This is a genomic window from Salinicoccus hispanicus (genome assembly GCF_009831115.1).
Lineage (GTDB): Bacteria > Bacillota > Bacilli > Staphylococcales > Salinicoccaceae > Salinicoccus > Salinicoccus hispanicus.
The window spans coordinates 114,916-171,882 of sequence record NZ_WUUK01000004.1 but is presented as its reverse complement, the minus strand read 5'-3'; the positions used below and the strand labels follow the sequence as shown (position 1 = coordinate 171,882).

General features: G+C 44.8%; 60 protein-coding genes and 2 riboswitches (2 of these 62 cut by a window edge). Of the genes, 27 read left to right on the top strand and 33 right to left on the bottom strand.

The window, feature by feature from the left end:
• A protein-coding gene (locus GQ671_RS10710) for a sodium-dependent transporter (RefSeq protein ID WP_160656848.1) crosses the window boundary here: on the bottom strand, positions 1-1,338 show its 5' portion. 3 nt of this gene lie to the left of the window's left edge; 1,338 of the gene's 1,341 nt are visible here — the first part of the coding sequence; it begins with the start codon at positions 1,336-1,338; its stop codon lies off the left edge, out of view.
• 254 nt (positions 1,339-1,592) lie between these two features.
• Here GQ671_RS10710 and fdhD point away from each other — a divergent pair, with 254 nt between their 5' ends.
• Positions 1,593-2,387, top strand: a complete 795-nt coding sequence (fdhD, locus tag GQ671_RS10705) for a formate dehydrogenase accessory sulfurtransferase FdhD (protein ID WP_160656845.1) — start codon at positions 1,593-1,595, stop codon at positions 2,385-2,387.
• 14 nt (positions 2,388-2,401) lie between these two features.
• Here fdhD and GQ671_RS10700 read toward each other — a convergent pair whose 3' ends face one another.
• The 3 genes from GQ671_RS10700 to GQ671_RS10690 form a co-directional block, all read right to left on the bottom strand.
• On the bottom strand, positions 2,402-3,181 hold the full coding sequence (locus tag GQ671_RS10700) for an N-acetylglucosaminidase (RefSeq protein WP_160656842.1): 780 nt from the start codon (positions 3,179-3,181) through the stop codon (positions 2,402-2,404).
• Positions 3,182-3,237: 56 nt separating this feature from the next.
• A complete protein-coding gene (locus GQ671_RS10695; protein ID WP_160656839.1) occupies positions 3,238-3,771 on the bottom strand; it encodes an NADPH-dependent FMN reductase in 534 nt (177 codons plus the stop codon).
• Between the two features lie 114 nt (positions 3,772-3,885).
• Complete coding sequence (locus GQ671_RS10690; protein ID WP_170288689.1) at positions 3,886-4,068, bottom strand: hypothetical protein; 183 nt, start codon at positions 4,066-4,068, stop codon at positions 3,886-3,888.
• Positions 4,069-4,263: 195 nt separating this feature from the next.
• Between GQ671_RS10690 and GQ671_RS10685 the strand changes: the two genes are divergently transcribed.
• Positions 4,264-5,619: an aldehyde dehydrogenase gene (locus GQ671_RS10685; RefSeq protein ID WP_160656836.1), complete on the top strand. Its 1,356-nt coding sequence runs from the start codon at positions 4,264-4,266 to the stop codon at positions 5,617-5,619.
• A 44-nt stretch (positions 5,620-5,663) separates the two neighbouring features.
• Here GQ671_RS10685 and GQ671_RS10680 read toward each other — a convergent pair whose 3' ends face one another.
• The 3 genes from GQ671_RS10680 to GQ671_RS10670 are packed head-to-tail and all read right to left on the bottom strand — an operon-like array spanning position 5,664 to position 9,316.
• Positions 5,664-6,548, bottom strand: a complete 885-nt coding sequence (locus GQ671_RS10680) for an SDR family oxidoreductase (RefSeq protein ID WP_160656833.1) — start codon at positions 6,546-6,548, stop codon at positions 5,664-5,666.
• A gap of 34 nt (positions 6,549-6,582) precedes the next feature.
• Positions 6,583-7,986: an MATE family efflux transporter gene (locus GQ671_RS10675; protein ID WP_246153241.1), complete on the bottom strand. Its 1,404-nt coding sequence runs from the start codon at positions 7,984-7,986 to the stop codon at positions 6,583-6,585.
• Between the two features lie 19 nt (positions 7,987-8,005).
• The gene (locus GQ671_RS10670; RefSeq protein WP_160656830.1) at positions 8,006-9,316 is read right to left on the bottom strand and encodes a Na+/H+ antiporter family protein; all 1,311 of its coding nucleotides are present in this window, start codon (positions 9,314-9,316) and stop codon (positions 8,006-8,008) included.
• 140 nt (positions 9,317-9,456) lie between these two features.
• On the opposite strand from GQ671_RS10670, the gene GQ671_RS10665 reads away from it, so the two are divergent.
• A complete protein-coding gene (locus tag GQ671_RS10665) occupies positions 9,457-9,807 on the top strand; it encodes a general stress protein (protein ID WP_160656827.1) in 351 nt (116 codons plus the stop codon).
• A 25-nt stretch (positions 9,808-9,832) separates the two neighbouring features.
• Here the strand turns inward: GQ671_RS10665 and GQ671_RS10660 are convergent, their stop codons facing one another.
• Entirely contained in the window at positions 9,833-10,822 is a 990-nt protein-coding gene (locus GQ671_RS10660) for a YeiH family protein (protein ID WP_160656824.1), read from the bottom strand.
• A 114-nt stretch (positions 10,823-10,936) separates the two neighbouring features.
• On the opposite strand from GQ671_RS10660, the gene GQ671_RS10655 reads away from it, so the two are divergent.
• On the top strand, positions 10,937-11,812 hold the full coding sequence (locus tag GQ671_RS10655) for a LysR family transcriptional regulator (RefSeq protein WP_246153240.1): 876 nt from the start codon (positions 10,937-10,939) through the stop codon (positions 11,810-11,812).
• Positions 11,813-11,817: 5 nt separating this feature from the next.
• On the opposite strand, the gene GQ671_RS10650 is transcribed toward GQ671_RS10655, so the two are convergent.
• Both GQ671_RS10650 and GQ671_RS10645 read right to left on the bottom strand, forming a co-directional pair.
• Positions 11,818-12,132: a DMT family transporter gene (locus tag GQ671_RS10650; protein ID WP_160656818.1), complete on the bottom strand. Its 315-nt coding sequence runs from the start codon at positions 12,130-12,132 to the stop codon at positions 11,818-11,820.
• Positions 12,132-12,470, bottom strand: coding sequence for a DMT family transporter (locus GQ671_RS10645; RefSeq protein WP_160656815.1), 339 nt, complete (start codon positions 12,468-12,470; stop codon positions 12,132-12,134). Before GQ671_RS10645 ends, GQ671_RS10650 begins: the two co-directional genes overlap by 1 nt.
• A gap of 45 nt (positions 12,471-12,515) precedes the next feature.
• A riboswitch (guanidine-I (ykkC/yxkD leader) is annotated at positions 12,516-12,616 on the bottom strand.
• A gap of 123 nt (positions 12,617-12,739) precedes the next feature.
• Here GQ671_RS10645 and GQ671_RS10640 point away from each other — a divergent pair.
• Positions 12,740-13,267: a cysteine hydrolase family protein gene (locus tag GQ671_RS10640; RefSeq protein WP_160656814.1), complete on the top strand. Its 528-nt coding sequence runs from the start codon at positions 12,740-12,742 to the stop codon at positions 13,265-13,267.
• Between the two features lie 31 nt (positions 13,268-13,298).
• Here the strand turns inward: GQ671_RS10640 and GQ671_RS10635 are convergent, their stop codons facing one another.
• Positions 13,299-14,345, bottom strand: coding sequence for a YkvI family membrane protein (locus GQ671_RS10635; protein ID WP_160656812.1), 1,047 nt, complete (start codon positions 14,343-14,345; stop codon positions 13,299-13,301).
• Positions 14,346-14,470: 125 nt separating this feature from the next.
• A complete protein-coding gene (locus GQ671_RS10630; protein WP_160656810.1) occupies positions 14,471-14,722 on the bottom strand; it encodes a hypothetical protein in 252 nt (83 codons plus the stop codon).
• 94 nt (positions 14,723-14,816) lie between these two features.
• A riboswitch (SAM riboswitch) is annotated at positions 14,817-14,913 on the top strand.
• Positions 14,914-14,981: 68 nt separating this feature from the next.
• On the opposite strand from GQ671_RS10630, the gene GQ671_RS10625 reads away from it, so the two are divergent.
• Both GQ671_RS10625 and GQ671_RS10620 read left to right on the top strand, forming a co-directional pair.
• Complete coding sequence (locus tag GQ671_RS10625; protein WP_160656808.1) at positions 14,982-16,259, top strand: O-acetylhomoserine aminocarboxypropyltransferase/cysteine synthase family protein; 1,278 nt, start codon at positions 14,982-14,984, stop codon at positions 16,257-16,259.
• Positions 16,259-17,173 (top strand): homoserine O-succinyltransferase, encoded by a 915-nt coding sequence (locus GQ671_RS10620; RefSeq protein ID WP_160656806.1) that lies wholly within the window; start codon positions 16,259-16,261, stop codon positions 17,171-17,173. The genes GQ671_RS10625 and GQ671_RS10620 overlap by 1 nt, the downstream gene beginning before the upstream one ends.
• 26 nt (positions 17,174-17,199) lie before the next feature.
• Here the strand turns inward: GQ671_RS10620 and GQ671_RS10615 are convergent, their stop codons facing one another.
• Together GQ671_RS10615 and aroF are read right to left on the bottom strand one after the other, a co-directional pair.
• Entirely contained in the window at positions 17,200-17,493 is a 294-nt protein-coding gene (locus GQ671_RS10615; protein ID WP_160656805.1) for a chorismate mutase, read from the bottom strand.
• Between the two features lie 16 nt (positions 17,494-17,509).
• Positions 17,510-18,547 (bottom strand): 3-deoxy-7-phosphoheptulonate synthase, encoded by a 1,038-nt coding sequence (gene aroF, locus GQ671_RS10610; RefSeq protein ID WP_160656803.1) that lies wholly within the window; start codon positions 18,545-18,547, stop codon positions 17,510-17,512.
• 408 nt (positions 18,548-18,955) lie between these two features.
• On the opposite strand from aroF, the gene GQ671_RS10605 reads away from it, so the two are divergent.
• Positions 18,956-19,819, top strand: a complete 864-nt coding sequence (locus GQ671_RS10605) for a prephenate dehydrogenase (RefSeq protein ID WP_160656801.1) — start codon at positions 18,956-18,958, stop codon at positions 19,817-19,819.
• Between the two features lie 48 nt (positions 19,820-19,867).
• Here the strand turns inward: GQ671_RS10605 and guaC are convergent, their stop codons facing one another.
• Complete coding sequence (guaC, locus tag GQ671_RS10600) at positions 19,868-20,851, bottom strand: GMP reductase (protein ID WP_160656799.1); 984 nt, start codon at positions 20,849-20,851, stop codon at positions 19,868-19,870.
• Between the two features lie 221 nt (positions 20,852-21,072).
• Between guaC and argF the strand changes: the two genes are divergently transcribed.
• Positions 21,073-22,092 (top strand): ornithine carbamoyltransferase, encoded by a 1,020-nt coding sequence (gene argF / locus GQ671_RS10595; RefSeq protein ID WP_211364913.1) that lies wholly within the window; start codon positions 21,073-21,075, stop codon positions 22,090-22,092.
• 233 nt (positions 22,093-22,325) lie between these two features.
• The gene (locus GQ671_RS10590; RefSeq protein ID WP_160656797.1) at positions 22,326-23,687 is read left to right on the top strand and encodes an MBL fold metallo-hydrolase; all 1,362 of its coding nucleotides are present in this window, start codon (positions 22,326-22,328) and stop codon (positions 23,685-23,687) included.
• A 77-nt stretch (positions 23,688-23,764) separates the two neighbouring features.
• Here GQ671_RS10590 and GQ671_RS10585 read toward each other — a convergent pair whose 3' ends face one another.
• From GQ671_RS10585 to GQ671_RS10575, 3 genes are all read right to left on the bottom strand, one after another.
• A complete protein-coding gene (locus GQ671_RS10585) occupies positions 23,765-24,388 on the bottom strand; it encodes a hypothetical protein (protein WP_160656795.1) in 624 nt (207 codons plus the stop codon).
• A gap of 99 nt (positions 24,389-24,487) precedes the next feature.
• Positions 24,488-25,312 carry an SDR family NAD(P)-dependent oxidoreductase gene (locus GQ671_RS10580; RefSeq protein WP_160656793.1) on the bottom strand — a complete coding sequence of 275 codons (825 nt, stop codon included), beginning with the start codon at positions 25,310-25,312 and terminating at the stop codon, positions 24,488-24,490.
• A gap of 29 nt (positions 25,313-25,341) precedes the next feature.
• Entirely contained in the window at positions 25,342-26,106 is a 765-nt protein-coding gene (locus GQ671_RS10575) for a hypothetical protein (protein ID WP_160656791.1), read from the bottom strand.
• 606 nt (positions 26,107-26,712) lie between these two features.
• Here GQ671_RS10575 and GQ671_RS10570 point away from each other — a divergent pair.
• Entirely contained in the window at positions 26,713-27,807 is a 1,095-nt protein-coding gene (locus GQ671_RS10570; RefSeq protein WP_160656789.1) for a PLP-dependent transferase, read from the top strand.
• A gap of 1 nt (position 27,808) precedes the next feature.
• Positions 27,809-28,936 carry a trans-sulfuration enzyme family protein gene (locus tag GQ671_RS10565; protein ID WP_160656787.1) on the top strand — a complete coding sequence of 376 codons (1,128 nt, stop codon included), beginning with the start codon at positions 27,809-27,811 and terminating at the stop codon, positions 28,934-28,936.
• A gap of 94 nt (positions 28,937-29,030) precedes the next feature.
• On the opposite strand, the gene GQ671_RS10560 is transcribed toward GQ671_RS10565, so the two are convergent.
• Together GQ671_RS10560 and proC are read right to left on the bottom strand one after the other, a co-directional pair.
• Positions 29,031-29,300: a glutaredoxin family protein gene (locus tag GQ671_RS10560; protein ID WP_160656785.1), complete on the bottom strand. Its 270-nt coding sequence runs from the start codon at positions 29,298-29,300 to the stop codon at positions 29,031-29,033.
• Between the two features lie 243 nt (positions 29,301-29,543).
• Positions 29,544-30,332, bottom strand: a complete 789-nt coding sequence (proC, locus tag GQ671_RS10555; protein WP_160656783.1) for a pyrroline-5-carboxylate reductase — start codon at positions 30,330-30,332, stop codon at positions 29,544-29,546.
• Between the two features lie 142 nt (positions 30,333-30,474).
• On the opposite strand from proC, the gene GQ671_RS10550 reads away from it, so the two are divergent.
• Positions 30,475-30,636, top strand: a complete 162-nt coding sequence (locus GQ671_RS10550; RefSeq protein ID WP_160656781.1) for a hypothetical protein — start codon at positions 30,475-30,477, stop codon at positions 30,634-30,636.
• 39 nt (positions 30,637-30,675) lie between these two features.
• Positions 30,676-31,368, top strand: a complete 693-nt coding sequence (locus GQ671_RS10545) for a DUF1129 family protein (protein ID WP_160656778.1) — start codon at positions 30,676-30,678, stop codon at positions 31,366-31,368.
• A 99-nt stretch (positions 31,369-31,467) separates the two neighbouring features.
• Here the strand turns inward: GQ671_RS10545 and mqo are convergent, their stop codons facing one another.
• Positions 31,468-32,976 (bottom strand): malate dehydrogenase (quinone), encoded by a 1,509-nt coding sequence (gene mqo / locus GQ671_RS10540; RefSeq protein WP_160656775.1) that lies wholly within the window; start codon positions 32,974-32,976, stop codon positions 31,468-31,470.
• Between the two features lie 269 nt (positions 32,977-33,245).
• Between mqo and GQ671_RS10535 the strand changes: the two genes are divergently transcribed.
• Entirely contained in the window at positions 33,246-33,413 is a 168-nt protein-coding gene (locus tag GQ671_RS10535; protein WP_160656772.1) for a hypothetical protein, read from the top strand.
• Between the two features lie 21 nt (positions 33,414-33,434).
• Here the strand turns inward: GQ671_RS10535 and GQ671_RS10530 are convergent, their stop codons facing one another.
• The 3 genes from GQ671_RS10530 to GQ671_RS10520 form a co-directional block, all read right to left on the bottom strand.
• On the bottom strand, positions 33,435-33,764 hold the full coding sequence (locus tag GQ671_RS10530; RefSeq protein ID WP_160656769.1) for a hypothetical protein: 330 nt from the start codon (positions 33,762-33,764) through the stop codon (positions 33,435-33,437).
• Positions 33,765-33,837: 73 nt separating this feature from the next.
• Positions 33,838-34,503, bottom strand: a complete 666-nt coding sequence (locus GQ671_RS10525; RefSeq protein ID WP_160656766.1) for an HAD family hydrolase — start codon at positions 34,501-34,503, stop codon at positions 33,838-33,840.
• A gap of 100 nt (positions 34,504-34,603) precedes the next feature.
• Positions 34,604-35,512, bottom strand: coding sequence for a LysR family transcriptional regulator (locus tag GQ671_RS10520; RefSeq protein ID WP_160656763.1), 909 nt, complete (start codon positions 35,510-35,512; stop codon positions 34,604-34,606).
• Between the two features lie 114 nt (positions 35,513-35,626).
• On the opposite strand from GQ671_RS10520, the gene GQ671_RS10515 reads away from it, so the two are divergent.
• Together GQ671_RS10515 and GQ671_RS10510 are read left to right on the top strand one after the other, a co-directional pair.
• On the top strand, positions 35,627-36,730 hold the full coding sequence (locus GQ671_RS10515; RefSeq protein WP_160656760.1) for a 5-methyltetrahydropteroyltriglutamate--homocysteine S-methyltransferase: 1,104 nt from the start codon (positions 35,627-35,629) through the stop codon (positions 36,728-36,730).
• A gap of 22 nt (positions 36,731-36,752) precedes the next feature.
• Positions 36,753-38,105, top strand: a complete 1,353-nt coding sequence (locus GQ671_RS10510; protein WP_160656757.1) for an MFS transporter — start codon at positions 36,753-36,755, stop codon at positions 38,103-38,105.
• Positions 38,106-38,182: 77 nt separating this feature from the next.
• Here GQ671_RS10510 and GQ671_RS10505 read toward each other — a convergent pair whose 3' ends face one another.
• The 9 genes from GQ671_RS10505 to GQ671_RS10465 all read right to left on the bottom strand — a co-directional run bounded on the left by GQ671_RS10505 (position 38,183) and on the right by GQ671_RS10465 (position 45,909).
• Positions 38,183-39,190 carry a PTS sugar transporter subunit IIC gene (locus GQ671_RS10505; protein ID WP_160656754.1) on the bottom strand — a complete coding sequence of 336 codons (1,008 nt, stop codon included), beginning with the start codon at positions 39,188-39,190 and terminating at the stop codon, positions 38,183-38,185.
• A 74-nt stretch (positions 39,191-39,264) separates the two neighbouring features.
• The gene (locus tag GQ671_RS10500; RefSeq protein WP_211364912.1) at positions 39,265-40,110 is read right to left on the bottom strand and encodes a MetQ/NlpA family ABC transporter substrate-binding protein; all 846 of its coding nucleotides are present in this window, start codon (positions 40,108-40,110) and stop codon (positions 39,265-39,267) included.
• Between the two features lie 21 nt (positions 40,111-40,131).
• On the bottom strand, positions 40,132-40,815 hold the full coding sequence (locus tag GQ671_RS10495) for a methionine ABC transporter permease (protein ID WP_160656751.1): 684 nt from the start codon (positions 40,813-40,815) through the stop codon (positions 40,132-40,134).
• Entirely contained in the window at positions 40,808-41,545 is a 738-nt protein-coding gene (locus GQ671_RS10490) for a methionine ABC transporter ATP-binding protein (protein WP_160656748.1), read from the bottom strand. The genes GQ671_RS10495 and GQ671_RS10490 overlap by 8 nt, the downstream gene beginning before the upstream one ends.
• 123 nt (positions 41,546-41,668) lie before the next feature.
• Entirely contained in the window at positions 41,669-42,367 is a 699-nt protein-coding gene (locus tag GQ671_RS10485) for a PepSY domain-containing protein (RefSeq protein ID WP_160656745.1), read from the bottom strand.
• Positions 42,351-43,724: a sensor histidine kinase gene (locus tag GQ671_RS10480; RefSeq protein WP_160656742.1), complete on the bottom strand. Its 1,374-nt coding sequence runs from the start codon at positions 43,722-43,724 to the stop codon at positions 42,351-42,353. The genes GQ671_RS10485 and GQ671_RS10480 overlap by 17 nt, the downstream gene beginning before the upstream one ends.
• Before the next feature lie 4 nt (positions 43,725-43,728).
• Positions 43,729-44,406, bottom strand: coding sequence for a response regulator transcription factor (locus GQ671_RS10475; RefSeq protein ID WP_160656739.1), 678 nt, complete (start codon positions 44,404-44,406; stop codon positions 43,729-43,731).
• Between the two features lie 140 nt (positions 44,407-44,546).
• Positions 44,547-45,212: a PepSY domain-containing protein gene (locus tag GQ671_RS10470; RefSeq protein WP_160656736.1), complete on the bottom strand. Its 666-nt coding sequence runs from the start codon at positions 45,210-45,212 to the stop codon at positions 44,547-44,549.
• Positions 45,213-45,336: 124 nt separating this feature from the next.
• A complete protein-coding gene (locus tag GQ671_RS10465) occupies positions 45,337-45,909 on the bottom strand; it encodes a thymidine kinase (RefSeq protein ID WP_160656733.1) in 573 nt (190 codons plus the stop codon).
• A 250-nt stretch (positions 45,910-46,159) separates the two neighbouring features.
• Between GQ671_RS10465 and GQ671_RS10460 the strand changes: the two genes are divergently transcribed.
• The 10 genes from GQ671_RS10460 to GQ671_RS10415 all read left to right on the top strand — a co-directional run.
• Positions 46,160-47,413 (top strand): YeeE/YedE family protein, encoded by a 1,254-nt coding sequence (locus tag GQ671_RS10460; protein ID WP_160656730.1) that lies wholly within the window; start codon positions 46,160-46,162, stop codon positions 47,411-47,413.
• A 124-nt stretch (positions 47,414-47,537) separates the two neighbouring features.
• On the top strand, positions 47,538-48,965 hold the full coding sequence (locus tag GQ671_RS10455; RefSeq protein WP_160656727.1) for an aldehyde dehydrogenase family protein: 1,428 nt from the start codon (positions 47,538-47,540) through the stop codon (positions 48,963-48,965).
• A gap of 65 nt (positions 48,966-49,030) precedes the next feature.
• Entirely contained in the window at positions 49,031-49,999 is a 969-nt protein-coding gene (gene dhaK / locus GQ671_RS10450) for a dihydroxyacetone kinase subunit DhaK (RefSeq protein WP_322789482.1), read from the top strand.
• 12 nt (positions 50,000-50,011) lie between these two features.
• Complete coding sequence (gene dhaL, locus GQ671_RS10445) at positions 50,012-50,593, top strand: dihydroxyacetone kinase subunit DhaL (protein WP_160656720.1); 582 nt, start codon at positions 50,012-50,014, stop codon at positions 50,591-50,593.
• The gene (gene dhaM, locus GQ671_RS10440) at positions 50,590-50,952 is read left to right on the top strand and encodes a dihydroxyacetone kinase phosphoryl donor subunit DhaM (protein ID WP_160656718.1); all 363 of its coding nucleotides are present in this window, start codon (positions 50,590-50,592) and stop codon (positions 50,950-50,952) included. The genes dhaL and dhaM overlap by 4 nt, the downstream gene beginning before the upstream one ends.
• A gap of 373 nt (positions 50,953-51,325) precedes the next feature.
• Positions 51,326-52,954, top strand: a complete 1,629-nt coding sequence (locus tag GQ671_RS10435) for a BCCT family transporter (protein WP_160656715.1) — start codon at positions 51,326-51,328, stop codon at positions 52,952-52,954.
• Between the two features lie 207 nt (positions 52,955-53,161).
• A complete protein-coding gene (fni, locus tag GQ671_RS10430) occupies positions 53,162-54,211 on the top strand; it encodes a type 2 isopentenyl-diphosphate Delta-isomerase (protein WP_160656712.1) in 1,050 nt (349 codons plus the stop codon).
• A gap of 13 nt (positions 54,212-54,224) precedes the next feature.
• Entirely contained in the window at positions 54,225-55,727 is a 1,503-nt protein-coding gene (locus tag GQ671_RS10425; protein WP_160656709.1) for a phytoene desaturase family protein, read from the top strand.
• Positions 55,728-55,738: 11 nt separating this feature from the next.
• Positions 55,739-56,626 (top strand): phytoene/squalene synthase family protein, encoded by an 888-nt coding sequence (locus GQ671_RS10420; protein ID WP_160656706.1) that lies wholly within the window; start codon positions 55,739-55,741, stop codon positions 56,624-56,626.
• 14 nt (positions 56,627-56,640) lie between these two features.
• On the top strand, positions 56,641-56,967 hold the 5' end (the start) of the coding sequence (locus GQ671_RS10415) for a phytoene desaturase family protein (protein WP_160656703.1). The gene runs 1,173 nt beyond the window's last position; 327 of the gene's 1,500 nt are visible here — the first part of the coding sequence; it begins with the start codon at positions 56,641-56,643; its stop codon lies beyond the right edge, outside the window.

Genomic DNA, 56,967 nt, shown 5'->3' with positions numbered 1-56,967 from the left:
ACCAAAGATGCTTACTGCAAATACAATCAATATCACAATAGGGAGCACAAATCTCAGCATGATGAGCCAGAATCTGTACAGTCCATACATTTTGCTGTTCCCATCTACATTCAGCTGGTCCATCACTACACGCTTATCTACGATGTATCCCACGAATAGAGTGGATATGAGGGCGCCAATCGGCAGCATGATATTGGAAACAAGGAAATCCACGTTATCGAATATGGATCTGCCGAAGATGATGACATCGCTCAGCACACCATATGAAAGTGCAGAAGGAATACCTGCCAAGAATACGAAGAAACCAAAAATGTATGCCATTTTGCCACGTTTATTCTCATTGCCTTTAATGGCATTGGCAACATTGATTTCAATCATCGAGATCGAAGATGTCAGCGTTGCAAACAGGAATGCACCAAGGAAAAGAATGTAGAACAGCATTCCCAGTGGTATCTCACCAAACACTTGCGGCAATACAATAAATACAAGTCCCGGGCCTTCAGCCGCTTCAACACCCAGTGAGGCAATTGCCGGGAAGATGGCAAGCCCTGCCATTATTGAAATCGCGATGTTCATGATGACAATGGAAAGCGAAGACTGGGTCAGATTATGCTCCTCGCCCAGATATGATGAATATGTAATCATCGTTGTCGCCCCAATGCTTAGTGCAAAGAAGGACTGGCCAAGTGCATAGAGTATTGCTGTAGAGTCGATTGCACCGATGTTCGGCGTCAGGAAGAATGCGATGCCTTCCATCGCGCCAGGCAGTGTAACGGAACGGATGATTACAATCAGGAAGAGTGCAAACAGAAGCGGCATCATGATTTTTGATGCCCGTTCCAATCCTTTCTGTACACCTTGCGCAACAATAAAAGCAGTCAGAAGGATAAACACGCCCTGGGCAATAATGACATATAGCGGATTGGCTATAATGTTATTGAAACCAGTACCGTAGTCATCAATTTGAATTAGGCTGAAGGCCTCTCCGAAAGCCACCACCAGATAGATCAGTATCCAACCGCCGATTACACTATAGAAGGACAGCAGCAGGAATACACCTATATTCCCAAGCCAACCGAATACTCTGTAAACTTTTTTTCCTCCCAGATATTCAAATCCCTCAATCGGATTTCTCTGGCTTGCTCTTCCGATTACAAACTCGGATAGTAGAAGCGGCATACCCACGAAAAGAGTCAATATTAGAAATACAAGAAGAAAAGCGCCGCCTCCATGCTCTGCCGTCATATAAGGGAAACGCCACAGTGCACCGAGTCCGATTGCCGAACCAGCTGCAGCCAGGACGAAGCCGAGTTTGGATCCCCATCTTACGTTATTCATAAGCTAACCTCACTTTGCAATTTTATTCATTCTTTATAGAGTTCCTAATATATTAGCACATCCTTCATGACCTTGAATACACCGCAGTGCAAATTACGCATGAATAAAGAACAATTCATGGGGAAATGTTACTTTGGCTTATATTTTCAATCACCATCAATATTCTTGCATGATTCTGATGAATCATTTTCTTGATTCTATTGAATTGCAACGGGTAACCGCCTTCAATATAATGAATGAAAGGAGGGGATATGATGAAAACGACATCCAAAAGGAAAGTTTTGCATTACAGCAGCAATGAAATGACAGAAATTGAAGACGCTGTAGCTGAAGAATTCCCCCTCACCATCTATCTGAACGATGTGGAATTTGCGACACTCGTATGCTCGCCTGAGCACCTCGAAGAAATGGTCATCGGTTTTCTTGCTTCCGAAGGTGTGATAAGGCGATTTGACGACATAGAAAAAATGAACATGGATGAACGCGGTGGTTTCTGCCATATCCATCTGGCCGACCACGTATCAACAGACCATTTCAACTACTCTAAACGTATCATCGGCTCCTGCTGCGGGAAAAGCAGGCAGTTCTACTTCCAGAATGATGCAGATACCGCAAAGATATCCATGTCAAAAATAGCCCTCACCCCCATCCAATGCATTCAATTGATAGAAAAGATGCAGCAGAGCAGTACAGTTTTTAAAGAAACCGGTGGTATACATAATGCGAGCATTGGAACAGCGGAAGAACTTATTGTTCACCGAGGCGATATCGGCAGGCATAACGCCCTTGATAAACTATATGGATATTGTCTTAAAAATCATATTACCGTACGTGACAAAGTGCTCGTATTCAGTGGTCGCATATCTTCGGAAGTACTGACAAAATCTGCAAAAATCGGAGTCGGCATCGTCTTGAGCAAATCCGCCCCGACAAATCTCGCGATCAAAATGGCTGATGACCTGAATATCACCACCGTCGGCTTCATCCGAGGAAATTCATTCAATATATACAGCCACTCGTGGCGCATAGAAAAAGATTCCGATCACTAGACCGGAATCTTTTTCTATTGATAATATTCTGTTATGAAATGATCCGCTTCCTCTTCGACACGCGCATAATGGGACTCGAGAATACTTCCAATTTTTATCGCCCATTCTATATCCGTCGCATAAAGATGTGTCCCGGGCTGCTGAGGGTTCCAGCGCATTGCATACAATGTCTGCTGCTGGTTGTCCAGATAATTTTCACGGATGAATGCTGCACCCCCGAGTATCGCTGCTTCAGGACTCGACCAGTCGGCTTCTGCCGCATAGCTTGAACCTTCTTCAACTGCCTGACGGTCAAATGCACCGATGCCGAAAAAATTATAATAAGCATCTCCATCCACTTCGATGCCCTGGGCGAGCTGTGACCTTCCATTGCCTGTTTCAATCTGGGCATGACTGATCAGATACAGCACATTAACGCCGTGCTTCGCCTGCGCTTCAAGAAAGGTATCCCCCATCCCTTCAAGGATTCCTTTGCCTTCAAGCAGGGCGGCAATCTCATCAGGCTGGACGTCCACTTTTTCAGTGAGATTCAGAAACTGGAATTCTGTAGCACTGTCATCTACAGCCATCGCATCTCTTATCCTCTGTTCTTCAGCAGTCAGCATGCTTCCATCCTCCAATTCAAGATCTATCGTATCATTTTGAAGATGATGCCCCACTGCCTCCTCGAAGGTGACAACAGGCGCCTTTTCCTTGAATATTTTTGTCTCCGATACAAGAAAGGCCAGAAAAAACATGAGCATTACAACCAATAGTATGAAAATCGGTATATTTTCTTTCATTCTTTTATCCATCCATGTTTCCTCACCTGTTCATATTAGGTCATGCATTAAAGAAACATCTGATAATATCAGATGTTTACAGTCTCGGTATGGGACTGGCGAACCAGTCCATCAATCATGACACTCAAACGTTCAATCAATTCGCCATTACCAAGCTGGTGTCCTTCATCGCTTCGTTCAAAATCGGCATCACATGTGCATACCTGGAGCGGGAGCACCAGTGCATGAACACCACGCATCACCATTCTGAGCTGGGTAAGGGGATCGGAATTCCTCATCCCTCCGCTATTGCAATAGAGGCCTACAGGCTTCATGTCGAACTCATCCATGGACAGATGATCCAGCGCGTTTTTCAGTAGTCCGGAAAATGAAGTATGATAGTTTGGAGTTCCTATAATTATGGCATCCGCCTTTTCAGCAAGGCGCTTCAATGCTTCGACATCATCCGTCTTACCCTGCCCGAAAACAGGTATATGAAGTTCCCTGAGATCGATGTGGGTAACAGTATGTTCAGGCTGCTCTACGAGCGAAGCAATCTTCCTGGCAACTGCATGTGTATGGGAGCCTGGGAAGGCACTTCCCGAAAGTATTAGTAAGTTCATTGGAAAAGCTCCTTTATACGTATATATGTATAATATGTTACCATCTGCCCCATCCAAATTAAACCGTCTAAAGTCGTATTAAACAAAAAGGATCGGCTTAAGCCGATCCTTTTTCTAGTTCATTAATTTATCATTTAGAATTCTCAGCTTGGTTACCGTCTCATCGTCCAATTCAGTAATATCAACCTTTTTGTCTATAATTGATTGAGCGAGTTCGGTGGAAATATCCACAGCTCTACTTATCTGATAAGCTGTCAGCTTGTCAGTCATCAATTCAAAGTTCACATCAGTGTCCATAGGTTCACCTTCCTCAATCAATCAAGCTATGCATCAACCTAAAATTAATTATATCACACGTTTAATATTAAACAATAAATGCGAACCGCATATTTAAATTATTTTTTCTCAGGCTATAAATAATCATATTCATAACAGTCTGACATAAAATCAGTTTAGGCGGGTACATGTAAGTAAAGATAAGGAGTGGTTATAATGTATGAATCATTATTCAATAGGCAAAAGCAATTCTATCAGTCCGGCAAAACAAAAAAGCTCTCTTTCAGAATAGAAGCACTCAAACAGTTGAAAAGAAGTATCCAATACTACGAATCCGATTTACTCGACGCTATGAAGAAAGATTTCAATAAAGGCAAAGCAGAAGCATATCTGACCGAAATCGGATATGTCTACAATGAAATCAACTATAGCATAAAGCATATTGAAGAGTGGGCAGAAACCAGGAAGGTGAAGACCCCAGTAACGCACATCGGTTCTACTTCCAAAATCTATAAGGAACCTTATGGTGTAACTCTGATTATTGCACCTTGGAACTATCCATTCAATCTGACAGTCGCTCCTCTGATCGGTGCTGTCAGTGCGGGGAATACAGCCATTCTCAAACCTTCAGAGCACACGCCTACGGTTGCGGGTGTAATCAGCAGTATTGTAGCTCTCGCTTTTCCCGAAAAATATGTCGCTTCAGTCGAAGGCGGAATCGACACGAACCAGGATCTTCTGAATCTGCCCTTCAATTATATATTCTATACAGGCAGCTCCCAGGTAGGCAGAATCGTCATGGAAAGTGCCGCCAGACATCTTACTCCTGTCACACTTGAGCTCGGAGGGAAATCTCCAGCAATCGTGACCAAAAATGCCGACATCAAACTCGCCGCAAAACGGATCGTCTGGGGTAAATTCATCAATGCCGGCCAGACATGTGTCGCTCCAGATTTCGTCTACGTTGATTCGAGCGTAAGGAAACAGCTCATCCATCATATGAAGCACTATACAGAAAAGTTCTATGCTGAAGCTTTCATAACAGGGGCCTATATGAACATCGTCAATGAAAACCACTTCGAACGTCTTAAGGAATTGATTCAGGGCAACGTCGTATATGGCGGGAAAACCCGTCCAGCCACCTTGACGATAGAGCCGACCATCATTGACAATGTCGATTTCAGTCATGATGCCATGCAGGAAGAAGTGTTCGGACCAATACTACCCGTTCTTCAATTCGATTCCTTGGAGAAGGCAATATTGGATGTCCGGGATCTACCTGACCCTTTGGCTCTATATGTATTTACCGATAAGAAGTCCGAAGCTAAAACTGTCATTCAATCGGTACCATTCGGCGGGGGCGCCGTAAACGATACCGTCTTCCACCTTGTAAATCCCCACCTGCCATTCGGTGGACGTGGTAATAGCGGTATGGGAAAATACCATGGAAAGTATTCATTTGATACCTTTACTCACGAGAAGAGCATCCTGCATCAGACAACCTGTGTTGATTTTCCATTCAGATACCCGAATAAACTCTTCGGTAAATTCATAAAATATCTCTGGAAATAGAAATAAGACCCATCGCCATTGCGATGGGTCTTATCTGATCAGGACTAGTTAATCGGCATGCCGCCTGTAATTCCATATATCTGTCCTGTGATATAGCTCCCGCTGTCGGAAGCAAGAAGGACATAAGTGTCTGCCAGTTCAACAGGTTGCCCAGCACGTTCAAGCGGTGTCGTCTGACCAAATTCCGGAATATTCTCAGGAGGTTGACCGCCTGAAATCTGGAGTGGTGTCCAAACCGGGCCTGGAGCAACACCGTTTACACGGATGCCTTTTTCTCCAAGCTGACTGGCCATGGAAATGATGAATGATCTCTGTGCACTTTTCGTCATTGCATAATCCGCCAGGATATCCGATGGACTGAACCCTTGGATGGATGTCGTTATAATGACGCTGCCGCCTTCCGGCAGGTGATCGAGTGCTTCCTGCATCATCCACACGTTGGAAAATACGTTGATGGTGAACGTATCTTTCAGCTGTTCCGTTGTGATATCTCTGACATCTTTCTGATACTGCTGCATACCTGCGTTCATTACAAGTATATCAAGTCCGTCCAGCGCTTTGGCTGCATCATGTACAAGATTTCTCGTGAAATTTTCATCTCTGAGATCACCAGGCAACAGTACTGCTTTTCTGCCTTGGGCTTCAATGACGGATCTTACTTCCTCTGCATCAGATTCTTCGTCCGGCAGATAATTGATCGCAACGTCGGCACCTTCTTTGGCATAAGCAATTGCTGCTGCACGACCGATACCTGAATCACCACCGGTAACAAGCGCCTTTCTACCTTCAAGTCTGTTATAGCCTTTATAAGATTCTTCGCCGCAGTCCGGCACCGGCTCCATCTTGTTCTGGATACCTGGATATTGCTGCTCCTGTTTCTCGAATTTATCTTCATAGTATTTATGCTTCGGGTTATTCAATTCAGTCATCTAAATTCTCCCCTCTTTATTTCAATACATCTATCTATTGCTCATTTAGGGGGAGTTTAAACATATTTTTCTTCTCAATATGCCTCAAGCGAATATAGAATCCGATTGCTGCACATGTCAAACCGATTGAAATACCGATCCAGAAGCCATATACATCCAAAGAAGTAAAGGCTGACAGAAGATAGCCCGATAAAAGGCCAACCAACCAATAGGAGATGATGGCGATGACTGAAGGGAAGACCACATCTTTGTAACCTCTGAGAATTCCTTGGAACACGGCCTGAAGTGCATCTGAAAACTGGTAGATGATCGCAAACAGGAACAGAGGCACAGTAATTGCAACTACTTGCGGATCGTCCGTATATAAATATGATATCCGCTCCCTGAAAGCGAAAAGGATGATGGAAGCAACGCCTACAAGTGCAAGACTCGATAGAACGCCCATTATTTTATAACGTCTGGCATCATCATAGCGTCCGCCGCCAGCGCTGAACCCTATTACGATAGTCATCGCCATCGATATACTGAGGGGTAGCATAAAGAGCATCGTCGTAAAGTTCAGCACAACCTGATTGGCTGCAATGATGTTTGTCGTGAACATTATACCAATCAGCAGAGTCATAAGTGAGAAAATACTTGTCTCGACAAAAATGAGGATACCAATCGGTATACCTACTGCCAGGTGGTGACGGATGGTCGATAGTGAAGGCGGTGTAAATCGTCTGAAAATGTAAAAGGGTCGCAGCGCATCCACCTTTACTACCATCAGAACGATGAAAAAGAAAATCAGCCAGTATGTAATGGCAGTGGCAACGCCAGCACCGATTCCACCCAGTTCTGGAAATCCGAAGTTGCCGAAAATCAATGCATAATTGAAGAATATATTCAACGGCAATGATGTCGCTATAACGTATAGCGATATGCGAGTAAGACCTTGAGAATCAACGAAATTACGCAATACGTTAAATAAGAATAATGGCAATATACCGCATGATAATCCTGTCAGGTAGTAGAAGGCAACATGGTGAACGGAAGAATCGAGATCCATGATGTTCAGTATTCTATCGAGGAACAGTACACCAAACAATAGAACGAAAAATGTCATTACAAAGGTAATATATATGGCCTGATTGACGTTGTGATTCACCTTATCCTTCTGTCCTGCACCGAGTAGCTGTGCGACAATCGCCGTCACTGCGAGAAGAATACCGTTTATTCCTGTGGATACAGGCGCCCATAGGCTTGAACCGATTGCAACACCTGCCAGATCGTCGACACCCGCTTTTCCTGACATCATGGTATCAATCATATTCATTGCATATAAAAGGATCTGGGTCGTCATGATCGGCCATAGTATGCCGATGAACTGCCTATACATTTCTTTTTTTGAATCAGTATGATACATGCTCTCACCTTTCCTCGATGTCATGATTTCCATTGATGGCCAATGGACGCTCTTATAAAAGCATTCCTGCAAAGAACCCTGCAATAAGAACAGGTATATTCAGAAATATGAAGGTTGGAACACAAGTATCCCATATATGATCATGCTGACCATCTGCACTCAGTCCGGCTGTTGGACCCAGCGTGGAATCTGATGCCGGGGATCCTGCGTCTCCGAGCGCCCCTGCAGTCCCTATAATAGCAATGATTGCCGGTATGGACAGTCCCAGTTCCATCCCCATTGGTATGAAGATGCTCGCAATGATCGGAATAGTGGCGAATGACGATCCGATTCCCATCGTAACGACCAGTCCGACAAGCAGCATCGAACCGACAATCAGAACTTTATGTCCTGCAAGCGTCTCTGCGATACCGTCGACCAGCGGACTGACATGACCCGTTTCCGAAATAACAGCTGCGAAGCCATTGGCTGCGAGCATTACAATGCCGATATAAGCCATCATTCTGATACCATCAACCAGCTCATTATCCAGCCTGCTCCATTTGAACTGGAAGGAGAGAAAGAAGACCATGATACCAGCCAGTGCACCGAATATCATTGAATCGGTGAAAATCTGCACACCGAAAGTGGCGGCAATGGCGATCAGCGCTATGGAAATTGTTTTGGCACTTGCTTCTGCATCATGTTCAGAGCCGAAAGCTTTCGGCTCGTAAATACGTTTCTTCCTATAGTAGAACAGAGCCAGAATCAGACCGATTACAAAGCCGCTGGCCGGAATGACCAGAGCGGGTGCCACTTGTCCAAAGGCAATATCTGTTCCTGCCGATTCAAAACCAGTAACGATCGTATTCTGGAATATCTGCCCAAAACCGATTGGGAAAAGCACATATGGAAAAGTAAGACCGAAAGTCAGCACGACTGCAATCAGCCTCCGGTCAAAACCCAGCTCGTTCATCAGGCTGAGCAGTGGTGGAACCAGAATCGGAATAAATGCAATATGTATCGGAATAATGTTCTGGCTCATAATGGACACGGCAAGCAGGGCAGCTATGATGGAGATCTTTGCAATGACTCTCGCTTTCCTGGACTCTTCCCTCTTCAGCGCCCTGATAATGAATTGCACAAGAACTTCTGTAATCCCGCTATACGCAATAAGAGCTGCGAACCCACCAAGAAGTGCATAGCTGAGTGCAATTTCGGCTCCCCCTGTAATACCTTCAGTAAAGACGCCAATCACTTCAGCATATCCCATGCCTGCAACCAGACCACCGGAAAGTGCACCGATGAATAGTGCGAGTACTACGTTCAGTCTGAGCAGACTGAGTGCAATCATTACCAGTACTGCTATGACTACTGCGTTCATGCTCATCCCTCCTCATTAGAATTTTACAATATTGCTATACTAATGACTTTGACTCTGTTTGTCAATATGCCATGTTTAGCATGGCCGTATTGGGGAAACCAATATAGTGTAATGCTAATCAACTCAGGAGGGATTTTAACATGAAACCATTCATCAAGCCGTACACGAATGATGAGACACTTAAAGACGATATTAAAAAACTGACATCAAAAGACATCAGTGCAGATGATATTTATGTCATCTCCCACGACGACGATCGTACTAAAAGAATTACTAAGGCTGCTGAAGTCAACACGATTGGCGTAAGCGAATCAGGTATCGCAGATGCCGTCAAATCGACAGTTGAAAAACAGGGCGACACACTTCGCAAGCAACTCCAAAATATCGGTTTCTCTGAAACAGAAGCAGAAAATTATGAAAGCGATATGGATGAAGGCAAAGTTTTCCTGATTGTGACAAACAACGAAAATGTAGGCCAACACCTGGCATAAAACAAAACCGCTCCCATGGGGCGGTTTATTTTATTAGATATACCAGTATAGATAGTGCAATTGAAATTGCGAATATCAGAGCAAACGGTTTTAATGCGCGTCCAGCCACATCTCTTATATTGATATTCAGGCCGAGGGCAATCATTGCCATTGTCAGAAGCAGTGTGGTCAACTGAGAAATAAGATCCATGACCTGGTCAGAAATCTCCACATAATCCCCTATTACATAACTGTTTACTAGACTCATCAGCATGAAGCCGATCAGGAAATAAGGGAAAGCCACTTTGGCAGCTCCTGTCCTGCTCTCCTTGCGACGCATATGCCATATGAAAATGAGACATAGCGGAACAAGCAGGAAAACCCTTGAAAGTTTGGCCAGAAGTGCAAAACCGAGTGCTTCTTCACCGGCGGGTTCTGCAGCAAGTGCAACATGTGCCAGCTCATGAAGACTCAAACCGGACCATATGCCATACCCCACTTCTTCAACAGGCAGGTAGGGCCTGATCAGAAGATAGGCAACCGAGAATACAGTACCGAGCAGTGCAATGATCCCCACACTTACAGCAGTATCTTCATCTTTTGCTTTGATGATCGGAGCAACTGCTGCGATTGCGGCAGCACCACACACTCCGGTGCCCACTCCGAGCAGCATGGATAGAGTCATATCCGCTTTGAACAATTTCGCCAGAGCATATGACATGAGTATGGCAAACACAATGACGACCGAAGATTTCAGCAGCAGGGGAAGCCCTTCGCTGAACACAACATTTATATTCAATTTTAATCCATAAAGTATGATGGCAGCACGCAGCAATATTTTAGCTGAGAATTGTATCCCTGTTTTGAGTTTGTAGGGATAGCCGAAAAACTGCCTATATATAAAGGCGAGAGTGATTGCCGTTGCCAAAGGGCCAATGTAATTGAAGACCGGCAGACGGGCGATGCCAAAACTGATAATTGCTATGAACAGTGTAAACAGTATGCCGTACCATAACTGTAATCGATTAGTTTCCATGATATACCCCTCCGTCTATTATGATAGAAGGTATCATCGCATAAATGAAATAGTATATTATAATATTAATCATAACCTATTGCTTATGGAGGTCGTCTTTTGATAAATCAAGTCATGAAAGTATTCATCGCTGTCGTTGAGGAAGAAAGCTTTACAAAAGCAGCTCATAAACTGCATATGACCCAGCCTGCAGTATCGAGCTACATCAGACAGCTTGAAGAAGAACTCGATATCACACTGATCGAGCGTTCGACGCGAGGCATCCGTCTGAACGCAGCAGGAGAAATCTACTACCACCATGCTAAAGAAATGATGATACTCGAGTCCCGGATGCAGCATCTGATCATTGACCTGCAGGAAGAAACAAAAGGTCCCATCAGAATAGGCGCCAGTTATACTTACGGCGAATACATACTGCCGTCCATGCTTGCATCACTTATTGAAAAGTATCCAAAAATCGTACCTGAAGTCCATATCAGCAACTCGGCGACCATCATGAACGATATCAGGTCCGCCACTCTGGACATCGGCATCATCGAGGATGAGATCCAGGATTTAAAAGTCAACATGACCCGTCTTCTTAAGGATGAAATGCATGTGATAGGGAATGCCGGATTTCCTGATCAACCGACTCATCAATCACTGAAGGAAGCAACCTGGCTGATTCGCGAAGAAGGTTCCGGCACACGAAGCTACCAGGAACAGGCATTCATCCATCTGGAGATCCAACCCAAAACAATTACCCTGAGCAGTACACAGGCCATCAAAAATGCCGTAGCAAGCGGTATGGGACTTTCACTGCTATCAAAGCATACCATTCATCATGAACTTGAAACCGGTCGTCTGAAGCGTATAGAGTATAACAACGTCTCGCTCGAACGGCACTTCTACCTGCTTACGCCTGACGTCAGGTTCCATTCAACCAGTACACTTGCACTACTGGATATGTTCAACAGCACCGCCATTGAACATCACGATACTTCACGATAGACATTTTATGAGATAAGTTTCAGGCCTACTACTGCACAAATGATAAGAAGTATGAAAAATATCCGTTTCCAATCCTTCGATTCTCCAAAGAAGACCATCCCGAGCAGTGCTCCACCCGAAGCGCCGATGCCGGTCCATATAGCATATGCAGTTCCCATCGGCAGAACTTCAAGTGCGATCGCCAGAAACGAAAAGGATAGTCCGAAACATACCAGCAGCAGAAGCAGTGAAAACAACGATTTATCTTTATGGAGCTTATTGATCGAAAGCACACCACAGACTTCAAAAAGGCCAGCCAGAACAAGTGATATCCATGCCATCATGAAGCCCCCTCTTCCGATTTCTCGTCGGTCACCATCTTCAGACCGGCGACCCCGACGAGTATCAGGGCAATCAATAGTATTTTAAGCGGGATAAATGGTGCGTCAAAAAGAACGATTTCCGAAAGTACTGTTCCGAACGCCCCCAGACCTACAAATACAGCATAAACTGTACCCACTGGCAGATATTTTCCAGCATCGATCATCAGGTAGAAACTGAGAAAAATGGCTATAAGGGTGAGAATCCACTGATACCATTCTGTCGCATGGGTAAGACCGATCACCCAGCCCACTTCAAACACACTTGCGATCAAGACTTTAAACCATTGCTGCTTCATAAAGAAACCTCCTTTAAAATAAAAAGCCTGGGAGAGAATTATATTCTCTCCCAGGCTTTTGTCCCTCCGTGTCATGAATGTACTTCATGCGTCATCTCTCGGACCAGCCCCATGACGTAAATGGCGGAACCCTAGATGACTTTCATATCATATTGTAATTATCATAACCAGTGTTCCAGCAGTTTTCAAACAAAACGGTATGAAAGTTCATCAAGTGGGTATTTATAGAATATGATTTATACACAAATAAAATGTAAGGAGTGAAACGCATGCTCATTGCCATAGATCTTCAGAATGATATTTTCGATAAAGATGGTTCAGGCTATGCTGAATCCACTGAGGCAGTGCGTGATGGAATTGAATCACGCATCCAGCAGGCCATAGATCAGAACGAGCCGATCATCTATACCCAGAATTTCTACCCAGAGTTCGAACAGGAGTCGCGCAGTCTTGAAAGTATCCGTTTTGACGAAGCAATTTTTCCCCAATTCCGCGAGCTTCTTGAAACACATGGTGATAGATATGAAAAGACTTTCTACGGGATTCCGCCTGAAGAAGCGAGAAAAATCCAGAAAAACTATGGAGAGGATGTAGAGACGAACCGGACTGTTGAGTTTATAGGTGCCGAAACCAACGTATGTGTACTTGCCAATATCATGATCATACAGAATATATTTCCACAAGCGGATATTACCATTAATAAGGATCTTGTAGCCAGCACCAGCAAGGAGCTCGGAGATAAGACTATAGATGTTCTATCCAATATGAATGTATTCATTATCGGGACTGATAAATAAGATAAAAATCACCTCATTATTGAGGTGATTTTTATCTTGTAACCATTCTGAGCCACTTGACCAGCATCGCAATACCGAGCAGCAGTCCGACATACCCCATTACCGGATAGACTGTGCCGACCAGATCGGCAAAACCGGCAAAGCTCAATATATAGCCGAGTACAAGCGCTACTGGAAGCATTATTTTGTAACGCTGGCTGCCAGGATTACTGAACCGGTTCAGGAATGGATAGAGCATTCCTACCGCTGTATTATATATGACCAGCAGCATCGCTATCGAAAGTAGAAGTCCAAGTACCGGATGGATTCCATTTGCCAGGAGGAGCATCGGCAGCTGCACTTCATTCACTTCATCCATCTGCGCCAGCAGACCGTTATTGATCAGGAACATGAGCAGTATGATGATTATACTGCCGATGATACCGCCCCATCCTGCAACCTTCCTGGAATCGGAACGCGAACCCATCATGGTCAAAAAACTGAAAGCGACAGCGATGGTAAAGCCGCTGTATGTAATCGCATTCCACCACCATGGCCCAGGTGGTGTTGCTTCCGGCTTGGCATACTGATCAGCTTCGCCAAAAGGCACAGCCGGATTGAGAAAGTTGATGACAGCAATGATGACGACAATTGCCAGCAGATAAGGTGTGATCGCTCCCAATGCCAGTACAATACGATTGAAGTTCAGGTTGAGTGTTATGTAGACGGCAATAATCAGTATCAGAGAACCGATCCATGGGGCCACACCGAAGCTTTCATAAAATGTGGAACCGGCACCTGCAAACATGATGACAGCGACACCATAAAGAAAGAATGCGAGGACGATATCAACAATACGCCCGAAAATGTTCCCGAAAATGCTCAGAAGGGAATCGACATGCGACTCCGCTTTAATATCGAACCCGACATCCGCCGTCCATTTGCCTGTAAACAGAACCAGCAGTCCCGAAAGGATTATGGCGAAAATGCTCATTGATCCATGATTTGTGAAGAACTGCAGTATTTCCTGCCCTGTAGAGAAGCCTGCACCGACTACTACACCGGTATAGGCAAATCCTATTTTAAGGGCCTGCTTCATATTGGACACCTTGAACCACTCCGTAATTTCTTGAATTTTATTTATCAGATTACCCTCATACTATACTTAAGATATGACATTATCAATTAAGAAAAGCCATCGTCCTACTCCTATGCACCTGCAAGCTATTCAGGATCACCTTTCACCCGATCATACATATAGTCTGCTTCACGCTGCTCAAGACCATAATCCCGCATGATGGCATCGATTGTTTCCGCTCTTGTCTTTCCTTTCTTCGTATACTTCAAAATACTGTCACGCATCTCTTTCATATGATCATGTGCATCGAGTCTTTCTCTGGTCTGCATCAGCTGATAGCGGCTGCCGATGAACAGCAGCAATGCAATGACCATCAGAACGATAATCAGAATATCCACCAGTCTCACACTCCTGCTTCAAAAATAGTTCAAATTTTAAAAGTATTTGACAAATTCACTTTCATTATAGTAACATAGTTTCTAATTAAATAATTGCTTATCCAGAGTGGTGGAGGGAATGGCCCTGCGAAGCCCGGCAACCTTTTCAGTAAGGTGCTAAATCCAACAGGTGTTATCCTGAAAGATGAGTTGACGCGAGAGTCTCCCTTAATCTTTGGGTAGGCTCTTTTTTATTAATTTATATTTGGAGGAATGTACAATGGCAGAAAATCACCGTTTTGAAACAAAACAGCTTCATGCTGGACAGGAAGTGGATGCTACTACGAACTCCCGAGCGCTTCCCATCTATCAGACTACATCCTACGTATTCGATGACACCAAACATGCTGCAGAACTATTCGGTCTGCAGGACAGCGGCAATATATATACACGTATCATGAACCCTACAACAGCAGCGTTGGAAACACGGGTCGCTGAGCTTGAAGGTGGTGTTGCCGGTCTTGGCGTCGCTTCCGGCATGGCAGCAATCACCTACGCCATCCAGGCTGTCGCCAATAGCGGAGACCATATCGTTTCAACAACGAGCTTATACGGCGGTACACATACACTCTTCACCCATACCTTCAAAAAGTTCGGCATCGAAACATCCCTTGTCGATACTAAAAATCCGGAGGATGTTTCACGTGAAATCAAAGAGAATACTAAAGCCATATTCATTGAAACAATCGGTAACCCGGAAGGAAATGTAGAAGACATCGAGGCACTTGCTGAGATTGCAGAAAAAAATGGCATCCCATTGATTGTCGATAACACTTTTGCTACACCATACCTCTGCAGACCAATAGATCATGGTGCCCATGTCGTGGTCCACTCGGCAACGAAGTTTCTCGGCGGACACGGCACTTCCATCGGCGGCGTTATTGTAGATGGTGGCAATTTCAATTGGGATAACGGCAAATTCCCTGGCTTGACTGAACCGGATGAGTCCTACCATGGCATTGTATTTACAGAAGCATTCGGTCCGGCGGCTTATGCATTCAAAATAAGAACCACACTTCTTAGGGACACAGGGGCATCCCTATCACCATTCAATGCGTTTCTACTGACACAAGGTATCGAAACACTGTCTCTACGCATGGAGAGGCATGTGGAAAATGCAGAGAAGGTTGCTGCTTTCCTCGAGAATCACGAAAAAGTGGAATGGGTCGACTATGCTGGTCTTGAGTCGAACAGGTACTACTCACTGAAAGAAAAATATCTTCCAAAAGGCGCATCCTCCATATTCACCTTCGGCGTAAAAGGTGGTTATGAAGCAGGGAAAAACTTCATTGAAACTCTGGAACTCTTTTCGTTACTCGCCAATGTCGGAGACGCCAAATCACTGGTCATCCATCCCGCTTCAACCACGCACTCCCAGTTGAGTGAAGAACAGCAACTCACCGGCGGTGTAAAGCCGGAAACCATCAGACTATCTGTTGGTCTTGAGCACATCGATGATATTCTGGATGATCTCAAGAAAGGGCTGGATGCAATCTAATGCCAATTAAAATTATTGAAGGACTTCCTGTCACGGAGCGCCTTCATAAGGAAAATGTATATACTATAGAAGCGAAGCGGGCCTATACCCAGGATATACGCCCGCTTCGCATAATCATTTTGAATTTGATGCCCAAGAAAGAAGAAACCGAGCTCCATCTGCTTCGACTGCTCGGAAACTCGCCTCTGCAGGTGGATATCGACTTCATGTACATGTCCACACACCATAGCAGGAACACACCCACCAGTCACCTTCAGAAGTACTACCATACTCTGGAAGAAGTGCGTAACAGACGTTATGATGGAATGATCGTCACAGGTGCGCCTGTTGAGACATTGGATTTTGAACAGGTGAACTATATTGAAGAACTCCGTGAAATCGTCGACTGGTCGGAGACCCATGTGTTTTCCAGATTCTTCATATGCTGGGGTGCCCAGTTTGCCCTGAACCACTATTTCGGCATCCAGAAATCACTCCTCCCAAGCAAACTGTTCGGTATTTTCGACTATGACAATCTGATGCCGACCCATTCATTGATGAGAGGGTTCGACGATACTTACAGGGTCCCTCAATCCAGACATACCCAGGTGGATAGAACAGCTGTGGAAAGTGTCGAGGCGCTTGATATACTATCGTCACACCCCACTTTCGGACCGGATATCCTATGTACCAAAGATCAGCGTAATCTGTTCATATTCGGGCATTTGGAATATGAACGCAACACCCTTAAAAATGAGTATGACAGGGACCAGGAGGCAGGCGAGAAGATTGCATTGCCCCACAACTACTTCCCGGAAGACAATCCGTCTGCTGATCCTGTATTCACTTGGAAAAGTCATGGACATCTGCTTTTCGGCAATTGGATCAACGAAACATACCAGAATACCTACTATGACCTGTCAGAACTAGAATAGCCTGCGATAATATCGCAGGCTATTTCTTATATCTTATGGGAGACATTACAATTTTTTAAGTTTTCATGCTGCCGTTTTTTGGAGAGCGCCATGAGATGCCTGAAAAATGAGTCTGCATAGATCTCCAGACTTTGATCTTGCAGTCTTCCTACGTTTCTACAAACAACTTGCTCTTCACGTGCTTCGTCAAATACCGGAATATTATTTTGCATCTTGTATTCAGCGATATTCTCAGCAACCTGCATCCGTGCTTCAAACAATGCAATGAGCTCTGCATCCAGTTCATCAATTCTATATCTCAATTTTTCATGTGTATTCATGGCTACCCCTCCTTATCTACTGCTGCACAATCTGTTTGCCAGTGGCAGTCTTCTTCTCGATATCAAGCAGCATGTTGATCGTCTGCATCAGTTCTCCGAACTCATCCGGTGTCAGACACTGCTGTCCATCACTCCACGCATTTTGAGGATCTTCATGCACTTCAATCTGCAGTCCGTTGGCACCTGACATCACTGCCGCTTTGGCCATGGATGGAATGAGATGCCTTACTCCCGCCGCGTGGCTCGGGTCAACGATGATAGGCAGATGGGACTCTTTCTGGATGACCGGCACTGCCTGGATATCCAGTGTATTCCTAGTTGCTGTTTCGAAAGTACGGATACCTCTTTCACAGAAGATGACGTTATCATTTCCTCCGGCCATAACGTACTCTGCAGACATCAACCATTCTTTCATTGTAGCTGACATACCACGCTTCAGCAGAACAGGCTTGTTCGTCTGTCCAACTGCCTTGAGCAGGTCGAAGTTCTGCATATTGCGCGCACCGATCTGGATGACATCCACCATCTCGACGAAATCGTCGATGTAATCCGTGGACATCAGTTCCGAAACAATCGGCAATCCTGTTTCTTCTTTAACTACGTTAAGGATACGGAGTCCTTCGAGTCCAAGACCCTGGAAAGCGTACGGTGATGTTCTCGGCTTGAATGCACCGCCTCTGAATGTATTGGCCCCTGCAGCTTTAAGCTTTTTGCCAAGTGCGACCATGTCATCTTCATGCTCGACCGAACAAGGTCCTGCACATACCATGAAGTTCTCGGCGCCTACTTTGACACCATCGATGTCTATAACGCTGTCATCCTCGTGAAACTGTCTATTTGCTTTCTTGTATGGCGCTTGGATACGATGAACCCCCTCGACAATCCTGTATTTTGCAAAATCATTTTCCGTAACGACCGAAGTATCACCAATCAGGCCGATCACTGTCCGATTCTTACCATCCGAACGATTGACTCCAAAACCTGCTCCCTCAATATTCTTGACCAGTTCATTAATTTCCTTTTCCTTGGCATCGTGCGCAACATGAATAATCATAATAAAACCTCCCAGTATATTTGTAAAAATAAAACCGCCACCTATTTATATAAATAAGTGGCGGTAGTTTGAATAAGATGATATACCGAACCCTAGCCACTTAATTATATAAATGGCTAGACATCACAAAATGCTTTAGCCATCACTGATACAAACAGAATTTGTTTTACGTTTGTACGCAATGATGGGTACAAACGGTATCAAAAATAGCTAAAGTAAGATTGATTATGCTGTTGTTGTCTGGTGAGTAACATATAATCGCCTCTTTTGAGATGTGTTGAAAGTCATTATAGCCCCCTTATATGGCTTTGTCAACACAGAATAGTCAGAAAATCAGAAATATCAAGTTTGCTTTGGAAAACCAATATGTTTATACTACTCTAATATAATGAACGTGGAGGTAGAGTCATGAATATTACCATTGTTGGCCTTGGAAACATCGGCGGCTCGTTCGCACTATCCTTGAAGGAGAATGCAGCAGAACATGATGTATACGCGATTGATGTTGATAGTAATGCGCTGCGAAGCGCAGAACAGGATGGCGTCATCATCAAAGGTTTCACCCAACCAGAAGAAATACTGCCGGAGACTGATCTGGTCATCTTTGCAGTCTATCCTCTTCTATTGAAGTCGCTGATTGAGAAATATAAACCCTACCTGAAGTCTGATGTTGTACTGACTGATGTCACTGGTATAAAACGCTCCATCATCGGTCAGATTGAACCGCTTCTGCCTGAGAGTGCAGATTTCATTTTCGGACACCCGATGGCCGGAAGGGAAAACAGGGGGCTGAAATATGCCAGTGGTGAAGTATTCAAAGGTGCAAACTATCTCTTTACACTGACCGGCAGAAATAGGGAACCGAACATCAGGATGCTATCTTCATTAATCGAACGGCTGGGTTTCAGAAATGTATCTGCAGTGACACCCGAATTTCACGATGATGTCATAGGCTTTACAAGCCAGCTGACCCATGTCATTGCACTATCACTTATAAACAGTGACGATGTAGAGAGAAATACAAAGCAGTATACTGGTGACAGCTATAGAGATCTGACCCGCATTACAAATATCAATGAGAATCTCTGGCCCGAGCTTTTCATCATGAACAAGGATTATCTGGTGGATCATATCGATCGATTCAAATCCCAGATGGATCTGCTTAAAGAAGCAATTGAAGCAGAGGATATCGAGACCATGCAGGAAATGATGGTCGAAGCGAGACGCAGGTATCATGATCTGCATGACCTGGAACTTCCCGAATCGGATTGAACAGTCTACATAAAAAGAGCCATTCACAAGTGAATGGCTCTTTTGCATCTAATATACTTTATCTCCATTGAAGATTGAATTCTTCACCATCACGTAGTCGACAGTACGGATGGCCTCCAATGTACTCCCGCCGGAGTAAGAAATGGAAGACTGCAGATCCTGTTCCATCTCATTGAGCGTATCACTGAGTGGTCCTTTGTAATCCACGAACATCTTCTTGCCCTCGACGTTCTTCTTTTCACCTTTTTGGAACTCGGATGCGGAACCGAAGTACTCCTTGTATTTCTTACCATCGCGCTCGACAGTTTCCCCCGGTGATTCCTCATGTCCTGCAAACAGTGAACCGATCATGACCATTGAAGCACCGAAACGGACTGATTTAGCGATATCCCCATGCGTTCTGATGCCACCGTCCGCAATAATCGGCTTCGTTGCTGCCTTCGCACACCATCTGAGGGCAGCAAGCTGCCATCCGCCTGTACCGAATCCTGTTTTTATTTTCGTAATACATACCTTTCCTGGTCCGATGCCAACCTTTGTTGCGTCCGCACCAGCATGTTCCAGTTCACGAACTGCTTCAGGCGTGCCTACATTTCCTGCGATCAGGAATGTATCGGGCAGCTGTTCCTTGATGTACTGGATCATTCTGATGACGCTGTTTGAATGTCCATGAGCAATATCAATTGTAATATAGTCGGGAACGAGCGTCTCCTGCTTCAGTGCATCAACAAAATCAAACTCTTCTTCTTTTACACCCACACTGATTGAAGATATAAGATTTTTATTTTTCATCGATCTGATGAAGTCCATGCGTGTTTCCGGCTGGAAGCGGTGCATGATGTAGAAGTAGCCTTCCTCGGCCAGCTTGAGTGCAATCGTCTCATCAATTATTGTCTGCATATTTGCAGGCACTACAGGCAATTTGAATGTATGTTTGCCGAGAGTGACTGATGTGTCGCATTCCGCTCGGCTATCTACTATGCATTTATTCGGAATTAACTGGATATCTTCGTAATCAAAAACATTTTCCATTAAAAATTCTCCTTAAAATACGAATATTATTGTTATTAATTAATTAATATGTTCGCCATTCGGTAGTTTATGACATTTCGGGTTCAAAGTCAAGTTCAGAAGATACATTTATAAAATAGATGATTAAAATAAATTTTTATGCATTATTTTAAATATTTATTTGATTTTATGCTACATTAATGTATAATTACTTTTAATCAATTTTTTAAGGAGATGATGGTTTGGGGGCGGCGAAACAATTAGACCTGATCAGTTTCTATGGCAAAAATTTTTTGAAGGAATATGATTTCAATAAGCATCAGCTTGAAACACTGATCGATCTTGCAGAAGATCTCAAGACCAAAGAGAAGCATGGTATTCCTCACCGCTTCATGAGCGGCAAGCATATTGCACTGATATTCGAGAAGCAGTCCACACGCACACGTTCTGCATTCACTGTCGCTGCAGGTAAACTCGGCGCAAATGTAGAATACTTAAATAAAAACGATATGCAGCTTGGCGCTAAGGAATCTGTTGAAGACACTGCTAAAGTACTGGGGACCATGTTCGACGGTATTGCATACAGAGGGTTTGAACAGAAAACAGTCGAAGCACTCGGTGAGCACGCAAACATCCCCGTCTGGAATGCACTGACAAACGAATGGCACCCGACACAGATGCTTGCTGATTTTCTGACCATCAAAGAATACCTCGGTACGTACCATGGCAAGACAGTCACCTTTGTTGGAGATGGCAGAAACAATGTTGCCCATTCCCTGCTCATCACAGGTGCCATTCTCGGGGTGAACATCAATATAGTGGCACCGGAATCACTGCAGCCGACACTATCGGTCCAGAAGCTTGCCAAGGACCTGCAGCACCAGTCAGGCAGCAAGTCCCTGATTACATCAGATGTAGAAAAAGGAATCAAAGGCAGTGATGTCATCTATACAGACGTCTGGTGCTCAATGGGTGAAGAAGATGCTCTTGAAGAACGTTACAACCTGCTTCATCCCTACCAGGTCAATCAGGCACTCGTAGACATGACGGGCAAGAATACAATCTTCCTCCATTGTCTACCGGCAATACACGATACAACGACTGATGTCGGTCAGCTCGCCTATGAAAAGTTCGGCGTCCATGGTCTGGAAGTGACGGATGATGTTTTCAGAAGTGGCTATTCCAAAGTATTTGAACAAGCTGAGAACCGTATGCATACAATTAAAGCACTACTTGCCGCTACGTGCGGCGATGTCTATTAGAAGAGCGACTTTGACAGTCGCTCTTCTTCGCGTATTGAAGAAATCATATAACCAGATTCCTCATACTGCTCATTGTTGCAAGGGAAAAGCAGGCGGTTTATGATTGGGAAGTAGCCCATGTTTATAGGGAGGATGTCTATGCAGCGAACTTGATCCTCCACAAAGAAACAGAGGCGTAATTGCAACTGCACTGAAAAGCATCCTATCCAAATACAAACCAAGGAGTGACATGAATGTTTTTCAAACAATTTTATGATCAGAAACTCTCTCAAACTTCCTATATGATCGCCTGTCAGAAAACGAAAGAAGCGATCATTATTGATCCTAAACGTGTTCTTGATGAATATGCCCAAGTTGCAGAGTCAGAAGGATTCACCATCACCTTGGCAACAGAAACACACATCCACGCAGATTTTGCATCTGGTCTGAGGGATACCGGCAGGCGTTTCAACGCCAAGATTATGGTATCCGATGAAGGTGATGAAAACTGGAAGTATAGCAACATGCCTGAAGGAACTGAGTATCTGAAAGACGGGGACAAGATCAAAATAGGCAGTGTGGAATTGGAAGTCGTTCATACACCAGGCCATACCCCTGAGAGCGTTTCATTCGTCCTTACAGATCGTGGAGCCGGCAGCGAAGAACCAATGGGGATGTTTACTGGAGATTTTCTGTTTGTTTGTGACATCGGTCGCCCGGATCTGCTCGAAGAGGCAGCAGGTATGGAAGGTGCGACTGAAGAAGGCGCCGATGCCATGTTCGATTCACTGAAAAAACTTCATGCCTACCCAGGTTTCATGCAGATCTGGCCAGGCCATGGTGCAGGTAGTGCATGCGGCAAGTCCCTTGGCGCAGTACCACTTTCAACACTGGGATATGAACGAAAAAATAACTGGGTGTTCAAATATGAGGACAAAGAAGCTTTCATTCAGGAACTGACCAGCGATCAGCCAGAGCCGCCAAGCTACTTCTCCCAGATGAAAAGAATCAACAGGGACGGATTATCTGAATTTAAGTTGAAGGAAGTTGAGGTCGGTTCTCCTGATGTGATTTCAGGCCAGATATTCGACCTGAGAAACAAGGAAGATTTCAGAAAAGGCTTCAGAAAAGGTTCCATAAACGTGCCATACAGCAGCAAGTTTCTTCAATTTGCCGGATGGTACATCGACTATGATGCGCCGATGACTGTAATCGCCAATCCTGGAGATGGTAAGACACTACAGGAAGACCTGGCCTCCATAGGGTTCGATAATCTGCAGCTGATTGTGCCTATAGAAGATGCAGATAGATACTATGATGACACTTATGAAAATCTTTCACCTGAATTACTTGTACAGAATCATGAAAATAAAATAATCCTGGACGTACGCTCTACTTCCGAATACAAATCAGGTCATCTCGATAATTCATACCATATACATTTCGGTCATCTCGACGAAAAAGACCTGCCTTTCAGCAAAGACGACACAATCTATGTTCACTGCCAATCCGGAGTGCGTTCAGCAATTGCTCTGAGTGTACTTAAAGCCCGTGGATATGAAAATGCCGTCAATGTTGAAAAAGGCTATATCGGTATTAAAAAAGCGATAAACTGACTGATTCCCAGCAACAGTGAAATTTCATCAAGCATGACAAAGGCCCCGGTTCAATGAACCGGGGCCTTCAAATTGATCTATTCACTCTCAGCATCCTTGACGGTTGTAAGTACGGAATATACCAGGCTCAATATAATCCACCACTGGATGATGCTTATGCCTACAAACTCAGGGCCACTATATATGAAGAACCTTGCAATTAGATGCATTAGAAATATCGTTATGGAAAGAATAAATATTACTCTGAAACGGCGCCATATGAAGTAGATTGAAACAAGTACGGCAAGCGTTATAATTGCAAGAGCGATATAATGCCATTGCATAAGGGTCCTGAATTCCAGAATACCTTGGAAAGTGAGGAAAGAAACTGCAAAGATGCAATATGCCTCTACATAGAAAAGGCCCTTCGACTGGTAGAACAGATACAGGAATGCTGCCATTAGAGCAATCAGGAGTCCCTGAGCGCCTCCATCATAGTAGAATACCCCAAAAGGATTGTCAGTGAATGCATTCCAATTGAAAAAGAGGTATGTAATCTTGTAGATCAGAAACAAAATTATGAGGGCATTGACCCATCTACTGAACAGGGTCCTCTTTTCCTCTGAATCCCATAGCATCAGATAGGTGACAACCAGCGATAGCAGAATTGCCATATAGATCGAAGGGATGGCAAGACCGCCAAGGGTAAAAGTTTCAAACATGCTATCATTCCCATTCAAATAAATTTGATGATATCTATAATGATGACATGTATTTCAATTTGATGAAAGCCTGGTGCTTCCAGGAATTTTTGAAGCGTCCTAGCGTATTCTTCTGATTGCTTGTTTTACAACTGCATCATACAATGCCGGTGGAAAGACTTTGCTCGCAAAATTTAAAGCAAGAGAACCTGGAGTTGTACGATAGACCGGTTTTACACGCTGATCGAGCAAAGCCCTCACCATCATGTCTCTTGTCCGCTCAACACCAGGCGCCCGAGTGAAAGCACTCAGCATGAACGCTTTCACTTGTTCCATCTGTCCATGATAATCCGATCCTTCGACCGCCATGTAGTTTTCATCCAGAGCAACCTGGCCAAAAGATGTTTTGACGATGCCCGGTTCCACCATGACCACTTCAATCCCCAAGTCCTGCACCTCTTGCCTTAAAGCTGTACCAATTGCTCTGATACTGTGTTTTGTTGCAGCATAGTATCCCATACCGGCACTTGAAACGTGTGCCGCTGAAGAGCTGGTCACTACGATGCGCCCTGCCCCCTGCTTACGCATAGGCAACAACACGTTACGCATCGTCTCCACTGCACCGAAAACATTGACTTCAAACTGGCGTCTGACAGCGTCTTCCGGCACTTCCTCAATAGTACCGTACAAACCAAAACCAGCATTCACAAGTACTGCATCAATTGTACCGAAATCATCCTGTATGGAATGGCATGCCTCTGCCAGCTGATCACTTCTTGTAACATCAACAGGGTAAGCATGCGCTCCCTGTCTGACAAGAACATCGAGCAGGTGGGCCCTTCTGGCACTCACACAGATGATATGCTCAGTCTCTTTCAATAGTTTCATGGCCACTGCCATGCCGAACCCACTTGATGCACCTGTAATCCATATTACTTTTGGCATATTAAAACTCCACTCCTATAAAAATGACCCTATTTCTTGAACATACTGAACAGCTTGCTGAAGTATCCACCTTTTTCTTCCGTACTCTGGTTGGCTGGTTCTTCAGTCTGTGGTTCTTCTTCCTTCTGATCATTTTCCGTATCGGCATAGCTGTTCATATCAATATTGGATGATGCTTCATCCGATTGAGTACCAAAGTCGCTTGCCGCAGTTTCTTCTCCAATTTCCTCTTCGTCCCTGATATCTGCTGGTTTCGGTTCTTCGTATGCTGCATCTTCATAAAGGTCATCCGTGGAGTCTTTAGAAGAGATGGCATCTGCAGGCTGCTCCTCATCGCTACTGCCACTATACTGTAGAGAAAGCGTCTGTGAATACTTTCCATACTCGTCAAGTTTCTCGACCAGTCTATGTACATTATCCTTGAGTTCCCTGTTTTCCTGCTGCATTGTTTCCAGTTTATCCATAACAACACCAAGCATGTGGTTGATATCGTTATTAGTAACGCTTGCGGGAATGTTCTGTGACTTCTCTGTAACAATATCAGGCACTTTTTCTATGATTTCATCGGCTGCTGTTTCCAGTGTATATCCGGGCTGTTTTGCAAGCCTGATGAATTCCTTCATCACAGCTACGTCTCCTTGTGAAAAGAGCCTTCTATTATGTTCATCTTTAGCCACTTCGTAGTCCCTGTCTTCCAGCAGCCTTACATATTTACGAACATTCTGGTCCGATAGTTCGACCTTATCTTTCATCTGAGCCGTTGTATAATACACTGTCTGGTTCATTTCCTTCATAATTGATCCTTCTCCCATAACTATAGTTACCATTATTATAACATTATATTCATAGCTGTCCATGGCATTGGAGGAATCCTGATATTTTTATTTCACAACGCCAATATACCACTAGTGCTATATGCGTTATACTATTTATATAACGTCTTATAACAGGCTTATTTATAGTTATTATCACATTATTGAATACAATTTTATCGTAATGCCAATATAGTGAAATAAATATTGTATATCAAACCATAATCATCGTTCGTACCGGCATGGTTATACTTGCTTCATGATGTATTCCTACTATTTTCAAGTATCAGACAATAGATTGACTTTGATGCAATAAATTTGTATATTTATCTAAATAAATAATTTAGTGTGGATACTGATAATTGATTTTCCTGCCTATATATTTAAGTGAAGGTCAGGATAACCCAAGAGCAGCCATTAAATCTGATGTCTGCCCTCATTACAGAAACATAATATTACATAATGGATGAGATGTAAGCTATAATACATCCACGAGATGTGGCATGTGATGAGTTTGGCTTTCGTTCTTCCGGCAGACGAATTCTGCGGATGGATGAAAGCTTTTATTTATATAATAGGAGGAACACTATGGAAACGAAACTCGCACAAATTGGAATGACTAAAGATGTTACGGGAGCGACAACAAGTCCGATCTATACGGCGAGCGCCTATAAGCATGAGAAGCTTGGCATGTCGACCGGATTTGACTATACAAGAACCAAGAACCCGACAAGATCACATTTTGAAGAGGCTTTTGCGGATTTGGAACAGGGCAGTCATGCTTTTGCTACATCAAGCGGCATGGCAGCAATACAGCTTGTCTGCAATCTTTTCAAACCTGGGGATGAAGTCCTTGTCAGCTTTGATCTCTACGGGGGTACATTCAGGATTTTCGAGTTCTATGAAGAACAATATGGTATCAAGTTCATATACGTGGATTTTGATGAAATTGAAGAGGTTAAAAAGCATATCCATAGTGCCACAAAGGCTTTCTTCATTGAACCGATTACAAATCCATCAATGATTGAAGTCGCCCTTGCACCAATCTATAGGCTGGCCAAGGAACATGACATTATGACAATCATTGATAATACCTTCCTGACACCCTTCTACTACAAACCCCTTGTAGAAGGTGCCGATATCGTACTCCACTCGGCCACAAAGTATATTGGGGGCCATAATGATGTTCTTGCTGGTGTTGTGACAGTACAGGATGAAGCACTTGGCAATACACTGTCGATGCACCATAACATGATTGGTGCGACCCTTTCGCCTTTTGATGGGTATCTGCTACTGAGAGGATTGAAAACACTGCATTTGAGAATGGAACGATCGACTGAAAATGCACAGGCACTCTCCGAGTATTTTTCTGACCATGCTGCAATTGATGAGGTGCTGTATTCCGGACGTACTGGAATGATGAGTCTAAGACTTGGAGAGGAATACGACGTGGGCGCATTCCTAGAGAATATAAAAGTCTGTACTTTCGCAGAAAGCCTGGGAGGTACTGAAACTTTCATCACTTTTCCCTTTACGCAAACACATGCCGACATGCCGGATGAAGAAAGAATCAAGCGTGGTATAGATGAGCAGCTGATCAGACTATCCGTAGGTGTGGAGAATATTGATGATATCAGGGAAGACCTCATACAGGCGCTTGCCAAAGCAAAGAAAGGGGCATAAGATGGATTATTCAAAAGAGACCGATATGATAATAGATAGCAAGCGCGGAGTGGATTACCAGACCGCCAATCAGCCATTGTACTATTCGACCGCATTCCTCCGTCCGAGCCTCGACTCGGAAGAAGGGTACCTGTACGTCCGCCATGCGAATCCGAACAGGGAAAAACTCGAAGAAAAGCTTGCCAGACTGGAGCACGGCAAGTTTGCGTTCGCCTTCAATTCCGGCATGTCTGCAATCAGTGCTGCGCTCATGACCTTCTCTCCTGGTGACCATATCATAATGCCGGATGATATGTACGGTGGTACATACCAGTTGGTGAAAACGGTGCTGAAACGCTTTGGATTACACTTCACCTCTGTAGATCAGAGCAATATTTCCAACGTTACAGACGCCATTACTGATGATACGAAAGCCATTTATATGGAAACACCTTCAAATCCAACATTGCAGGTAACCGATATAAGGGGCATAGCAGAAATAGCTGGACCCAGAGGGATTAAAGTGATTGTTGACAATACATTCATGACACCACTTGGTCAAAATCCACTCTTGCTTGGAGCAGATATGGCTGTACACAGTGCCACCAAGTTTCTAAGTGGGCATAGCGATTTGATTGCAGGCGCAGTAGTTGTGAATGATGCATCAATCAGTGAACAGCTTCAGGAGCTTCAGGTCGCTATGGGCCTGGGTCTTGGTACATATGACTGCTGGATGCTGAATCAGCATCTCAAAACATTGACCCTGCGATGGAAACAGTCTACTGAAAACACAGAGAAGATATACGATTTTCTAAAAGACCATCAGAGTATCGCACAAGTCTACTATCCTGCAGAAGACAGCGTCCATATGTCCCAGGCCAATCACGCTGGCGCTGTCATCAGTTTCAGACTTGAAAATGAGGATAAAGCCCAAAGTTTTGCCGATCAGCTCAACATACCCCTCATATCTGTCAGTCTGGGAGGGGTGGAGTCCATCCTTTCCCACCCTAAAACTTCAAGCCATAAAGACCTGCCTGAAGATGAACGCGTGGAAAAAGGAATTACAGATGGTCTGTTCAGGCTTTCTGTCGGCATTGAAGATATTGAAGACCTGATAACTGATTTTGGTCAGGCTTTAAAAAATATGTAGGTTTTACGACTGTCTGCTCAAAAGAGGGACAGTCGTTTTTTTGTATAGTCTTTCCGATTTCCATCGGGCACTATAAAAGTCGATGGATAATATGCTAGTTGGACATCCTATAGTGTCTGATTGTTTTCTCCAGCTTGGGTATGCCCATTTCTGTAACAGCATCAAATCTGTTACCAAAGCCGATCTCAACAACCGGTACATCGTCCACACCATATTTGATCAGGAGCACTTCTCTTAACGCCTCATGCCGTGATATATCCACAGTCCGATATTCGAAGCCATTGTCTGTCAAATAACGCTTTACTTCTTCACAATACGGGCAATCTTGTTTCTCCCATACTACAACATTCACTTTTTTATTCATCTTGATCCCTCTTTTCCAATCATATCTTTTATATGCAAACCAATTTTTCATACTGATTGTCCATACCGCTACGTCATATCAACTACTTTCTGAAGAACAGCAGAAATATGCATCCTTAAAATTCTTGTCCCTATATTAAATCATAACGACTCAGCAGTTAATAACATATTATAATAATATGAATTGAAAAAGTAAATGACATCTTTTAGAAGAAAACATAAAAATAGCAGAACCGAAGTTCTGCTATTTTCCATTTGCATTATTTATAGCTTTCATTGCCTGAATGACACTGTTTCTGAAACCTTGATTCTCAAGTTCCATGACACCTTGTATTGTAGACCCTCCTGAAGTTGTAATCTGATCTTTCAGGACCCCAGGGTGCGCTTCTGTCTCCAATACAAGTTTCGCGGCACCTATAATCGCCTGAGCAGCAAGCATATAGGCCTGTTGACGCGGAAAACCAACGCTGACTGCCTGATCTGCCATAGCTTCAATCATGAGGAAGCCATAGGTTGGCGAAGAACCTGTGAGTGCAGGGGTATATTTCATCAATGATTCCTCTACCCAGGCTACCGTTCCCACTTTACTGAATATATCATCCGTCAACTGCCGGTCTGCTTCTGCCAGGTGCTTATTAGCGGACATGACCATTACACCTTCCTGTACCGACACTGCAATGTTGGGCATGTTGCGAATGATTTTTCTATCCGGCAATATCGTCTCCATCTCGGAAATGGTGACACCCGCTGCAATGGAAATATGAACCGCATCTTTTCTTGTATGTTCTTTGACTTCACTGAATACGCCCAGTATCTGGTCGGAGCTGACACCGTTGATAATGATGTCGCATTCAGACAGTCTACCATAGTCCGTACTCACTTCCACGGCTTTGTCTGCTTTGAATTTCTCAAGCTTGGCCAGGTTTCTGCCTGTAACAAGGATATTATGCTGCATACCGGAATCCTTAAGCAGTCCATTGACGATATGATTGACCATTTTACCTGCACCGATGAATCCAATTCTGTACTCCATAGATCAGCCTCCTCAGCTTTACTGAATATCTTAGCATGTATTGTTGCACAACTGTTTATGATTTGTATAAAACCTTCCAAATGATATAATAATCCTCAAATGAGCGCCTTGATCTTACATTATTATGGAAAGGGCTGTATTCATGAATATTTTTTTCCTTCTATTTCTCATCATGCCCATACTAGGATTTATCAGTGTATATCTGATTACTGGCAGCTTAATTAACGCCATTGTCGCACTGTTCATCATCGACGTTATTTTTACCACACTCTTCATCATCCGAAGACGGAGGGCTACCCAGTAGCTCTCAGGCATCATATAACATGAAGGAAGGGGTATAAGTATGTCGGAACCAGGAAGAGATCTACGTAAGGAGAATTATAGGTTGCGTGAAAAAATGGATCCACGCTATAAGAAAGCATATGAGGAGATTCTTGCATATATTCGGGTAAATACTATTGCCCGAGACCAGGAAACGGAAGCAGCAGTCAATAGATTTTTGAAGCAGATCATACAGGCCCAAAGGGAAGGCAAGGGAATAGAAGCAGTAACTGGTAGTGATCATAAAGCTTTCGCAGATGATCTGATTGAAGGACTGCCCAAGAGAAATGTGCTCAAGTTTGCAGGAATTCTCGCAATAATACTTGTAGGAGTGAACCTCCTATTCGACTACACAATCGAAATGCTTTTCCGACTAATTGACAGCGCCCCTTTCACAACCACTATAAGGGTGCCTTCATTCATAACGGAAATGATCATTACTGCTGGGTTTGGAGTGGCTTTCATATATCTCATATTTTATGTGTACCGCCAGATTGCTTTCAGACGCTGGTCCTTCTGGAAAGAGTACGGCTTATACCTCCTCGTGGGTGTAGGGCTTTTTCTAATCTATATCATCTTTAGTTATCTCGTGTCTTCCATCGATATAGGACCATCGCTGGAAATCAACATGTTTCTGATTATATTGCTGGGTGTAGCGTTCATAATAGCTGGAATCGTGGTTTTCAAGAGAAGAAATAACGCATACCGTTATTAAAATCTATAACATTCGGCGTTATAAATAAACAATTACTTCCGTACAATCCATGTATTGATATAAAAATATCCTGCAATGTCTTCCATTGCAGGATATTTTTTAACTGAGCAGTGCGCCTTCCTCCTGAGGTTTCAAGTTCAGTTTTTCAGACACTGTCTCGTGTATCTTTTTAAACTCCTCAGGCTGTTCCGAAAGATTTATGCCATAGGAAGGTATCATTTCTTTGATCTTATCTTCCCATTCAGGGAATTCCTCGGGGAAGCAGCGTTTCATGACATCGAGCATAACATCTACGGACACAGAGGCCCCAGGAGAGGCACCAAGCAGAGCTGCAATAGAGCCATCTTCTGAGGTAACAACTTCCGTACCGAACTGAAGTGTACCTTTGCCTCCTTTTTCTGTATCCTTAATGACTTGGACACGTTGGCCAGCCACTACAATATCCCAATCTTCACTTTGGGCGGAAGGGATGAACGCCCTCAGATCATTCATTTTTTCTTCGTTCGACTGCATTACCTGCTGAATGAGATATTTTGTTAATCCCATCTCTTTCGCTCCAGCTGAAAGCATTGTAAACATATTATTCGGTTTAACTGAGCCGATCAGATCGAAGTATGAGCCCGTCTTCAGGAATTTTGGTGAGAATCCTGCAAATGGTCCAAACAGCAGTGTCTTCTTTCCATCAATATAACGTGTATCCAGGTGGGGTACAGACATCGGTGGAGCACCAACCTTGGCTTTGCCATATACTTTCGCATTATGCTTTTCTACAACTTCTGGATTCTGGCAGACCATGAACATGCCGCTCACGGGGAAACCGCCAATCTTTTTGGACTCGGGTATGCCCGTCTTCTGAAGCAGGGGCAGACTGCCGCCTCCCGCACCAATAAAGATGAATTTCGATGTATGGTATTCAGTCCCCCCAGTTTTCAGGTTCTTTACTCTGACCTGCCACTCTCCACCTTCAGTCCTACGGATATCTTCCACTTCATGACCAAGATTAAGCGATACTCCTTTGTCTTCAAGAAGAGAGAAGAGCTTGCGTGTCAGATTACCAAAATTGATGTCCGTACCCGTTTCAATACGTGTTGCAGCAATCGGTTCGTCAGTATTTCGATCCTGCATCATCAGAGGGATCCATTCTTTTAGCGTTTTAATATCATCGGTGAACTCCATACCTTCGAATAATGGACTTGCAGTCAGCGCTTTCACACGTTTTTGTAGAAAATCGACATTTTTTCTGCCTTCTACGAAACTGAGATGAGGCACAGGCATGATGAAATCCTCTGGCTTCTCGAGCATCTTTTTCTCAACAAGATGAGACCAGAACTGCTTGGATAGCTGGAACTGTTCATTGATGTGGACTGCTTTCGTAATATCCAGAGAACCATCGGCTTTTTCAGGTGTATAGTTCAGTTCGCATAAGGCAGAGTGACCTGTTCCTGCATTATTCCATGCATCCGAGCTCTCCTGTGCCGTTGCTTCGAGTTTTTCAAATACTTCAATGTTCCATTCCGGCTTGATTTCCTTAAGAAGCGTTCCCAGTGTAGCACTCATGATTCCGCTTCCAATAAGAATGACGTCGGTATTATTCATTACACTTTTCATAATAACTTCAAGACCCCTTATCAAAATTCAAATATATGGATGCCCCCAGTCGAGTGATATAAGTATGCCAGGTGCATCCTGTTTCATTGATACTCCCACTCAAACGTGAGATGGTATATAATGAATGATCAGTTGTAAAACTATTGGTTATTATCTGTTAATTATACTCTTTTTTATAAATATGTAAAAGGGTTTCAAGACTCTCATATACACATGATATAATGTGACATACTACTAATCCGAAGGAGTTCTTCATGAAGTACATTTCCTTGTTTATCGTCACTCCGATAATGCTCTTCCTTTTTCTTATTCTGATCACAGATCCGGCGAATGCGCTTGGAGGTATCTTCATATATCTCCTTATCATGTTTGCCAGACATCTATATGATAGATATAAGAACAGAAAATCCAATCATGAAAAAGACTCCGGAAAATAGTCTCCCGGAGTCTTTTACCACTTATTTCACTTTGTCATTTACATACTCGATGAATGCATCAACATCACCTTGTACAACATCAATCATTGCCACTTTTCCCATACCTTGAGGAAACTCGATGAAAAGCGTATTGTTTTCGATGGTCGCCTGCAGTATATCCTGGTAGCTGAAGAAGCGTCTATATGGTTCACCATTCATATCCACATTCATGATCATACGCTCATTTGTAGTGATGTAAGCACCTTTGAAGTGGGTCTGATCGCCTACCTTATAGATGATAGTGCCTTCTATTGAGGGACCCAGTTTTTCTGTTGGGTACAATTCATTTGTATCTATATCAATCAAACTCATTCTATCACACTCCATTAATCTGATTTGCCATCTCATCGTATCACGTCATCATACCCGGTGACCAATATTCAACCTAGTCGGTATGGATCTGCCATTGGTTTCTGGCAGCGACAGCCTTCAGTCTTTCATCGGGCTTTACTGCTACAGGTCTGCCGACCAGTTCGAGCATTTTCAGATCTGTATAACTGTCGCTATATGCCTCACTGTTCTTCCAATCCACCTGTTTATCTGCAAAATGACGCCTGATGATATCGATTTTCCGATCGGCATATACACGTTCAAAGCGTGATTTATAATCGATCTTCTCGCCCTTATACCTTATTTCCGAGCCGACGATGCAATCTATATCAAACCCTTTGAATACTGCTTCAAGCAAGGGAATGAAGGCGCCTGATATCAGCATTATATAATAGTTTTCCTGCTTCAGCTGCTTCATTTTCCCGATCAACGGTGCTCTCAGATCCTCAATCATCTCGCCGGCAACTTCCTTGAAGAAAGCCTCAATTTCGCTCCGTGTATTCTTTTTGAAGGAGAGGAGGTAGTATTCCATTGCTTTACTCTGCATCCTCGATTTTTTGATCATCTTCATTTTGTATGCAAAATAGACGGGCGCAAACCTGCGTACGAACCGGCTGTAGTTTTTTTTGTATCTGGGATGGCGTTTCAGACGTTCCATCAGAACATTAAATGTCTCATACGGATATAAGGTGCCGTCAAAATCAAACAAAGCCACTTTCATATTACATATCCCTTTCCACTGCAGTAATTATTATACGAACATTTGCTTCCATTCTACCATACAAACATAAGTTCTGTATCAAATGGTTTCCCGTGAAACATCATCGCATATTCCAGGTCCTATCCCTCAGTTCCTCAAGATAAAGACGTGCCATGCGACTGAGTTCGACCTTCTTATTGACTACCCAGCCTACCTTGATCGTATCTTCCACTTCCAGTGGTACCTGGATGATCTCTGAGCTGTCGAGATCTTCACTGAGTATTCCTGTTGAAATGGTGTAGCCGTCAAGACCGATGAGCAGATTGAATAAAGTTGCCCGATCACTGACCTGTATGCTTTTGAGACTTTGGATCGTACTGAAAATCTCTTCCGAGTAGTAGAAGGAATTGAATTCCCCCTGTTCAAAGGCAAGTCTTGGATATGGCTCGAGATCCTCAAGAGTCACTGACTTCTTTTTAGCCAATGGATTGCTTCTGCTGATGAACACATGAGGGTTCGCTTCAAAGAGCTCAGTGAACTCCAGTCCTTTCTCACTGATCAGCTGAAGCAGTACCTTTTCATTAAAGGCACTGATATAGAGCACACCAATTTCACTTGTCAGATCTTTGACATCATCTATGATTTCATAAGTTCTTGTTTCCCGGATGGCAAACTGGTATTTATCCCCTCCATATTTGCGGATCATATCAACAAAAGCATCCACCACAAAGGAATAGTGCTGGGATGATACGGAGAACAGCTGCTGTGAAGGTTCAGCATTGAAATAACGTCGATCCATCAGCTCCACCTGTTCATTGATCTGACGGGCATAGCTCAGAAACTCCGCCCCATCACGTGATAGGGAAATTCCTGTGGATGTTCTTATAAAGAGCACGATTCCAAGCTCATTCTCCAGTTCCTTAATTGCTTTTGATAGTGTAGGTTGAGATATATACAACCTTCTGGCCGCCTCATTGATGGACCCGCTCAATACGACTTCTATAAAGTATTTCAGCTGCTGAAGTTTCATGACATCCTCCTTTGTTATAGCCAATAGGCATAGCCAACTATAATATTTAACCGTTACACTATATCTTATATGCATGATAGGATTTATACAATATCATTTTGAAAGAGGGATTGCATGAATACATTGAATATAAAGAAAGTATATAGAGCAGATCACGTGGGGAGCCTGCTGCGTCCCGAGAGGCTCAAAGAAGCAAGAAAACAGTTTTCGGAAGGTGGTATCAGCAAAGAAGCACTGACACAAGTTGAAAATGAAGAGATCAGCAGAATCATCGAAAAGCAGAAGTCTCTCGGACTGGAAGCTGTCACAGATGGAGAACTGCGCCGTTCATGGTGGCACTTCGACTTTCTTGAAGGTCTTACCGGCGTAGAAGGCTACTGGTCCGGTGAAGGCATTGCTTTCAAGGAGAAAACGACTAAATCAAGAGCCATCAAAGTGACAGGTAAACTCGACTTCGACGATCACCCGATGCTTGAGGACCTGAAGTATGTATCCAAGCAGGCAGGAGACCATAATGCAAAATTTACGATTCCAAGCCCGAGCATGCTGCACTTCCGTGGAGAAATCGATCCAGCCATCTATCCGGATGAAGATGTATTTTTCGATGATCTGGCAAAAGCTTATGAGAAAGCCTTGAACGCATTCTATGAAGCAGGCTGCCGCTATCTGCAGCTCGATGATACATCATGGGCGTACCTCTGCTCAGAAGAACAGAAAGCCCAGTTGAAAAGTAAGGGCCTAGATCCGGACCATCTTGTGCAGAAATATCTTGAAACTTTGAATAAGGCTGTTGCTAATCGACCGGAAGACCTTAAGATTACAATGCACATCTGCCGCGGCAACTTCCGTTCTACATGGATTTCCTCCGGCGGTTATGAACCGGTGGCAAAAGAGATTTTCGGCAAGCTCAATATCGATGCGTTCTTCCTTGAATATGACAGTGACCGTGCAGGCGACTTCAGACCACTGCGTCATGTCAATCGTGATGATCTCACCATTGTACTCGGCCTCATCACTTCAAAGCATGGAGATCTCGAGAACAAGGATGAAATAAAGAAAAGAGTTGAAGAAGCGACACAATATGTTCCTCTGGAGCAGCTGGCGCTCAGCCCTCAATGTGGCTTTGCATCTACTGAGGAAGGAAATCTGCTAAGCGAGGAAGAACAATGGAAAAAACTCCAGCATGTAGTGGAAATTGCACAGGACATCTGGTCCTGAATAGATAATAGGGAGGAAAGCAATGCGCACAGTCCAACTGGAAACAGTCATCGATGACAGCCGCTTCAACAAGTTCCATCTGCTTGTGTTCATATGGTGTTTCTTTGCAATCTCTTTCGACGGCTTTGATATCGCTCTATATGGCATTGGCCTACCGCTGATGACCGAAGATTTCGGCCTCAGTGCTGCCCAGGGTGGAGCACTCGGCAGCTATGCACTGATCGGCATGATGGCCGGCACATTCATCCTCGGATCCTTTTCAGATATCATTGGACGTAAAAGAGTGCTCGCGCTATGTCTATTCATCATAAGCCTCTTCAACATGCTTGCTGGATTTGCACCGAACGAGACAGTTTTCATCATCATGCGCTTCATCGCTTCCATGGGCATGGGTGGGCTGATGCCTGTCGTCATCTCCTTGATGACCGAGTATTCGCCGAAGAAGAACCGGGCGATGATCGTGGCTGTCATGTATTGCGGCTATTCCTTCGGGGCCATCTTTGCTTCCATCATCGGCATGGTGCTGCTTGAGGCACTCGGGTGGCGCTTTATGTACTGGCTTGGCGTTCTGCCGCTTTTATCACTGCCGTTCTTCCTGAAGCAGTTTCCTGAATCACTGTCCTATCACCTATCAAGAAATCAGGGAGATAAGGTCGCAGACATTCTTAATCGGATCGATCCCCGAGGCGACTATCAGGCAACAGATCATTTCGAATTCGCATCTGCGGCCAAAGCGGGCAGGGGCGTACCTTTGAACAAGCTGTTCAGCGAAGGACGTGCCCTCACCACCGTAGCTTTCTGGATCATGGTATTCAGCTGTCTTATGATGATCTATGGTCTAAACACATGGCTTCCAACCATCATGATGGAGTCCGGTTTCGGCGTCGCCTCAAGTCTCTCGTTCATTCTGATACTCGCAGTGGGACAGATCATCGGTTCGCTGGCTGGTGGCTACCTCGTAGACCGCATTGGCCACCGCAACGTGCTTCTCCTGATGTATCTCATCGGTGCTGCCAGTTTCGTCGCCCTGAGCGTCACACAGACACCTTTGCTGTTGTACGTTCTGATTGCCATCGGCGGCGCCTGTACGGGCGGTACACAGAACCTTGTCAATCCTTATATCAGCACGTTCTATCCAGCTGACATCAGGGGCACCGGACTGAGCATGGCAGTAGGTATCGGACGCCTCGGATCAATTTGTGCTCCCATACTGATCGGATTGGTACTCATGACCAGCCTGTCGCCCCAGACAGCGTTCATGGCCTTCGCCATCCCGAGTCTGATCGGTTTCACCGCACTGCTGCTGGTCCAGGAAAAGCAGACAGACAAGGTCCAAAAAGAAGTTGTGTCCAGTGTGTCTGGATCGAATGTATAGCTCCAATATGAAAAGCACATCAGCAGAGGCTGATGTGCTTTTCAAGTTCTCATATGTTTCCAGTTCTATTTGAAACTCTAGTCGAAATCCGTATTTCTGACAGGATAGTTTCTGAAGAAGTGACTGCCGATATAACCGATGACACCTGAAATCACTGCTACAATTACTGCATATATGATGACCTGCATCGCAGGATTGTAGCCGAACAGAACAAGCAGTCCGGCTGTGGGTGTCGCGGTTCCCGGTGCATCATTGACAAGCCCTGAGTAGGCGATGACAACGCCGCTCAGTCCGCCCCCGACGAAATTCGTAATGTATATCGGAATAGGGTTGGCAGAAACGACATCTGCTTTGGATAATGGTTCCACTGCTACTGATAATACAGATTTCATGTTTCCTATTTTCAACTTGTGGAACAGGGTGCCGTTTATGAATGCAGAGCCGAATGCTGCCAGACTTCCGACAGCCATCGGGATGCCTGTAAGCCCGAGAAGGGCTGTAAGCGCCATCGAACTGAGAGGGGATGTCCCGACCACAGTGATGATTCCACCGAGCAGTAGACCCATGAGAATCGGACTGGCCTCTGTTGCAACTACGATGATGTTGCCGATATTAAGCAGTGATGCATCCACCAGCGGGGTAAGCAGCAGACCAATCAGCCGGGTGATCGGCACGATGACTATGACGACTACGATAAAATCGAGACCATTGGGAATGTTGCGCTCCATATACTTTACAACGAAAGATATGAGATATGCTGCAAAGAAGCCTGGTATGAGGCCGATGCCCCCACAAGACACCGCAATGATTGCAGAATTCAGCGGGTTGACGCCCATTGTCAACGCAACAAGAAAAGCAACTATGACACCGCTTAGAAGCCCTGCTTCAGTGCCTGCCTCCTGAAAGAAGCCAAGACTGAATATATCCCCGATCACAAAGGATTGAAGTGCCTCCACCAGAAACGTGGCAATAGCGGCTGCGGCAAGTGCCCCCATTGCTTTATCGCCATGTGGCGCATAGTAAGTAAAGACGGTAAAAAAAGTGAGTAAAAGTACTAGTAATCCGATACCAACTATCTGTTCCATTTCTTCTCCTCTATTTCAACCGATATCCATGATGATATAACGGTTTCGGCATATTCATGCTCAATATGCCCACACTATTCTTCCATTTCGAAAGCCGGTTCAAGGTGGCCTTCTTCACTCAGTTCATTCAGGTAATCATATACCTCCTGTGAAGTGAAGGCCTCTTTGAGCGCCTGTATCGCTTCTGAATCCCGGGTTTCTTCACGTGCAACAAGCTGGATGGCAAATGTATTGTCCTCATCCTCTTCAAGCAGTATCGCATCTTCCGGTGTGAGATCGATGCTTGAAATATATGTCGGGTAATTGAACACGAGTTCGAGACCGTCTTCATATGCGCCTGTCAGGTTGAGAAGATCAATATGTGTAAATTCAAGATTATGCGGATTCTCCTCGATATCATCGACACTTGCATTATGCTCGGCTTCGGGAGCCAGAGTAATGACGCCATGCTGATCCAGTATCATCAATGCACGGGCTTCATTTGTGGCATCCGAAGGCAAGGCAACCTCTGCCCCATCTTCCAGCGCTTCTATCGAATCATATACAGGGGAATAGAACCCGACGATTGCATTATAGATCGGCTGAAGCGCAACCAGGTTTCCGTCGCGTTCTTCATTGAATATCTCCATGAAAGGTTCGTGCTGCGCAAAATTGGCATCTACTTCTTCATTAAGAAGAGCTTCATTGTATTGGATGTTATCCGATACTTCAACCAGTTCGACTTCGTAGGGCGCTTCGATGGCATCTCCTGCGATCTCTACAATGTCCGTCATTGGAGGGAGATGGGAAGCGACTTGTATGACGACTTCATCCTGGGAAGCACTACCGCCCTCCTGCGATTCTTCTGTACTTTCCTGTCCTCCGCCACATCCGGCCAGAAGCAGTGTCAAACTACTCAACAGCAATCCTTTTTTCAACATATGATCCATCTCCTTTGCTTTTTATCTTTTATCCAGTTTCCTTGCAATCTTCAGTCCCATCCATTGAGCCAGGACAACGAATATGATGATTACGACAATCGAGGTATACATGATATCTGTTTCGTACCTCTGATATCCGTATCGAATGGCAAAATCACCGATACCCCCGCCACCCACCACACCCATGATGGTGGAATAGGAAATGAAGCTGACGAAGGCAGTAGTGAAGCCGATGATCAGAGAACTCCTTGCCTCAACATACAGAAACTTCCATACCAGCTGAAAAGTGGTGGCTCCCATGGATTGGGCGGTTTCTGTCACGCCCCTCGGTACATCGTGCAAGGACTGTTCTACAAACCTTGCGTAAAGCGCAATAGCAATAAGCATCATGGGAAACGAAGCCGCAACGGGATCTCCTGTTGCCCGTCCGTATAGCAGACGGATCAGCGGTTGCATGACGACGACCAGCAGGAGAAACGGAAACGAACGGACAATATTGACGAATATGCTTGCCAGCTGGTATAGAAACTTGTTTTCCATTGGTTTGCCCTTGGAAGCAAGATACAGCAGTGTACCAAGGGGAAGCCCCAGAACAATTGCGGCAACCATTGCAAATATCATCATGATTCCAGTTTCGAATAGGCTCTCAGACAGCCTGGGTGCATATTCGATGACACGTTCGAAATAGAGGTTGAAACTATTCATTTTTCAACACTTCCAATACACGCTTGTAGTATGACTGTCCAGACCGCGTACTATTCCCCTGTACGACATCTATGGTATCCACCAGCTTCCCGTGTTCCAGAACTGCCGCCCGATGGCACAAAGCCTTGATTACACCCAGTTCATGGGTCACGATGACGACAGTCATACCGTATTCATTCTGGGCCTTATGGAGAACATCGGCAATTTCATAAGTCGTGTTCTCATCGAGAGCAGACGTAGGTTCGTCACATAGCAGTATATGAGGGCGTGTAATGAGCGCCCTTGCAATGCCAACACGCTGCTTCTGCCCTCCGGAAAGTTCAGCAGGATAACTGCTGCGCTTATCGGCAAGACCGGTAAATTCCAGCACTTCATCAATGGTCAATGCCTGATCATATTGATGCAGTTTCAAAGGCAGAAGGATATTCTCAGCCACTGTTCTGTTTGCCAAAAGGTTGAAATGCTGAAACACCATCCCGATATTCTTCTGATGGTTCCTCAAACTTCTTCCACGCAGTTTATCGACCACTACGCCATTGACTATGACCTGGCCGGAGTCTGGTGTTTCCAAGGCATTGATGAAACGCATCAGCGTCGACTTGCCGGCACCGCTCTCACCAATGATGCCGAATATCTCCCTATCCTTGATTGACAGGTCTACATCGTCCACTGCTTTGAAGTGACCATCCTTGCCTGCAAAGGATTTGGAAACTCCCATCATCTCTATCATAATGCGCACCTCCCCGATCTCAATTCCTTCAATCGCTATCAGAATTCAATAATATCATATAAGCTGATGCAAAATGGATGAATGCAAAAAAAATACCCCTTCAGGATAACATTTCCGAAGGGACTAATCATCATTGTCATCATCAAATTCAATATAGTAGTCGTCCTGATACTGCTTATTGTAGTTCTGAAGCTCCCGAGCAAATGCTTCTATGTCTGTAATATCTTCAAAATCAATTGAAAACCACAACACTTTGACGACTTCCCCCGATTGGGCGTTGACGGAAACGAGTGCACCTTCATCATCATCATCCACCAGCTGTATGACCTGGTATTCGGACGGGTGGATTTCCTCATTCAGGGCGACATGGACAAACTGTCCGCCGACTTCTTCAAAAGCCAATGTCTTGGCTTCCGCTTCAGTCATTTGTACCGTCAATTCCTCTTCCGGTTCTTCTTCTGCTTCCTCTACTGGGGCTTCTGTCGATCCCTCAACAGTTGTTTCGGAAGTACCTTCCGTCTCTGTGCTTTCTTCAATTGATTCCTCTGCAGCAATTTTTCTGGATTCCATGGTAGTGATGCTGCCATCCTCCCTATCCATGGTGATTTCGTACTCGAAGCCTTCATCTTCTACATGGACAATATATTGGCCACCTTCCGTTTCTATCGTTCTGATCTGACCACTGTACCGGTCAGTGACCATCGCTCTGATCGTATCTTCCCCCAGTGATTCCGACTGCGACTGCACCAGTAATACGGTACCAATCACAAAGCCCAGTACAACAGCCATTGCAGCAATCAGCAGCCTAGTTGTTCTCTTCATCCTCATTCCCACTTTCCATGAACAGTCTGAAAGTCGTTCCGACACCCATCTCGCTTTCCACCTGGATATCCATACCGTTCAGTTTCGCCAGTTCATTCGCAATCGACAAACCTAACCCGGATCCTCCAGTCTTTCTGGCTCTCGCCTTGTCAACACGGTAGAAGCGAGTAAAAATATGTTCAATATCCTCTTTCGGAATGCCGATACCCATGTCCTTTATCGCCACTTCAACCGAAGAACCGTGAGCCAGCACATCAATAGCGATGTCATCCGAGCTGTACTTGTAGGCATTATCCAGGAATATCTTGATCAACTGATCGAAAGTATCCACATCCACGTGAGCCAGCAGCCCCTCATGATTCGTATGCACGTGAATATTCCGCTGGTATACCTTCTCCAGGCGCACAGCGATGTCCCGGATTAGCTCAACAATATGTACAGGTCTGCGGATGATTTCTTCTCTGCCTGTATTCACTTTGGCGAAGCTCAGAAGCTGCTCGGTCAGATATTTCATTCTTCTCGCTTCATCACTGATGGCATGGATGCTTTCATCGAGTACATCTTCACGGGTCTTACCAAAACGCGACAGCATTTCACTATAGGAACTGATTACTGTAATCGGCGTCTTCAATTCATGGGAGGCATTCATGATGAAAGCCTGTTGATTTTCATCATGAATCTTGAGTGACTTCATCATATTGTTGAAGGCTCCGGAAAGCTCCTGGAGTTCCCTGGTATCTTTGCGGTCGATTTCCAGCATCGAGTACTTCGCAGTATTGTTTGTTCTATTCATCTTGTTGATGAGTTTGTTGATCGGCTGGGTAATGAAATTTGTAATGATCCGATTCAGCAGAAATATGACAATGAATATGAGTCCAGTCGACAGCAGGAGAATCCAGCGTAGAATTTCAAATGTGTCATGCAGGAAACCGACATTCTCATATATCTGAAGTGCATGAATCTGCCCATTCTCCCAGATGATCGGAAGGGATACCATTACAAAATGATGGGGCTCATGATCAACCGCCTCTGCATATTGAGCTGTGCTGTAGGGCATCGAAAGGTCAGCATATTCCGCTTCTGTAGCAATGCGTACCACAGGGTTACCTTCACTATCAATGATAGTGATATAGCCATCAGAAAGCAGATAGGCCTGGAGCACCGCTTCAGCATTGATGCCGCTATCATTTGCGTTCTGTATTTCCTGCATGATATTGAACCCACGATTTTCAAGCTGTCCCATTTCCGCTTCCAATGAAAAATGCCGATAGGAGTAATAGACGAACAGATTGATGATGATGACGACAATCAATGTCATCACCGTTGTATACAACTGGATTTTTGTCCCGATTTTCATTGTTTCATTCCTTCACCATATAGCCGATACCTCTGACACTTGCAATGATGGATGGGGCGTCACGATCAAGCTTTTTGCGCAGGTATCTGACATAGACATCCACGGTGTTGGTGTCCCCATAGTAATCATAACCCCAGACCGCTTCTATAATCTGTTCCCTTGATAGTGCCTGGTTTCTGTGCGTCAACAGAAAATGAAGCAGATCGTATTCTTTCTGGGTCAGATAGACCAGCTCATCGTGGATATACACTTCACGGGCCATGGGCAGTATTCTGAGATGTCTGCATGTCATCTCCTGGTCAACGGCTTCCTGTGACATCATCCTTTGTTTGAGCTGTGTCCTTATGCGGGCCAGAAGCTCTTCAATTTCAAATGGTTTGGTGACATAGTCATTTGCCCCCGAATCCAGACCACTCACCTTATCCATGACAGCATCTCTGGCAGTAAGCATGATGATGCGTATCTTATCATCTTTCTGTCGGACACGTCGAAGGACCTCGAGTCCATTCAGTTCGGGAATCATGACGTCAAGAAGGATCAGGTCGAAAGATGCGATCTCGTATTGTTCAAGCGCTGCCTTCCCTGTATATGCGATTGCCACTTCGTACCCTTCATGTTCCAATTCCAGCTGGATGACACGGGCGATTTTTTCATCATCTTCAACAATCAGAATCTTTTCCATATAAGCACTCCTTGTTGTCTTGATGCAAATCGGCTACTATTACACCAAGTATATAGCAAAGTGCTGCATTTTTCGTTATAGAATCATTAAAATTCAATTAAAAAAGCCTGGAAAAATTCCAGGCCCATACTTTACCTACTTCAGTCATCGAATTCGATGACATCACCAGTTTTTGCATCAATTGTCATTTCATACTCTTCACCGTTCGAAATAAGCTCAACTTCATACTCTTTATCATCGTAGTCCCATTCAGAAACTTCACCATCTGCTTCATTTTGGGCAATTTTCAATGCCTCGGTTGAAGAAATGATTTTTCCGCCTGAGGAACTGCCATTTGCAGGTGTGGATTGGGTTGTGTCGTCATTACGATTGTCATCTGCATTGTCATCACGGTCATCGTCACCGTTCACATCGTCATCACGGTCATTGTCATCGTTCACGTCATCACGGTCATCATCATCTTGGTCGAATGACTCCTCGAGAATAGTCAGATCGTCAGCGTCAATATCAACGTTATACTCCTCTTTGCCATTCTGAAGTTCCACTTCGTAGTAGTATCTGCCGTCATCCTCATCAAGTTCCACTTCCTGGACTTCACCATCAAATTGTTCTTTTGCCTTGTCCACTGCCTGCTGGGCTTCCATCTGCACTTTGCTGTTTTTTGAACCGTTATTTACAATCGTTGTACCTTCGTTACTGTCCTCTTGCCAATCAAGATCCGCGTCTGCGCTTGCGCTTGAACATGCACCGAGCATCAACGCTGAAATCAGACTTCCTGCCAGCAAGTGATTCTTTTTCAATTTCATTCATAACGCCTCCTATCTGTTTATAATTTCAGTATAGAAGGTCATCCATAAAGGACGGTTAATAAAAAATTAAAGGTTGATTAGAGCGGCATTGAGTTCTGTTAATTAAAGCTGGACGGTTTTCTCAGTCCAGGCCCAGTCTTTCCTTGTAGCATTTTCTGCAGACCGGCACATATTCTTCATCGCCGATCTGGATCGTTTCCCCGACATTCGTCGGCCTGCCATCAAGGAGCCTCATATTCAAGGTCGCCTTCTTATTGCAGAACTGGCAGATCGTTTTCAGCTCATCAATGGCGTCGGCGAGCTCGAGTAGTACTTGACTGCCTTGAAACAGCTGATTGCGGAAATCCGTCTTCAAACCGAAGCAGATGACAGGGATATCCAGATCATCTGCGATATCACTCAGATGATGGACATCTCTTTTGGACAGGAACTGTGCTTCGTCGACAACCACCGCATGTACCTTGTTCCTTTCATGAATGGTCTTCACATCTTCATATATGGTATCTGTTATATATTCACATACCAGCTCAAGGCCGATTCTGGATTTGATTTTTCTATAACCGCTTCTTGTATCTACAGGCGTGGAATAGGCAAGGCACTGCTTGCCCTGCGTTGTATATTGGTGATGTGTGGTGATGATCTGATTGCTTTTGTTACTCTGCATCGTCCCATACCGGTAGTATAGTTTAGCCACTTGAATTCCTCCGACTTCCCTTATGCAAGGCGCTTTTCTGATTCCATTTATAGGTGCCGGTCCAACTTGTCAGAGCCGGCATCATAATGCTTCAATATTATAACCGCTTTTCTGGTTCAGAACAATTACATTTATGTATAAGGTCTGCTTTACTTTAAAACCTCCAGCGTTTATTCTTGACTGAAATACTAGGATATAATAGACTATCCCAATATTACACAAACTGTTCCTAAAGAAAGGTGATTTATACATGACTACCAGAGTACAGCCAGTAAATGAAGTGAGGGACCCGGTAGTGCGGAGTTCTCTTGCTCTGAATTCTCCTCAGAAGATGCTCATCGGCGGCGGTGTTGCTGTCAGTTTCATCCTATTTCTATATCTTGCTGCCACTCAGTCGGTGACTCAGCCGATACTCATGATTCTCGGCCTACTTCTCGGTTTTACTTTATTTCATGCCCGCTTCGGATTCACTTCTGCATTCAGACGCATGATGTCGGTTGGGAACGGGCAGGCAATGCGTGCCCATATGCTCATGCTGGCTGTCGCCGTAACATTATTCGCACCGATTCTTGCATTCGGCATCTCTTTCTTCGGACAGGAGGTCGCCGGTTATGTGTCACCTGTCGGCATCAGCCTGATTGTCGGGTCCTTCATGTTCGGCATCGGCATGCAGCTCGGTGGGGGATGTGCCTCCGGCACACTCTATGCAATCGGTGGTGGGCGCACGGTGATGTTCATCACCTTGATCTTCTTCATTATCGGAGCAACAGTCGGAGCATACCATCTGCCTTTCTGGACTGAGGAGCTCCCATCGTTTGAACCTATTTCACTTGCCACATCCACAGGACTCGGCTATGGCGGGGCGTGGATTGTCTCCATCGTCCTATTCGGACTGATTGCCTGGATTACAGTCATCATTGAAAAGAAAAGAAAATCACCTAAAATGGCGCCATTGCCGACTGCGCAAGGGTGGAAGCGTATATTCAGAGGTTTCTGGCCACTTTTCGCTGCAGCCATCGTACTGGCTGTACTTAATGCACTGACCCTGATGACCCGAGGCACCCCTTGGGGCATTACTTCAGCGTTTGCTCTATGGGGATCAAAAGCAGCCGGCATGTTCGGCGTGGATGTTGCTTCGTGGGGCTACTGGCAGGGCACCAGTGCTGCAGCACTCCAATCATCCATTTTCGCGGATTCGACCACTGTGCTCAACTTCGGTGTCATCCTTGGGGCATTCATCGCCTCAGCAGCAGGCGGTCTATTCAAGTTCAGCAGAATCACACCTGGCAATTTTTCTGCATCCGTCATCGGGGGACTTCTGATGGGCTATGGTGCACGTCTTGCCTTCGGATGCAATATCGGCGCATACTTCGGGGGCATCGCTTCATTCAGTCTGCATGGCTATATATGGGGTATCCTGGCACTTGCCGGCACCTTCCTGGCACTTTACCTCCGACCACTGTTTGGGCTTTCCGTGCCAAAATCCAATGACTCCGTATGCTGATTCATAATAGAATATCCCTATCCGGGATATTCTATTTTTTATATGTTTCCATTTTCAATGATTAGAGACTTATAATTTAGGCTAAAGGATAGAAGACATAAACTGTAAAGGGGAATGGCATAAAATGAGAGAACAGACAAAGCAGTATATAAATGGTGAATGGATTGAGAGTACGAGTGGAGAAATGATAGATGTCATCAACCCTGCAACCGGGGAGGTATTCGGCAGAATCGCCAAAGGAAACGCCGAGGATGTTGACAAGGCTGTAGAAGCCGCGCATTCGGTCTATCTGAAATTCCGCCATACACCTGTAGAAGAAAGGCACGAACTGCTGGATAGGATTGTAGTGGAGTATGAAAACCGTAAGAACGATCTGATCGAAACGATTACAGATGAATTGGGTTCTCCTTTGAAAATGTCCGAGGAAACACATTATCAAGCAGGTCTCAATCACTTCAAAGCTGCCAGGGATGCGCTGGATACTTTTGAATTCGAAGAACAGAGAGGAGACCACCTGGTCGTCAAAGAAGCAATTGGTGTTGCTGGACTGATTACACCATGGAACTTCCCGACCAACCAGACTTCATTGAAACTGGCGGGGGCGATCGCTGCCGGCAGTACTGTCGTTATGAAACCATCGGAGGAAACACCTTTTGCAGCAATCATCCTGGCAGAAATCTTCGACAAGGCCGGTGTACCGAAAGGTGTCTTCAATCTCGTCAATGGAGATGGTGAAGGTGTAGGCAATCCGCTCAGCGAACATCCGAAAGTACGTATGATATCCTTTACGGGCTCCGGTTCCACCGGCTCCAAAATCATGGAAAAAGCAAGTAGAGACTTTAAGAAAGTCTCTCTTGAACTGGGCGGCAAATCCCCGCTCATCATTCTGGAAGATGCTGATATTGCAGAGGCTGCCAAAATCGCTGTCAAAAAAGTTGTCCATAATTCAGGACAGGTATGTACTGCCGGCACAAGAACGCTGATTTCTGAATCGAAGAAAGAAGCATTCCTTGAAGCTGCGAAGCGGGAAATGGAACAGGTGAACGTAGGTCGTCCCCGTGAAGAAGGCACAACCATAGGTCCATTGATCAGCAGAAAGCAGTTCGATACGGTCCAGTCCTATATTGAAAAGGGAACGAAAGAAGGCGCGACGCTTTTCCACGGGGGAAGTGGCCAGCCGGAAAATCTCGATAAAGGGTATTATGTCAAACCGACAATATTCTCGGATGTCAGAAACGATATGACGATTGCACAGGAGGAGATATTTGGACCTGTAATGTCCGTCATCACGTACAAAAACCTGGATGAAGCCATTGAAATCGCGAATGATACGAAATACGGCCTTGCTGGATATGTATTCGGTGAAGACATGGAAACGCTCAAGCATGTCGCACGCAGTATTGAGGCAGGCACTGTTGAGATCAATGGTGCAAAAGGACGTACCGACCTGCCGTTCGGCGGATATAAGCAATCAGGTATCGGCCGCGAATGGGGCGACTATGGCATCGAGGAATTTCTTGAGGTCAAAGCCATAAAAGGCTATTTTAAATAATATTCAATACTCACCCCAATTCATCCATGGATTGGGGTATAAGTACGTATGGAAAAGGAGGAGAAATCATGAAGAAACTGATGAATGATCGGGAAAGCTTTTTGACGGATATGATTGATGGTCTGAAACTGCGTGATGAGGCCATTGATATCATCGAAGAGACGGTGGTAGTCAGAAGAGACAAGAAACAGAGCGGTGTCGCACTCGTATCAGGTGGCGGAAGCGGCCATGAACCTGCACATGCAGGATATGTCGCTGAAGGAATGCTTGATGCTGCGGTATGTGGTGAGGTATTCACCTCTCCAACTCCAGATAAAGTGCTGGCGGCAATAAAGGCTGCGGATAATGGAGATGGGGTGCTGCTCATCATCAAGAATTATAGCGGTGATGTCATGAACTTCGAGATGGCCCAGGAAATGGCACAAGCAGAAGGCCATCAGGTATCTTCCGTTGTTGTCAGAGACGATGTTGCGATTGATAATGAAGAACAGAGACGCGGTGTTGCAGGAACCGTCATTGTCCATAAATATGCCGGTTATCTGTCAGACCAGAATCTGCCTTTGGATGAAATTGTCGAAAAGGTGGAGGGTATGATGGAAAGCCTATACTCCATCGGCATGGCGATAGCACCATGCCTTGTACCCACTACAGGAGAGTATGGCTTTGACCTTGATGAAGATGAAATGGAGATCGGCGTCGGCATACACGGAGAAAAAGGAATATACCGTGAGAAGTCGGAAACTGTCGACAAGATTGTAGACCGCATGCTGGAAGAGCTTTTCAAACACACAGACAGTTCCCGCTTGATCGTGATGGTCAATGGCATGGGAGGCACACCGGAAAGTGAGCTCAGTATTGCAACAAAATATGTAATGGAAAATCTGGCATCTCGTAATATCGCTGTTTCCAAGCTGCTGGTCGGCGACTATATGACTGCACTGGATATGCAGGGCTTTTCGCTGACTGTACTGGACGAAGACCAGGATGTTCTGGATAGCCTGGAAGCAAAGACACGATCCAAGTATTTCAAATAGGAGGTTCGAACTATGAATGGTGACAAACTGCTTGAACAGATGCACGGACTGAAGTCTGTTTTCGATGACAAGGAAAGTGAACTTACAGGCCTTGACAGGGAGATTGGCGATGGGGATCATGGGGTGAATATGAAACGCGGATTTTCGGCAGTAAATGAAAAGGTCTCTGCAGGGTCTGCTCCCGAAGTACTGAAACAGACAGGAATGACCTTGATGAGTTCAATCGGCGGAGCAAGTGGACCGCTTTATGGTTTCAGCTTTGTCAAAATGAGCGAAGTTGCAAAAGAAGAGATCGACAAGGAAAACCTAATGGAAATACTTGATGTTTTCGCTGATACAGTAGCCAGCAAAGGTAAGGTTGAAGGTGGCGAGAAGACGATGTATGATGTCATCTCAAAATCTGCCGGGCTGCTCCGGGAAAGTGGTGCTCTCAAACTGGATGACCTTCAGTCGCTTGCTGAGGAAACAGAGGATATGGTTGCAACCAAGGGGCGTGCTGCATATTTCAAAGAACAGTCCAAAGGAACGATAGACCCTGGCGCGCAAAGTGCCGTCTATATTATCCATGCATTGGGAGAGGGTGTTGGAAAATGACCGAAATTCTGATCATCAGTCACAGTAAGGATATAGCAGAAGGTACTAGAGCGCTTGTTTCCCAGATGGCGAAAGATACAGTCATCCAGGCTTCAGGCGGTATGGATGATGGTATCGGTACCAGTGTCGATCAGATCAATGATATGCTCGATCAGGTCCAGGAAGATACAATCTGTTTCTATGATATCGGCTCCAGTAAGATGAACCTTGAAATGGCAGTGGAAATGTATGATGGAAATTATACACTTCACATCTCTGAAGCGCCCATTGTTGAAGGCAGTTTCCTCGCTGCTGTTGAAAATAGTGTCGGCACGGAAACGGATGGAATTCTTGAGAAGCTTCAGGAAATGAAAAAGTAGATGAAGCGAGGTATTCCGCAGTTCTCATCGAGTGCTGCGGAATCTTCATTTCGTTTACTTATCTACATGGAATCCTAGGATGGATTTATAGCTGTTGTAAAATCTCAAAAATACTTCTCCTAATATGATAACGCCGTTGCAACGGCGTTATTTTTTATGGGTATTTATAGTATTGTAAGCTACCTTGAATGTGGGGCGGGAAAGCAGGACAATACCACCTTCTTCCTTTGAGAGTGTTCCTATTTATATAGGAAGTTGTAATTGAACTCTTAGTTTGTTATTATTATTAACGTTGTTTATAGCAGTACTTTTTTACACCTGGCTATCTTTCAGCCACATTTCAGTACAAAAACCAAAGGAGGATATTTGTCCTATGGAACATCCTGAACAACCAAGCGGTAAAAAACTGTCGAAAGTTTTTACTTATGCCTCCATCATTGTCGGCCTCATGGTTGTCATTGGTGCATTCATTCCTGATCGATTCGGCATAGTTACAGGCAATGTCGGTTCATGGATCATAGAGTACTTTGGATGGTACTACCTGATTATCACAACAGCAATGGTATTTTTCTCCATCTTCCTCATCTTCAGTCCAATCGGTAAATTGAAACTCGGTAAGCCGTATCACAAACCTGAATTCAGAACCATTTCATGGCTCGCCATGCTTTTCAGTGCGGGTATGGGAATCGGACTTGTCTTCTATGGTGCTGCTGAACCGATCCAGCACTACATGGGACCTCCGACAGCAGATCCACAGACAGATCAAGCAATGGTCGAGGCGATGCGTTCGACTTTCTTCCACTATGGTTTCCACGCCTGGGCAATGTATGGTGTTGTCGCTCTGGCTCTTGCATATTCCCAATTCAGAAAAGGCGAAGTTGGACTTCTATCCAAGACGCTCAGACCAATTCTTGGTAACCGTGTCGATGGTCCGATCGGCGTCGCAGTAGACGTTTTGTCCGTATTTGCAACCATCATCGGTGTTGCAGTCTCTCTTGGTATCGGTACACTTCAGATCAATGGTGGTCTGAACTATCTATTCAACGTCCCGATCAATATTGTGACACAGGGAATCATCATTACTGTAGTAACGTTCCTGTTCCTCCTCAGTGCCTGGAGCGGATTAAGCAAGGGTATCCAGTACTTAAGTAACCTGAATATGGGACTTGCAGGTACGCTTCTCATCGTAGTACTCATTATCGGTCCGACCATGATGATACTGAACATGATGAATACATCTACAGGTGCCATGCTCGATACATTCCTATTTAACAGTCTTGACGTTGCACCGCTCAACCAGCAGAAGAATGACTGGCTTGAAGTATGGACGATCTACTACTGGGGCTGGTGGATGAGTTGGAGTCCATTTGTCGGCATATTCATTGCCAGAGTTTCAAAAGGCCGTACAGTACGTGAGTTCATCATGGCTGTACTACTCGTACCGACTGCAGTCAGTATTCTATGGTTCAGTGTGTTCGGCGTTACGGGCATTGAAATCGGGCAGGCCACACCGTCCATTTTTGAACTGAGCCCTGAAACGATGCTGTTCGGCATATTTAATGAACTGCCATTGAGCATGCTGCTATCAGTCATAGCATTGCTTCTCATCGCATCATTCTTTGTGACATCTGCCGATTCAGCCACTTACGTTCTTGGCATGCAGACGACGTATGGCTCACTTCAGCCATCCAATAAGATAAAAGTGGTATGGGGTATTGCACTTTCCTCCATCGCTTTTGTCCTTCTGCTCTCCGGAGGAGATTCAGGACTGAACGCTTTGCAATCAGCCGCGATTGTATCGGCCTTCCCATTCAGCTTGATCATCATGTCGATGATGGTCTCCTTCTACAAGGATGCAAATGAGGAAAGAAAATATCTCGGCCTTTCCATCACTCCGAACAAACAGCGCATGAAGGAATATGTTGAGAAATCAAAACGTGAACGCGCAGAAGAAATCAAACTCAGAAAACAGATGGAGCAGGAAGCTGAGAATCGGGAATAGGCTTCCCAATCAAGCACCGGATTTTATCCGGTGCTTATTTTTTTACCTTTGATGACGTTTTTAATTATATTGTGCGCTTATCATTTTACAAAGCACCTGCTCTTCATTGATAATTGTATATATTCATAAAAAACTTGCATATTGCTGATTATATTCGAACGTTTGTATCATCTGAAAGAATAAAAATGGAAAGGGAGGCTGAGTCGAATGAATAGAGAGACAGATTTGAGAAGCCGCAGAAAAGATGACCATGTCAGGCATGCTCTCGATCAGGATTCTATAGTGACGGATTCTGACTTCAATCATGTCCATTTCGTTCATCAGTCCATCCCATCCTTCAACCTGGACGAAGTAGATCTGTCTACTCGTATCGGTCCGCTCAAACTTACCCAGCCACTCTATATCAATGCGATGACAGGGGGCAGTGAATGGACACGCACCATCAATGGCAAGTTGGCTGAAGTCGCTGGTGCAACAGGCATACCCATGGCTGTCGGGTCCATGCATGCTGCTCTGAAGCATCCCGAGCTTGCGGATTCTTTCACCATTGTCCGAAATCACAATCCGAATGGCCTCATTTTTGCGAATGTAGGTGCCGACGTATCACTGGAAGGTGCAAAGCGGGCAATTGAATTGATTGGGGCGGATGCGCTTCAGATTCATATCAATGCACCCCAGGAACTCATCATGCCGGAAGGAGATCGCAATTTCAGCACATGGCGTGGAAATATCAAAAATATCGTACAGCACGTGAGCATACCTGTCATTGTCAAAGAGGTTGGATTCGGCATGAGCAGGGAAACACTTCAGATTTTGAAGGATATCGGTGTTCAGCATGCAGATGTGAGTGGTAGAGGCGGTACAAATTTTGCGTCAATCGAAAACGCCCGTCGCGAGAATAAGGACATGGACTACCTCAAAAACTGGGGGCTTTCTACTGCCATTTCATTACTGGAGGCTGAATCATTTGTCGATGATATGTCCATTCTGGCCAGTGGCGGTGTCAAGACACCGCTTGATGCAATGAAATGCCTTGCTCTCGGTGCCAAAGCAGTTGGAATGTCGAGAACAATGCTCGAACAGGTGGAGTACCATGGCATCGAAGCTGCGATAGAATACATCAGTCAGTTTCACCATCAGATGCGGAAAATATCAGTCATGATCAATGCAAGAAATATTGAAGAAATTAATAGACGCTCGATTGTTTTCAGCCCCGAAATTCTATCGTGGCAAAAACAGCGTTCGTTACATAGCTGAGGGAGCCGTTAAAATGACAAAGACGATTACTATTATTGGTGCTGGTGTTGCAGGACTTGCCAGTGCAATCCGTTTGCAGAATGAAGGTTACACTGTCACCATCCTTGAGAAGGAATCCACACCCGGGGGCAAAATGAATCGTATTGATGTCGATGGGTACTATTTCGACCTCGGACCGACCATCGTGATGATGCCCGAGCTCTATAGGGAAGTTTTCGAGCTGGCAGGGCGCAACCCCGATGACTACATCCCGATGCAACGGCTCGATCCGATGTACAGTGGATATTTTGACAATGGTACCAGACAGTATCAGGTGACCAATGATCTCGTACAGAACATCGAAATGTTCGAAGCGATCAGTGATGAAGATGCAGAAGGCTTCATGAGATACTTGAGCGACTTGTATGGTCGGTTCAATGTTGCCAAAAAACATTTTCTCCAAAGACCATTCAGAAGCCAGAAGGATTTCTACAACCCATTCATGATCGGACAGGGGCTCAAACTGCGCACATTGAGCAACGCTGAAAATCTGATGAAGAAGTATATTAAAGATAAGCGTATGAGACAGATGATCAGTTTTCAGACACTCTACATCGGTGTTTCCCCTTTCAAGGGACCATCACTTTATACAATCATTCCAATGATAGAGTTTCTATACGGGGTATGGTTCATCAAGGGCGGCATGCGTACCATGGCTTCCGGCATGGAACGACTGTTCCTGGAACTTGGAGGCAAAATTGAATACGATACAAGTGTCGAACGTATCGTCATAGAGGACCAGAAAGCCATTGGCGTTTCAGTTGATGAAACGTTCATGGCTTCAGATTACATCATGTGCAATGCCGATTTTCCATATGCCTTGAAAAACCTGATCGAAAAGCCGGAACATAAAGGCAAGTATCGTGATGAGAAAATCGATAAGATGGACTATTCCTGCTCATGCTTCGTACTCTATCTTGGTATGGATAGGAAATACCCTGAGATTGATAATGTGCACAACTTTGTATTTTCGGAGGATCTTGATACAAATATCAACCAGATTTTTGAGGGAGACATTCTGGAGGATCCCTCACTCTATATGTACCTTGCTTCAAAAATCGATCCGTCCCTTGCGCCAGAAGATAAGGATGGCATATATATACTGATGCCGGTTTCAGATCTTTCTACGATGAAGTACGAATGGAACGATGAAATAACGCAGTTGTATCGTGATAAGATCATTGAAAAAATCAAAATGCTTCCAGGGATGGGGAATTTCGATCAGGAGATTGTCGCAGAGAAGAGAATGACACCACTCCAGTTTGAAGGTCGCTTCAATGCATATAATGGTGCAACGTTCGGTCTGAGACCGACATTGACACAGAGTAATCATATGAGGCCCCAAAGCAAAGCAACGCACTGTGACAACCTCTACTTTACAGGGAGCAGTACGCATCCAGGTGCTGGTGTACCGATTGTACTGCTGTCTTCAAAGATTGCAGTCGGAGAACTTTTGAAGGATGAAAATCATCGATAGGAGATGTGATCATGATGGAACCCTACACCCCCTCATTGGAAAATGATTACAAAATATGCGAATCCATAATAAAAGAGCACTCCAAAAGCTTCTATTATGCGTTCTCCAGCCTGCCTGAACTGGATGCCAAAGCAGTCTATGCCATCTATGCCTTCTGTCGGATGGCAGATGATGCCATTGATCATGCAGAAGGGACAGGGGAGCGCCTGGAAAACCTTAGAAAACTTGAGGCCGATCTGGATGACTTCGTTGAGGGTGTTCCCCCTGATACTCCGATGTGGCGTGCGTTACAGGACACCTGTGAGCGTTATGCCATTGATAAGTCCATGCTTTATGCCCAGATCAGAGGCCAGGAGATGGACGTCAACTTCGAACAACCGAAAGATATGAAGGCACTCATCGACTATAGCAATCACGTTGCCGGTTCTGTCGGCAGATTACTCCTGCCGATACTATGTGACGACCCGGGTACAGAGCGGAAGATCAACGCAGAAAAACTCGGGGTTGCGATGCAGTTGACCAATATACTGAGAGATGTCGGAGAAGACATGAGGCAGCATGGACGTGTCTACATACCATCGTCCGTTCTCAAAGAGCACGGCTGTGCCATGAATCAGATTGAGCAGGGGAAAATCGATCAAGTATTCATAAATGTGTGGGAAGACCTTGCTGCACAGGCCGAAACACTCTACGACGATTTCAGAAGTGAGATTATCCATTATAAAGAAGAGGCACGGCTCCCTCTCCTGATGTCATTATCCGTCTACCGGGAAATTTTGGATGAAGTGAGAAAGAATCGTTATGACTGCTTTACAAAGCGCAATATCGTTTCCATGGCACGGAAGATGAAGATCAGAAATGAAGAAATTCGGTTTCTGAGAAAAATAAAAGATGCTTAAGAGGTGGGCTACACATGACTGGAAATAAAACAGCACTGGTTATAGGTGGCGGACTCGGTGGATTGTCTGCAGCCATTACGCTGAAGCAGAATGGCTTTGATGTCAGTCTGTATGAGAAGAATACACACCTCGGAGGCAAGCTCAACCGCCATGAACAGGACGGATTTGGATTTGATCTCGGCCCATCTCTTCTTACCATGCCCTATATATTTGAAAGCTTGTTTTCAAAGAGCGGAAAAGTAATGCAGGATTATGTTGAGATCGAGGAACTGCCGTTGCAATGGCGTTCCTTTTTCACCGATGGCAAGCAGATCGATCTATACGCAGACCTGGAAAGAATG

Excerpts from the sequence above, each read along its gene's own strand:
- fdhD (WP_160656845.1), top strand. The coding sequence starts at position 1,593 with ATGAAAACGACATCCAAAAGGAAAGTTTTGCATTACAGCAGCAATGAA.
- GQ671_RS10700 (WP_160656842.1), bottom strand. The coding sequence starts at position 3,181 with ATGGATAAAAGAATGAAAGAAAATATACCGATTTTCATACTATTGGTT.
- GQ671_RS10695 (WP_160656839.1), bottom strand. The coding sequence starts at position 3,771 with ATGAACTTACTAATACTTTCGGGAAGTGCCTTCCCAGGCTCCCATACA.
- GQ671_RS10690 (WP_170288689.1), bottom strand. The coding sequence starts at position 4,068 with ATGGACACTGATGTGAACTTTGAATTGATGACTGACAAGCTGACAGCT.
- GQ671_RS10685 (WP_160656836.1), top strand. The coding sequence starts at position 4,264 with ATGTATGAATCATTATTCAATAGGCAAAAGCAATTCTATCAGTCCGGC.
- GQ671_RS10680 (WP_160656833.1), bottom strand. The coding sequence starts at position 6,548 with ATGACTGAATTGAATAACCCGAAGCATAAATACTATGAAGATAAATTC.
- GQ671_RS10675 (WP_246153241.1), bottom strand. The coding sequence starts at position 7,986 with ATGGAAATCATGACATCGAGGAAAGGTGAGAGCATGTATCATACTGAT.
- GQ671_RS10670 (WP_160656830.1), bottom strand. The coding sequence starts at position 9,316 with ATGAACGCAGTAGTCATAGCAGTACTGGTAATGATTGCACTCAGTCTG.
- GQ671_RS10665 (WP_160656827.1), top strand. The coding sequence starts at position 9,457 with ATGAAACCATTCATCAAGCCGTACACGAATGATGAGACACTTAAAGAC.
- GQ671_RS10660 (WP_160656824.1), bottom strand. The coding sequence starts at position 10,822 with ATGGAAACTAATCGATTACAGTTATGGTACGGCATACTGTTTACACTG.
- GQ671_RS10655 (WP_246153240.1), top strand. The coding sequence starts at position 10,937 with ATGAAAGTATTCATCGCTGTCGTTGAGGAAGAAAGCTTTACAAAAGCA.
- GQ671_RS10650 (WP_160656818.1), bottom strand. The coding sequence starts at position 12,132 with ATGGCATGGATATCACTTGTTCTGGCTGGCCTTTTTGAAGTCTGTGGT.
- GQ671_RS10645 (WP_160656815.1), bottom strand. The coding sequence starts at position 12,470 with ATGAAGCAGCAATGGTTTAAAGTCTTGATCGCAAGTGTGTTTGAAGTG.
- GQ671_RS10640 (WP_160656814.1), top strand. The coding sequence starts at position 12,740 with ATGCTCATTGCCATAGATCTTCAGAATGATATTTTCGATAAAGATGGT.
- GQ671_RS10635 (WP_160656812.1), bottom strand. The coding sequence starts at position 14,345 with ATGAAGCAGGCCCTTAAAATAGGATTTGCCTATACCGGTGTAGTAGTC.
- GQ671_RS10625 (WP_160656808.1), top strand. The coding sequence starts at position 14,982 with ATGGCAGAAAATCACCGTTTTGAAACAAAACAGCTTCATGCTGGACAG.
- GQ671_RS10620 (WP_160656806.1), top strand. The coding sequence starts at position 16,259 with ATGCCAATTAAAATTATTGAAGGACTTCCTGTCACGGAGCGCCTTCAT.
- GQ671_RS10615 (WP_160656805.1), bottom strand. The coding sequence starts at position 17,493 with ATGAATACACATGAAAAATTGAGATATAGAATTGATGAACTGGATGCA.
- aroF (WP_160656803.1), bottom strand. The coding sequence starts at position 18,547 with ATGATTATTCATGTTGCGCACGATGCCAAGGAAAAGGAAATTAATGAA.
- GQ671_RS10605 (WP_160656801.1), top strand. The coding sequence starts at position 18,956 with ATGAATATTACCATTGTTGGCCTTGGAAACATCGGCGGCTCGTTCGCA.
- guaC (WP_160656799.1), bottom strand. The coding sequence starts at position 20,851 with ATGGAAAATGTTTTTGATTACGAAGATATCCAGTTAATTCCGAATAAA.
- GQ671_RS10590 (WP_160656797.1), top strand. The coding sequence starts at position 22,326 with ATGTTTTTCAAACAATTTTATGATCAGAAACTCTCTCAAACTTCCTAT.
- GQ671_RS10585 (WP_160656795.1), bottom strand. The coding sequence starts at position 24,388 with ATGTTTGAAACTTTTACCCTTGGCGGTCTTGCCATCCCTTCGATCTAT.
- GQ671_RS10580 (WP_160656793.1), bottom strand. The coding sequence starts at position 25,312 with ATGCCAAAAGTAATATGGATTACAGGTGCATCAAGTGGGTTCGGCATG.
- GQ671_RS10575 (WP_160656791.1), bottom strand. The coding sequence starts at position 26,106 with ATGAAGGAAATGAACCAGACAGTGTATTATACAACGGCTCAGATGAAA.
- GQ671_RS10570 (WP_160656789.1), top strand. The coding sequence starts at position 26,713 with ATGGAAACGAAACTCGCACAAATTGGAATGACTAAAGATGTTACGGGA.
- GQ671_RS10565 (WP_160656787.1), top strand. The coding sequence starts at position 27,809 with ATGGATTATTCAAAAGAGACCGATATGATAATAGATAGCAAGCGCGGA.
- GQ671_RS10560 (WP_160656785.1), bottom strand. The coding sequence starts at position 29,300 with ATGAATAAAAAAGTGAATGTTGTAGTATGGGAGAAACAAGATTGCCCG.
- proC (WP_160656783.1), bottom strand. The coding sequence starts at position 30,332 with ATGGAGTACAGAATTGGATTCATCGGTGCAGGTAAAATGGTCAATCAT.
- GQ671_RS10550 (WP_160656781.1), top strand. The coding sequence starts at position 30,475 with ATGAATATTTTTTTCCTTCTATTTCTCATCATGCCCATACTAGGATTT.
- GQ671_RS10545 (WP_160656778.1), top strand. The coding sequence starts at position 30,676 with ATGTCGGAACCAGGAAGAGATCTACGTAAGGAGAATTATAGGTTGCGT.
- mqo (WP_160656775.1), bottom strand. The coding sequence starts at position 32,976 with ATGAAAAGTGTAATGAATAATACCGACGTCATTCTTATTGGAAGCGGA.
- GQ671_RS10530 (WP_160656769.1), bottom strand. The coding sequence starts at position 33,764 with ATGAGTTTGATTGATATAGATACAAATGAATTGTACCCAACAGAAAAA.
- GQ671_RS10525 (WP_160656766.1), bottom strand. The coding sequence starts at position 34,503 with ATGAAAGTGGCTTTGTTTGATTTTGACGGCACCTTATATCCGTATGAG.
- GQ671_RS10520 (WP_160656763.1), bottom strand. The coding sequence starts at position 35,512 with ATGAAACTTCAGCAGCTGAAATACTTTATAGAAGTCGTATTGAGCGGG.
- GQ671_RS10515 (WP_160656760.1), top strand. The coding sequence starts at position 35,627 with ATGAATACATTGAATATAAAGAAAGTATATAGAGCAGATCACGTGGGG.
- GQ671_RS10510 (WP_160656757.1), top strand. The coding sequence starts at position 36,753 with ATGCGCACAGTCCAACTGGAAACAGTCATCGATGACAGCCGCTTCAAC.
- GQ671_RS10505 (WP_160656754.1), bottom strand. The coding sequence starts at position 39,190 with ATGGAACAGATAGTTGGTATCGGATTACTAGTACTTTTACTCACTTTT.
- GQ671_RS10500 (WP_211364912.1), bottom strand. The coding sequence starts at position 40,110 with ATGTTGAAAAAAGGATTGCTGTTGAGTAGTTTGACACTGCTTCTGGCC.
- GQ671_RS10495 (WP_160656751.1), bottom strand. The coding sequence starts at position 40,815 with ATGAATAGTTTCAACCTCTATTTCGAACGTGTCATCGAATATGCACCC.
- GQ671_RS10490 (WP_160656748.1), bottom strand. The coding sequence starts at position 41,545 with ATGATAGAGATGATGGGAGTTTCCAAATCCTTTGCAGGCAAGGATGGT.
- GQ671_RS10485 (WP_160656745.1), bottom strand. The coding sequence starts at position 42,367 with ATGAAGAGAACAACTAGGCTGCTGATTGCTGCAATGGCTGTTGTACTG.
- GQ671_RS10480 (WP_160656742.1), bottom strand. The coding sequence starts at position 43,724 with ATGAAAATCGGGACAAAAATCCAGTTGTATACAACGGTGATGACATTG.
- GQ671_RS10475 (WP_160656739.1), bottom strand. The coding sequence starts at position 44,406 with ATGGAAAAGATTCTGATTGTTGAAGATGATGAAAAAATCGCCCGTGTC.
- GQ671_RS10470 (WP_160656736.1), bottom strand. The coding sequence starts at position 45,212 with ATGAAATTGAAAAAGAATCACTTGCTGGCAGGAAGTCTGATTTCAGCG.
- GQ671_RS10460 (WP_160656730.1), top strand. The coding sequence starts at position 46,160 with ATGACTACCAGAGTACAGCCAGTAAATGAAGTGAGGGACCCGGTAGTG.
- GQ671_RS10455 (WP_160656727.1), top strand. The coding sequence starts at position 47,538 with ATGAGAGAACAGACAAAGCAGTATATAAATGGTGAATGGATTGAGAGT.
- dhaL (WP_160656720.1), top strand. The coding sequence starts at position 50,012 with ATGAATGGTGACAAACTGCTTGAACAGATGCACGGACTGAAGTCTGTT.
- dhaM (WP_160656718.1), top strand. The coding sequence starts at position 50,590 with ATGACCGAAATTCTGATCATCAGTCACAGTAAGGATATAGCAGAAGGT.
- GQ671_RS10435 (WP_160656715.1), top strand. The coding sequence starts at position 51,326 with ATGGAACATCCTGAACAACCAAGCGGTAAAAAACTGTCGAAAGTTTTT.
- fni (WP_160656712.1), top strand. The coding sequence starts at position 53,162 with ATGAATAGAGAGACAGATTTGAGAAGCCGCAGAAAAGATGACCATGTC.
- GQ671_RS10425 (WP_160656709.1), top strand. The coding sequence starts at position 54,225 with ATGACAAAGACGATTACTATTATTGGTGCTGGTGTTGCAGGACTTGCC.
- GQ671_RS10420 (WP_160656706.1), top strand. The coding sequence starts at position 55,739 with ATGATGGAACCCTACACCCCCTCATTGGAAAATGATTACAAAATATGC.